Source organism: Dermacoccus barathri, from assembly GCF_015070805.1.
In the GTDB taxonomy this organism is placed as follows: Bacteria; Actinomycetota; Actinomycetes; order Actinomycetales; family Dermatophilaceae; genus Dermacoccus; species Dermacoccus abyssi.
In genome coordinates this window covers 226,555-281,814 of the sequence record NZ_JADCTK010000005.1, presented here as the reverse complement: position 1 = coordinate 281,814, position 55,260 = coordinate 226,555, and the positions used below count along the sequence as shown (strand labels likewise).

Below are 55,260 nucleotides of genomic sequence, written 5' to 3'. Positions count from 1 at the left end.
ACAAATCCATCAAACCCAAGCACCCGACCCGCACACTCAACCACCAACCAAAACAGTCAGTGTGAGCGGCTCCTGCCACGATGCCCTTCCGGGCTGACTCCGTAAACATTAGGCGACCGGAGAGTGTCGGGCAAATCGAGGGCGTGTGAACTGGCGCACGCTCGTCGGGGGCCGGTTTCGGCGTCAGCGCCTGGTGGTCACAGGCCGTTCTGCGAGCCGGCAACGATGCGTCGGTGGTCGGGCTCGAACCCGTGGCGCACTCCCCACAGAACAGCCTGACTCCGGCTCGTCACCCCGATCTTGCGGTAGCCCGTGCGGATGTAGCTCTTCACCGAGTTGATCGACAGGTGAGTCTGGGCTGCGATCTCGTTGTTGGACAGCCCCTGTGTGATGAGCGCGAGCACCTCGGCCTCACGAGGCGTGAGCCCCTCTTCGCGCCCGGGCCACTCACCGGCGATCGGCCCCGTACCGACCTCGGCGGAGACGATCGTCTCCCCGGCGTGGACCCGCTCCAGCGCTGCGACGAGTTCCGAGGCCGGGAGCGTCTTCGACAGGTAGCCCTTCACGCCGGCCTCCAGGCTGCGGCGCACAAGATCCGGTTGAAAGTTCCAGGTGTAGACCACGACGTCGCCAACGTTCGGGGCGCCGATGAGGTGCGACAGCGTGACCTCGTCACCGTGAGCCTGGCCGAACGTGTCGTACAGGACGATGTCGCACTGTTCGGCGACCTCCGGCTCCTGGGGCGTGGTGTCCAGTTCGACCACGACGACACGGTCCTTGTACCGCTCGAGCATCTTGACCAGGCCGTTGACCACCACTTCGTAGTCGTCGACGACGGCCAAGCGGATCGGGTTAGCGTTCATCACCCCTTGAGGCTACGACCTCCACCCCCGCGGCGAACCCACCCCTGTGGATGAGAAGTTGGTGAAGAGTTCCGCTTGCCAACGTGATTCGGCATTCCTACGAATCGGCTGACAACGGCGGCCACAGGCGTCGGGTGCAGCGGGTGGTCACGAGCGTCAGACAACGCCCGAATTGCGGCGGCCGGTCAGGACTCGGCGGCGCGAGCTCGAGCCAACCTGTCGGCCACCTGCATCGCTCCGGGCTGGGGCGACTTGCCCTTCGCCAGGCGCTTCGCCGCCGACTTCATGCCGAGTTCGTAGAGCGGACGCGCGTAGCGCTTCGCCCCGTAAGCCACGCGCCCGTCGGGCTCGGTGAGGATGACGTGCTTGCCCGCCTTCATGCCTGCGAACGCAGCAGCGGCGACCTGCGCGGACGAGCGCGGCGCCTCGTCGATGAGCTTCGTCGCGCTCTCCTCCATCTCCCGGTCAGCGCCCTCGAGGGAACTCGCAAGGTTCGTGCGGAAGAACGAGGGGCAGATGACGCTCACGTCGACGCCGAAGGGCGAGAGTTCGTGGGAGACCGTCTCGCTCACCGCAACGACGGCGGCCTTCGTCGCGTTGTACGTGGCCATTGCAGGCGCGTGAACGAGGCCGGCCAGGGAGGCGGTGTTGACGATCTGGCCGCTGCGGCGTTCCTTCATCATCGGCGTGAACGTGTGGCATCCCCGCACGACACCCATGAGGTTGATGCCCAGGGCGCGGTCCCACTCGGCCATGCCCGCGGCCTCGATGCGACCGCCGACGGCGATACCGGCGTTGTTGACGAGAAGGTCGAGGTGGCCCCAGTGCGACTGCACCCAGGTACGAGCATCCGCCCAGTCGTCGTCACTGCGGACATCGAGGCGCAGGTAGTCGACGCCGTTCGGCAGGAGGGAGGGGTCAACGTTCTCGTGGATGTCGGTGGCGAGCACTCGCGCGCCGTCAGCGGCGAGGAGCCTCACGAGTTCGAGACCGAGCCCCGAGGCGCCGCCCGTGACGAGGGCGCACTCGCCCGAGTAATTGCGCATCTTCCGTCCGAAACCGATCATGCTCCCGACCGTACGGGCGCATCGTCTCCGTCGGTGCGCAAACCGGCATACTCGTGGCCATGGCAGGCCACCGCATCTTCGACACCCCGTTCGCGAGCATCTACCCGCACTACGTCACGAAGGTGGAGCGCAAGGGGCGCAGCGTCGCCGAGCTGCAGGAGGTCATCACGTGGCTCACGGGGTATGACGACGAGGGCATCCGCCGCGTCATCGACGGCGAGGTGACGATGCAGGGCTTCTTCGACGAGGCCCCGGCGTTCAACACGAACGCGGAACTCATCACCGGCGTCATCTGCGGGCACCGGGTCGAGGAGATCGAGGACCCGCTCATGCAGCGGATCCGCTACCTCGACAAGCTCGTCGACGAACTCGCCCGCGAAAAGAAGATGAGCTCGATCCTGCGCCGCTGAACGTCAGCGGCGCAGGGCGTCGATCTCGAGGCGGACGTAGTCGAGCACCGGCTCGCTCATTGCTTCCCGCACGGCTCGGGTGAAATCGCGGGCCGCGTCATCCGTCATGCCGTCGAGGTAGCCGCCGAGACAGATCGTGGCGAGGTAGCGCTCCATCGTGGCCGGGTCGTCGATGCGCACCGGGCTGGGGCGCAGTTCGACGCGCTCGACGTCGAAGCCGTGACGCTCCAGGCGCTCCCGCGTCTCCTCCGGCCCCACGAAGCTCTTCGGCTCGTTCGGCACGCCGCGAACGTCGGAAATGGCTGCCTCCACGATGGCGATGTTGCCCTCGCCGCCCGAATCGGATGCGAGGCGGGCGCCGGGACGCATCACCTCGGCGAGATTCGCGAACAGCGCGTCGTGGTCGGCGATCCAGTGGAAGCAGGCCACACTCATCGCGGCGTCGAAGGAGCCGTCGAGGTCGAGCGGCTGCTCGAGGTCGCGCACGTGGAAGCTCGCACGCTCGGCAGGTCGACCGGCGAAGCGCTCGCGGGCCTGCTCCACCATCTGCGCCGACCCGTCGATACCGACGAGCTCGACATCCGGGAATCGGCGCAGGAGCTCCTCGGCGTCGCGGCCCGTACCGCAGCCGGCGTCGAGGACGCGCTCGGTGCCGGCGAGGTGCAGACGCTCGATCGTGCGCTTGCCCCAGGCGACGTGCGGCAGCGGCAGCTCGTCGTAGACCTTGGCGTTCCACTCTCGGGTCATCGCCGACACCTTCCGTCGAAGTATCTTGACATCAAGATACTTGATTGGTTCTCATTCAAGAAGGGCTGCGATGTCCGCGCCGCTCAGGCGACCACCGCCCGCCCCTGCGTCGACGACGTCCTCGAAGAGCTTGCGCTTCTTCTCCTGCAGCTCGACGACCTTGTCCTCGATCGTTCCGGCACTGACGTAGCGGTAGACCATGACCGGATTCGTCTGCCCGATGCGGTGGGCGCGATCGATGGCCTGGTCCTCGGCGGCCGGGTTCCACCACGGGTCGAGGACGATGACGTAATCGGCCTCGGTGAGCGTGAGCCCGGTGCCGCCCGCCTTGAGCGAGATGAAGAACGCGTCGGCGTCGCCGTCCTTGAACTCGTCGACGACCTGCTGCCGGTTGCGGGTCGAGCCGTCGAGGTAGGCCGTGGAAACACCGGCATCCGCCGCGGCCTCACGCACGATGGTGAGGAAGTCGGTGAACTGGCTGAAGACGAGCGCACGATGCCCCTCGCCCGCGATGTCGGCGAGTTGCTGGACAACGGCCTCGACCTTGCGCGAGACGCTCCGCCCAGAGAACTCGTCGTCGACGAGCGCCGGGTCGAGCGCGAGTCGGCGAAGGCGCGTGAGCGCCGCGAGAATCTCGACGCGGTTGGCGTCCGGATCCTTGAGCAACCCCATGACGCGCTGCTGCTCGCGGCGAAGGTGCCGCTTGTAGACGCGCTCGTGCTGAGGCGACAGCGCGACATCGACCCGCTGGATCTGCTTCTCGGGAAGGTCGGGGGCCACGTCCTGCTTGCGGCGACGCAACATGAGTGGCCCGATGCGGCGGCGCAGCGCCGACAGGGCGTCGGTGACGACGTGCCCCTCGCCCTGCTCGATCGGCTTGCGGTAGCGCCGGATGAAGTCCTCCGGGCGGGGAAAGAGACCCGGCGCGACGAGGTTGAACAGCGACCAGACATCCATGACGGAGTTCTCGAGCGGCGTGCCCGAGATGGCCAGGCCGAACGGCGCCCCGATCTTCTTGATGGCCTGGAACGTCTGCGACGTGTGGTTCTTGACCATCTGGGCTTCGTCGAGCACGAGGGCGCGCCACGAGCAGGCATGGAAGTTGTCGGCATCGAGGCGAGCCACCGCATAGCTCGTCACGACGACATGGGCACGCTCGTCGCGGATCTCCTGGGCCACCTCCGTGCCGCGCTTCTTCGACGTGGCGTTGAGGACACTGACACGCAGCTTCGGCGTGAACTGCGCCGCCTCGCGGGCCCACACACCGAGCACCGAGGTGGGCGCGATGACGAGCGCCGGAGCGTCGTCGAGTTCCCCTGCCGCGCGGGCCCGTTCGAGCATCGCCAGCGTCTGGATGGTCTTACCGAGGCCCATGTCGTCGGCCAAGACTCCGCCGAGACGCGCGTCCCACAGATTGGCGAGCCAGGCGTAGCCCTCGAGCTGGTAGGGCCGCAACGTGGCATCGAACGCCACCGGCGTCTCGACCGCCCGCGGGTTCCAGCCCTGCTTCGTCAGGCCCTCGACGGCCTCCTGCCACGCCGTGCGCTGCTGCTCGACAACCCCGAGCCCCACGAGCTGGTCCCACAGGCCGATGTCGTACCGGCTGATCTGCAGCTTCTCCGAGGTCTTGTCGGTGAGCTCCTGGGCTTCCTCGAGAACACGGGAGATGTCACGAAGCTGGGGTGAGTCGAGCCGGAAGTACGTGCCCGACGGCAGCATCATCGTCTCGTCGCCGCGATGCAGCGCCTCGATGAGGTTGGGGTAGGGCACCTCCTGGCCGTCGACGCTGATGGTGATCTGCAGGTCGAGCCAGTCCGGCTTGTTGCCGGCCTCGTTGACGCCTACCTCGATGATGGGATCGTCCTCGGCCTCCTCGTAGACGGGCAGCTCACCCGCCATGACGACGTCGACGCCGTCGACGGCCTTGAGTTCGGGAACGGCGTCGGCGAGCTTGACCGCCTCCATGCCGAGGAGCTCGGCCTTCGGCTTGACCCACAGATCGAAGCCGGGCACCGAACGCGTGAGGCGCAGACGCCCGAGGAGGACGGCGGCGCGGGCGATGACGGCGCTCTCGCTCGAGAACTGACGCCCGCGACCCACCGGCGTCGACGTGACTCGCTTGTCGCCGTAGGTGAAGAACGTCTCGACCTCGACCTTGCCCACCGTCTTCGGCGTGACGACGAGGAGCAGACGCGGTTCGACCGGATCGCTCAGGGTGTTCGTGACGTCACTGATGCTTGTGTGACGACGCAGGCGGGGCAGGAACTCGCTCTCGAACTCTGGGATCTCGTCCTCGGGAACCTCGATGACGTCGCCCAGCAGGAGCGGTTGGAGCACCGAGTGCGGCGTCTCGTGGAACGGTACGAGCCGCAGGCTGCCGCGGTCGAGCACGGCGACGCCGTGAGCCGGCTCGCCGATGAGGATGGCCGTACCGAACTCGGGTTCGAGGTCGACGCCGACGACGTCGGCCGTCAGGACTAGCCCGGCCTCGCTGCGGTGGATGCCGAGCGTGACCTCCGCGGGCTCGGCGAGCGTGACGCCCTCACCGGGCGTGGCCGCGAGCATGAGCGTGATGCCGGCGTCGGCCACCTCGCGAAGCCCCGGCCAGACACCGGGGCCGAGTTCGTCGAGATAGACCGTCTGACCGCTGCCGACCTGGGGCTTGTGCGCCGCGACGAAGCGCTTGAGCACCTCCTGCTGATGCTCGTCGGCCTCGGAGATACCCGCGCTGCTGCGCACGTCGACCCACGTCGCCGTGCGCGACCAGCGCCCGGTGCGCATGAGCTTCGTCGGCTTGAGCTCGAGGCGCTGCACCGGCGTCGAGTCCGACATCGACGTGGGCCGAGCCTTGGCCTCGAACTGCAGACCGAGCTGGGCGCGCCACGAACTGCTCGTGGGACTCTCGACCCGCTTCTCCACCCGCTCGGGCTCCGAGGGGCCGAGGGATTCCGACAACCGTGCCCGCCAGGACGCGGTGGCCACGCCGCTGCCGCCGAAGAGGGGCACGACGTTGGACTGTGCGCTCGAACGTGCGGGGGTGCGCGAGACCGAACCCTTGCTCACGCCGTCGGTAATCGCACGGCGCGCCGCAATGATGGCGGCGACGGCGTGCTTGCATTCGGTGGCGACAGGGCACGTGCACCGCGAAACCCACAGCGGCTCACCGTTGGCTGCCTCGCCCTTGTGCGTGACGAGGCACTGGTACGGGGCGAGCCCGTTGCCGGTGACGGTACCCATGAGCACCCGCCCACGGTCCGCCGTGGCCAGCGCGACGACCTTGCCGCCGATGGCATAGTCGAGGCCCCGGCTGAACGCACCCTCCCCGACGACGGCCGCCAGACCGACATCGGTGCTCGACAGCACCCACGTGGCCTCGTCCGGCTCGAACTTCATCGTCACGTGCGCGAGGTTAACGCAGCCCACCGACAACGCCGGAGCTCCGCCCGTGCGAGGTGCGGACCGGGACCGAGGCACCCACCTCGCAACCCGCCTACGATGAGCTTGTGAGCCGCGAGCGTCAGCCCATCACGCCCCCGACGATCATCCTGCGCACGCCTGCCCCGACCGACGACCTCGACGCGGAACGTGCGTGTCTCTCCCCCGAGGAGCTTCACCACGCGAACACGTTGCGCGACGGCGAGACCCACCGCATGTTCGTCGCCCGCCGGGCCCTGCTGCGCACCGAACTGGCTGCGCGTCTCGGCGGGTCTCCGGCCGAGATCGTCATCGACCACCGTCCGTGTATGCAGTGCGGCGGCCCGCACGGACGGCCCTATCCGCGTGCAGCCGATCTGCATTTCTCGGTGGCCAGCGTGCGTGGCCCGCGTCCCGTCGTCGCGCTCGCCCTCGCCGAACGTCCCGTCGGGTTCGACCTCGAGGAGGTGGCCGAGCTCGACGTGGTCCGCGACGTGGCGACGCAGCTGCACGTGCGCGAGCGGGCTGCCGTCACCGCAGCGCTCGAGACGTCCTCTCGGGCGGCGTGCAGCGTCTTCACCGAGATCTGGACGCGCAAGGAGGCGCTCCTGAAGGGAACGGGCGAGGGCATCACGGTGCCGCTGGACCGCGACGACGTCAGCGACGTGCGTGCCCGCCCAATCCGCGGGTGGACGGTGGCGATGTGGGAGACCGATCGCCCCGACGTCGTCGGGGCATGGGCTCTCAGCGATTGAGCCGGCTCAGCCCCACCCGAGTTCGTGCAAGCGGTGGTCGTCGATGCCGAAGTAGTGGCCGATTTCGTGCAGCAACGTGACGCGGATCTGCTCGACGACTTCCTCCCGCGTCCTCGAGAGTCGCTGAATCGGACCGGAGAACAGGTAGATGCGATCGGGCAAGCTGCCCCATCCATAGCCATCTCCGCGGTCAGGCAACGCGACGCCCACGTACAGACCGAGCAGCTCCCCACCGTCGACGTCGGCGAGCTGCTCGGGCGTGGGCTCGTCCTCGACTTGGAAAACGACGTTGTCGAGACGGTCGAGGAACTGCGTCGGCACCGCGTCGAGCGCGTCACCGACGGCGTCCTCGAACTCCTTGCGCGACAACCACACAGGGTCAGGACTTACGCAGGCTGCTGACGATGTCCTTGGCCAGCTTCTGTGCCCGCTCGGCCGTGCCGGAGCTGACAGTGATGTTGCGGTACGAGCCCTTGCCGTCCGGCACGTAGAGCGCGACGCCGCGGACGGTGGTCTCGGCTACCGGCAGGCTGTACTCGTACTGCACACCCTGTCCGAGCGGCGTCTCGATCTCCTTGAAGGAGACGGGCTTTCCGCCGATCTGGTCGAACGACGAGTCGAGTTGGCCCTTCGTGGGCTTCACGGGGATGGCGGCCTTCGTGACGTTCGCGTTGTCGGCGAAGTTCGACGTGCCGGACAGATCGATGACGACGATGTCGGCCTGGGTCTCGAACTGCTTGACCATCTGCTCGGGCGTGAGCCCGGACTTCTTCGCGAGCGGTTCGATGTTCTTCTTCGAGCGCGGGTTGTCGAGAAGCGACGCCTCGACCTTCTGCCAGCCCGACGGCACGGCGAAGCTCATCCCGGCGTCAGGGGCCGTGACGAGCTTTGTGCCGGCCGGCAGAGCGGCGTTGCCCGCATCGCTCGACGAGGCACTCGAGGAGGAAGTCGGGGACGAGCTCGACGAGGACGATTCGGACGAGGTGGACGACTCCGACGGCGAACTGTCGCTCGTCGAACTGGAGCTCTGCGACGAGGAACTGCTCGTCGAGGTGCCCTCCGAACCGAACGTGCCGCACCCGGCGAGCACCGTGGTGAGCGCCAGACCTGCCGTGACCACCCTGAGCGACTTCATGACGAACCCCTCCCGAACACTGCCGACTGTGAGGCTCACACTAGCGCGGCAGGACGACAGGACGACCCGTGGACGGATCCTCGAGAACCACACACTCGATGCCGTACAGGCGCTCGGCCAGTTCGGCGGTGAGAACCTCCGCCGCCGCGCCCTGCGCGACGATCTGCCCGTCGGACATCGCGACGAGATGATCGGCGTAGCGCGCCGCGAGGAACAGGTCGTGCAGCACCATGACGACGGTCGTGCCACGCTCGGCGTTGCGCCGGCGCACGACGTCGAGCAACTCCACCGCGTGACCGATGTCGAGGAAGCTCGTCGGCTCGTCGAGCAGCAGGATGTCCGTGTCCTGAGCGAGCGCGAGCGCCAGCCACACCCGCTGACGCTGACCGCCGGACAGCTCGTCGACCGGTCGCTCGGCGAGGTCGTCCACGCCGGTGACGCGCATCGCCTCGGCGACCACCTCGTCGTCCTCGGGGCCGCCGCGCCCGAGCAACCCGAGGTGCGGGGTGCGCCCTTGACGCACGAGTTCCGCGACACTCATCCCTTCGGGAGCCAGCGGGTTCTGGGGCAGGAGCGCCACCTTCTTCGCGACGTCACGCGTCGGCTCGGAGGCGATGTCGGCGTCGTCGAGCAGCACCCGCCCGGACGCCGGCGTCATGAGTCGGGTGAGGCCCGCGAACAGCGTCGACTTGCCGCAGCCGTTGGCACCGATGAGGACGGTGACCTTCCCGTCCGGCACGTCGAGCGAAACGTCACGGACGACATCCGGGCCGGCGTTGCGCCCCGATCCGTAGCGCAGCACGAGTTCTTCGGTGCGAAGCCGGGTCATCGCGTTCCTTTCGATCGTCCTCGCTGCGATGCGACGAGGAGCCAGGCGAGCACGGGCGCGCCGGCGAGTCCGGTGATGACGCCGACGGGCAGCTTGCCGCCGCCGGGGATGAGGTAGGCGCCGACGTAGTCGCCGGCAATCGTGATGCTCGCTCCGACGAGAGCCGCAGCGACGATGCTCGTGCGCCCCATGAGACGACGGGCGATCGGGCCGGCGAGCAGGGCGACGAAGGCGACCGGGCCACAGACGCTCGTCGCGACGGCGATGCCGAGCACGACGGCGACAAAGACGAAGGCTCGTATGGCGCCGTCGGGAACGCCGAGGCCGACGGCGAGCGGTCGTCCGAGTTCGAGCACGCGCAGGCGGTGAGCCAGGACGGCGAGCACGACGAGCATCGGAAGCCCGATACCCGCGAGCCGTGCGATCTCGGGCCACGTGACGTCCGAGACCGAACCGGCGAGCCACACCATCGCGTCCTGCGCCTGGAAGGCGTTGGACTTGAGCAGGATCCACTGGATCACCGACTGCAGACCCGCAGCCATCGCGATACCGACGAGGATCATGCGCGCCGTCTGCCCCTTGGCGAGAGCCAGGATGACGCCGGAGACGGCGAAGCCGCCCAGCACGGCGACGAAGAGGATCGGCCAACCGGACCATCCGAGCAACGTCACACAGAACACGGCCGCTGTACTCGAGCCGAGCGAGATGCCGAGGACGTCAGGGCTCGCGAGTGGGTTACGCACGAGCGACTGCATCGCCGCACCTGCCGCGCCGAAGAGCGCCCCACCGACGAGGGCTGCCACGGCCCGCGGCAGCTTCGACTCCATGAGGACGTAGTTCGCGCCGCTCACGTCGATCTGCTCACCGAGGACGATGCGCGCGGCATCGGTGATGGTGAAGGTGAAGTCGCCGAGGAGAACCCGGACGAGGAAGATCGCCAGAGTCGCGGCGATCAGTGCGCCGAGGGCGACGAGGCGGCGCCGTTTGCGCGGATCGGTGTCGACGCGCGACCGCTCGAGAGTCGTCGGGGACATCTGCGTCGCGGAGGGAGAAGTCGATGTCGTCTCGTTCACAGCGATCGCATCCTCGCGACGACCCACAGCAGGGCCGGGCAGCCGAGGACGGCCGTCATGATGCCGACCTGCACTTCGCCGGGCGGGGAGACGACGCGGCCGAGCGTGTCGGCGAGCAGAACGAGGCTGGCCCCGACGAAGGCTGACGCGGGGAGAAGCACGCGGTACGACGTCCCGATGAGGGGACGCAGGAGGTGGGGCGCGACGAGCCCGACGAAACCGATCGGCCCCGCGACGGCCACGGCCCCTGCCGCGAGTGCCACTGCAGCACCGCCGATGACGAAGCGCAGCTTCTCGGGCTTCTCGCCGAGGCCGCGCGCCACGGAATCGCCCATGGCGAGGATGTCGAGGCGCCGTCCCGCGACGAGCAGAACGCCGAAGCCGAGCGCGAGCAACGGCAGCACCGGAACGATGTCGCCGATCTCGCGACCGGCGACCGAGCCGACCTGCCAGAAGCGGTAGACGTCGAGCGACTTGCCGTCGGCGATGAGCAGTGCCGACCCGACGGAGGTCGCGCCGGCGGTGAACACCATGCCGGCAAGCGCCATCGACAGCGGGCTGTTGCCCGATCCGCCGAACCCGCGTGCGGCCGCCGTCGCGAGCGCCGTCACGGCCACCGCGGCGAGCGCGGCGCCGACGAGCGCGAAACCGATGTAGCCGAGAAGCGAGTTGATGCCGAACCACGTGATGCCCGCGACGACGAGCAGTGATGCCCCCGCGTTGATGCCGAGAATGCCCGGGTCGGCGAGAGGGTTGCGAGTGATGCCCTGCATCGCGGCACCCGACATCGCGACAGCCGCCCCGATGAGGATGCCGACGACCGTACGGTCGCCGCGTGCAGACAGGAGCGCGCCGAGGTCACCCGAGGTGAGCGCCGTGGCCCCGACGAGCAGGGACACGACGACGGCGACCGCGAGGAGCGCGGGCAGCACGAGGCCACCGGCGACGAGCCGCGATCGGCTCGGTGCCTGCGCGTCAGGGCGTGACGTGGTGGATGACATCGGCATCGAGGCTAGTGACCACATCGAATGCGGCTGCGCGCGCACCGCGATGCGGAACGCGCGCAGCCGTCATTCGAGGTACTTACTTGACCTTCTTGGCCGCGGCGGCGAGCTGCGGCAGGAACGTCTCGAGAGCGACCGGGATCGACAGCACGGTCGGGCCGGACATCGCCGCGGACGGCTTCTGCTCCTTGATCGAGACGAACGTGTCGTTCTTGATCGCCGGGATCTTGCCCAGCAGGGCGTTGCTCTTGATCTTGCTCGGCTCGGCGCCCTGCAGTTCGTCGAACACGACGATGTCCGAGTCGATCTGCGCGGCCTTCTCGGCAGAGAGGTCGACGAAGAACGACTTGCTGCTCTTCGTCTGCTTGGCGATTCCGTCACCGTCGGGCAGGCCGAACTCGGCGAGGGTGCGCGGACGGTTGTCGCTCGGGGTGTAGACACCCACCGTGTTGAGGTTCGTCGGCGTGAAGTAGACCCACGAGGCCGTCTTGCCCTTGAGCTCGGGGTACTTGGCGACGGCGTCGCTGATCTTCTTCTTGGTCTCGGCCATGAGCTTCTCGCCCTCGGCCTTCTTGCCCAGAGCGGTCGCGATCATGGTCGTCGACTCCTGCCAGGACGTGCCCCAGGCGACCTTCGGGTACGCGACCGTGGGTGCGATCTTCGAGAGCTTGTCGTACTGCTCCTTCGTCAGACCCGAGTTCGTTCCGAGGATGAGGTCGGGCTGGTACGTCGCGATCTTGTCGACGGGCGTGCCGTCCTTGTCGCTGAAGCGCGCCGGAGCCTTGCCCCCGATCTTCTTGAGCTGAGCGTCGAGCCAGTCGGTGGACTTGTTCGCGTTGGCGCCCCACGTCACCTCGGGTGCCGCGACCGGCGCGACGCCGAGGGCGGCGACGACGTCGGCGTCACCCCACCCGACGACGACGACCTTCGTCGGGGCCTTCTCGATCTTCGTCGTACCGAAGGCGTGCTTGACCTCGACGGGGAAGCCAGACCCGGCGCCCCCACCCGAGCTCTTGCTCTCCGACGACTCGTCGGACGACGAGCCGGTGCCACAGGCGGCCAGGGCGGTGGCGGCAGTGCCTGCGGTGGCGAGGGCGAGGAAACCACGGCGGTTGATCACGGGGGACCTTTCGATGAAGGGACAACAGCAGATAAGCAGTTACGTCACGTCGACGTGACGCAATGCCGGGCAACGTGAGTTAGGCAATGCTAACCTCACATGCGTTGCTCGATGCAACGCCCGCACCCACAGTCGAGACGGAAGGCGTCGATGATGACCCCGGCCACCGCACGCGCTCGCGCGTTGCGCCCAGTCGATCGCGGTGAGGCCGGCCGGATCCTGGCCGACCTTCGCGCGCAGGACTTCGTCTTCACCGTCCTCGAAACCGAGCGCGTCAGCGACACCTGCCAGCGCGTGCGCTGCGCAGGCAACGGATTCCTGCGCACTCATGCCCCGTACCCCACGATGTGGGTGCGCCTGTGGTTCACCGATCCCACGGGAACCGGCGCCGGCCACCAACGCGCCTACACGCTCGTCGACCCCAACGTCGAGACCGACACCTTCTGGCTCGAGTTCGCCATCCACGACGGCGCTGCCGCCCGCTGGGCGCAGCAGACCGTCCCCGGCGACGAGATCGAGGCCAGCCTCTACGGGTCGGAACCGTCCTTGCCCGACTGCGACGACGTCGACCGTCACCTCCTCGTCGGAGACACCGCCTCCCTGCCGGCGATCAACTCGCTCCTCGACGCCGTGAGCGCCGCGCCGACCACTGTCGTCCTCGAGTGGGTACACCCCGAGGACCGCGCGCTGCCGGTTCGGCTGCGCCCTCAGGATTCGCTGCGCTGGGTGCGTCGCACCGACAACGGTCAGGGCCTGCTCGATGCCGTCGATGCGGAGGTCGCCGCGTTCGTCGCTGCAGACGAGGCGCCAGGCGAACGCACGAACCTGCACGCCACCGAGGCCACCTGCACGCGCCTGTTCGCGTGGGGCGCCTGCGACACCGTCACGACCCGCGCCCTGACGAAGAAGCTGCGCGCGGCAGGCCTTCGTCGCGACTGCATCAAGACGCTCGGCTACTGGTTGCCGCCCAAGGAGGACGACCAAGCCCTCGCCGGCTGACCGCGCGAGGTCGGCCCGCCCCCACGAGGCGAACGAACTGCCCACGCTCCCCCTTTGGGGGCGTGGGCAGTTCCGTCGTCAACGCCGTCCGGGCCTGCGGTCAGGCCTTAGGAACGTTGCGCTCCAGCTCGTCGAGCCAGGCCTTGCCCGAGGCATCGGACGGCATGCGCCAGTCGCCGCGGGGAGACAATGCACCGCCGGCGCTCACCTTCGGTCCGTTCGGCAGCGCCGAGCGCTTGAACTGCTGGCTGAAGAAGCGCTTGTAGAACACCTCGAGCCAGTGACGGATCTCCTCGAGGGAGTAGACCGGGCGCTTGTCCTCAGGGAAACCGGCCGGCCAACGGCCGTCGTCGACATCGTCCCAGGCGTGCATGGCGAGGAACGCGATCTTGCTCGGGCGGAAGCCCTGCGAGAGCACGTGGTAGAGCGTGAAGTCCTGCAGGTTGTACGGGCCGATGTTCGCCTCGGTCGACTGCGGCGTCTCGCCCTCCTTCGTCGGCACGAGCTCGGGCGTGATCTCGGTGTCGAGGATCGACAACAGCGTCTCGCCGACGCGCTCGTCGAACTGGTCGCTCGAAGCCACCCAGCGCACGAGGTGCTGCATGAGCGTCTTCGGGACGCCGGCGTTGACGCCGTAGTGCGACATCTGGTCACCGACGCCGTAGGTGCACCAGCCGAGTGCGAGCTCCGACAGGTCACCCGTGCCGAGGACGATGCCGCCCTTGCTGTTGGCGATACGGAAGAGGAAGTCGGTGCGCAGACCGGCCTGGACGTTCTCGAACGTGACGTCGTAGACCTCCTCACCGCGCCCGAACGGGTGGCCGAGATCCTTCAACATTTGCGTGGCCATCGGGCGGATGTCGACCTCCTCGAACGTGACGCCGAGCGTCTCGCCGAGCTTGTACGCGTTCGACTTCGTGTGGTCGCTCGTCGCGAAGCCCGGCATCGTGTACGCCAGGATGTCGGTGCGCGGGCGTCCGAGGCGGTCCATCGCCTTGGCCGCGACGATGAGGGCGTGCGTCGAGTCGAGACCACCCGAGACACCGATGACGATCTTCGGCTGGCCGATCGAGCGCATGCGCTGCTCGAGTGCGCTGACCTGGATCTCGTACGCCTCGTAGCAGTCCTGGGCGAGGCGGGCTTCGTCGGCGGGCACGAACGGGAAGCGCTCGATCTCGCGCTTGAGACCGAGGTCGGCGTCCGGCACACCGAGCTCGAACGGCACCTCGCGCAGCGGTCGCGCCGGGCCGAAGCTCAGGCGGTTGTCGTCATAGCTGCCGTAGCGCTGGCGCGCCTGGCGGATGGCACCGAGGTCGATGTCCGCGACGCTGGAGCGCGGGCCCTCGGGGAAGCGCTGAGTCTCGGCGAGCAGGGTGCCCTGGTCGTAGATCATCGTCTGGCCGTCCCACGCGAGGTCGGTGGTCGACTCGCCCTCGCCGCTGGCCGCGTAGACGTACGCCGACAGCGTGCGGAACGACTGGCCCTGAACCGTGAGGCTGCGCTGGGCGGACTTACCGACGGTGATGGGCGAACCGGACAGGTTCATGAGGACACTCGCACCCGCGAGGGCCGCCTCGGACGACGGCGGGATCGGCACCCACACGTCCTCGCAGATCTCGACGTGGATGGCCAGATCCGGCAGGTCGAGTGCTCGGAAGATGAGGTCGGGACCGAAGGGCACCTCGCCGAGTTCCTCGCCGAGGTCGACGTGCTCACCGCGCTGATCCTCGCCGAACGCGTACCAGCGCTTCTCGTAGAACTCGCGGTAGTTGGGCAGGTAGCTCTTCGGCACGACGCCGAGAACCTCACCCTCCTTGACGATGACTGCGCAGTTGTAGAGGCGCTGGCCCTTACGAATCGGCGCGCCGATGACGGCGACGGGCGTGAGCCCGCGCGAACCGTCGACGACGGCGGCGATCGCGCGCAGCACGTCGTCGAGCAGCACGTCCTGCATGACGAGGTCCTCGACGCTGTAACCGCAGAGGTTGAGTTCGGGATAGACCGCGGCCGCCACACCCTCGTCGTGCAGCTCACGCATCGACTCGAGAACGCGCTCGGCGTTCGTCATCGGGTCGGCGAGCGCAATGGGGTGAGTGACCGCCGCGACGCGGGCGAATCCGTGCGCGTACAGGGAACGGAAGTTCATGGTTCCCAGCATGTCAGAACCCACCGAGGACGCCTGCGAGGCAGGTGCCGGCGCCCCGCGGTGACGCCACGGCGGGGGCCGTTGGCTACGGTCTAGTCATGACGCACTCCGGCTGTTGGACCACGCGCTCGAGCACCCCGAAGTACACCAACCCGTGGATCAGCGTCCGGGAGGACGCCGTCGTGCGCCCCGACGGCGGCGAAGGCGTGTACGGCGTCGTCACCATGCGCAATCCGGCCGTGTTCGTCGTCGCGATGACGGACGAGGACGAAGTCCTCATGGTCTCGCTCTACCGTTACCCCACCCAGGCGATGTCACTCGAGGTACCGGCCGGCGGCAGCGACGGTGAGAACCTGCTGCTCGCAGCGCAGCGTGAGCTCGTCGAGGAGACCGGCTACACGGCCCGCGAGTGGCGCGAAATCGGGCGCATGAACGCACTCAACGGAGTGTGCGACGCCCCCGAGCACGTCTTTCTCGCCACGGGCTTGCAGGCCCCGGCCAGTGTCGAGGACGCCGAGAGGGCAGCCCGTGAGCAGAAGGCCGAAGGGATCTCCGCCGTTCGAGCCGTTCCGTGGCGCGACCTCACGCGTCTCGTCGCCGACGGGGAGATCACCGATGGCGAGACACTCGCTGCCCTCATGTTCGCTGCGGCTACCCTCGGGCGGTTGTGACAACAGGGGTTGCGCAACAGGTAACGTCGGTGACGGTGCTCACACTCGCGAGCGCGATCAGCCGAGCCCACGAGGAACGACATGCCCAGCGACGTCGAGATCGCAGCCGCCTCCCCTATGCAGCCCATCGAGGACATCGCGGCGAAGATCGGCATTCCCGAGTCCGAGATCTTCCGCTACGGCCCGCACAAGGCCAAGGTCTCGCTGCCGTACGTTCAGGGGCGCGACCGGCGTGAGGGCAGCAAGCTCGTGCTGGTCACCGCGACGAGCCCGACCCCGGCCGGCGAGGGCAAGACGACGACCACGGTGGGCCTCGTCGACGGGCTCGCGCAGATCGGCGAGTCCGCCGCAGCCGCGCTGCGTGAGCCGAGCATGGGGCCCGTCTTCGGGATGAAGGGCGGGGCCGCCGGCGGAGGGCGCGCCCAGCTCAACCCGATGACGGACATCAACCTTCACTTCACCGGTGACTTCGCGGCCATCGCCACCGCACACAACCTGCTCGCAGCGGTGCTCGACAACCACCTGCAGCAGGGCAACGCGCTCGGCATCGACCCGCGCCGCATCACCTTCAAACGCGTGCTCGACATGAACGACCGCGCGCTGCGCGACATCGTCATCGGCCTCGGGGGCCCGACGAACGGCGTGCCCCGCGAATCCGGCTTCGACATCGTCGTCGCCAGTGAGGTCATGGCCATCTTCTGCCTCGCCACCTCGATCGACGACCTCAAGGAACGCCTCGGTCGCATCGTTGTCGCACGAACGTACGCCAAGGCGCCCGTCACGGCAGCCGACCTGGGCGTCCACGGCGCCATGGCGGCGCTGCTCGCCGACGCGCTTGCGCCCAACCTCGTCCAGACGCTCGAGGGCAACCCCGCCTTCGTCCACGGTGGCCCGTTCGCCAACATCGCGCACGGCTGCAACTCGGTGACGGCGACGCAGACCGCCCTCGCGCACGCCGATTGGACCGTGACGGAGGCCGGTTTCGGCGCCGACCTCGGCGCGGAGAAGTTCATCGACCTCAAGTGCCGCTTCACCGGCCTGCGCCCGGACGCCGTCGTCCTCGTCGCGACGGTGCGCTCGATGAAGTATCACGGCGGCGTGGCCGTCGCCGACCTCACGACGGAGAACGTCGAAGCGATGCTCGCCGGCATGAGCAACATCGAGCGCCACCTCGCGAACATCCGCGACGTGTGGGGCCTGCCCGTCGTCGTGGGCGTCAACCGCTTCCCGAGTGACACCGACGCCGAGATCGAGGCCTTCACGAAACACGTCGAGGGGCTCGGCGTGAAGGTGGAGATCTGCACCCATTTCGCCGACGGCGGCAAGGGCGCGGCGGGGCTCGCGAAGGCCCTCGTCGAGATCACGTCCGGCCAGAAGCCGGAGCTGTCGTTCACCTACGGCGACGACCTCGGGCTCGCGGCGAAGGCAGAGACGGTCGCCCAGCGCATCTACGGCGCGGAGCGACTCGAGATCCCCTCGGCCGTCGCCAAGCAGATCGCCCAGTTCGAGGACGAGGGTTACGGCCACCTTCCCGTGTGCATCGCGAAGACGCAGAAGTCGTTCACGACCGACGACGCCGAACGCGGCGCCCCGTCGGACCACGTCGTCGAGGTGCGCGAGGTGCGCCTGGCCGCCGGTGCGGGCTTCGTCGTCTTCGTCTGCGGCTCCCTCATGACGATGCCGGGTCTGCCGAAGAAGCCGGCCGCGCTGGCCATCGACGTCGACTCCGAGGGCGCTGTCACCGGCTTGTTCTGACAGGCGTCCACCCCTCTACGGATGAAATCCGCCCTTCCTGCGCACAAGCCCTCGGCTTGGGCACACGAAGGGCGGATTTCATCCCTGCACGCGTTTACGGCAGGACGCGCGGGCTGTACTTGACGGCCGCGCGCGCCTCGGCGCGAGCGCCCGCCTTGGCGAACGCTGCCTTGCGAGCCTTCGCCGTGTTCTGCGACACGAGGAGCACGAGCTGCTCGGCGCGCTCCCGGCGGAACGTCGTACGCGCCGAGGCGTTCCACGAGCGGTTAAACAGACGCTTCGCGGCGGCGAGCTGATCGGGCGACTTCGTCGTCAGGTCGTGAGCGAGTTCCATGGCCGACGCGAGGGGGTCACCGCTCACCTCGGAGGCGAGGCCGAGTGCGACGGCGCGCTCGCCGGAGAACATCTCGGCCGTCATCGTGAGCTTCTTCGCCACGTCGATGCCGACGAGTTCCTTGAGGGACTGCACGCCCGACATGTCGGGGATGAGACCCCACTTGCCCTCGAGCACCGACCACTCGGAGTCGGAGGTCGTGTAGCGGTAGTCGGCGCCGAGCGCGATCTGTAGACCGCCGCCGTAGCAGTGGCCGTGAACGGCGGCGATGACGGGCACCGGCACGCGGCGCCACGCCCAGCACGCCTCCTGGAAGGTGTTCGTGCCGCGCCAGGGGCGCGGGATGAACGCGGGGATGATCTTCGCCGGCGCCTTGTTGACCGAACCGAAGTCGAGACCGGCGCAGAACGAGCGCCCTTCGCCCGAGATGACGACGGCGCGCACCGCCTTGTTGGTACGCACGTGATGCGCGGCGGCCACGAGTTCGCCGAGCATCGGCAGGGTGAGGCCGTTCAGCTTGTCGGGTCGGTTGAGCTTGACGTGGGCGATGCCCCCGGTGATCGTCGTCTCCACATTCGCCATTGCGCCAGGGTACGTGGCACTCGCGACGAACCACAGGTGAATGCGCGAGTTTCCGGCGTTGTCGGTGGTCGTCGCTACCTTCTGGTCATGAGTCGACCTTCATCTTGCCGACCCTCCACGGGTTCGTGCGCCGTCCGTGGCAGCGGGCACGGCATCTATTGGCGTCACGGCCTGAAGGGAATTGAGACGACGACCGGTTGGCGACGAGGCGAGGTTTCGCAGATTGCCGGCCTGCATGTACGTGTGCGCTTCCAGAATGCCTTCGACGAGTGGCTGTGGCACCACGAGCCACTACCGCTCGAGGTCGGCGACGCGGTGCGCTTCCACCGGCACCTCGAACTGCTCGCTCCACCCGAGCGGCCACAGCGCAGCGTCCTCGTGCACGTCTTTGCGAGCGCCAGGTCGCGATTGGGTTCCATCGCAGCGCGCCCCAGCGTGGTCGCGGACATGGGCGACGAGCGCTACGTCATCCACCTCGGTGACGGCCAGGCACAGATCGCAGCGGCCCATGCGGGAGTCCTGTACCCGCCGCAGAAAATGGCGAGCATTGCGGCCATGGGACACGCTGCCTACTGGACGTACTTCGAGCCAGACGAGAAACCCGTCACCGAGGTGCTCGCGGCGCTCGACGCAGCGGCTGGGCCCACCGTCAGCAGGCGGTACAGCCAGTCGTCGGTGTCGTAGGCACTCGCGAACCACGAGTAGTTGATCCACGCCCAGATGATGCCGAAGCTCGTGAAGACGAAGGCCCCCACGCCGGTCGTCACATGCCCTTCGGCCAGTCAGTGCGCGAGTTGCGAGGCGCCCGTCGCGACGGCGACGACGACCGTCAGGTCGAACAGCAACTCCAGGGTGCTCGCGACACGACCGCTCTCGTGCGGGTCGCGGCCCCGCATGGGACGCAGGCGTGAACGGGGTCGTTGGCAGTGACGGAAGGGGTCGTCATGCCGGTCATTATGGCGGCCGCGCTGTCCGGGGCCGGGCGCCGTCCACGCTCAGGCAGTGGGGCCCAACTGCTCCGGTTCGAACGTGCGGGCCCCGGCGAGCGACGGCGAGTACGCGTGCACCGTGAGTGCCGGGGAGTCGCCGAACGCACTGGTGCGGTGGATGAGTCCGGGTGGAAGAGAACGGTGCTCGTCAGCCGTGACCACAGTGGTCACCACCTCGCCCGTGGGGAGAGCCACCTCCTCGAGCAGTGCACCGTGCACGACGACGAACGCACCGGAGGCGACCCCGTGGTCGTGCCAACCGCTCGACGACCCGAGCGGCCACGTGATGGCCCACATCTCGAGGTGCGGCGTGCTCGCGAGCGAGACACGACGACGGCCTGCGTCGGCAGGCAGGTCGTCGAGGTGCGTTGCGAGGGATGCATCGCTCGCGAAAAGGCGTGCAACGCGCACGAGTTGGTCGTCGGTAAAGCTGGTGATGCCGGGGGCGTCCGCCTGACTCGTCATCGCTGGTCTCCGTCGTCGGAATGGGGCAGTCGGTGGGTGCGGGAGGTTACACGCACACCGACGTGACTTCACTCAAGCACTGCGCACCGACAACAAGCCCTCACCTTACCTGTGGAATTCCTCTGAACCGGTGACGTGTGGGGCGCGTCGGACGGCGAAAGGGCGCCACCCGCGAACGGATGGCGCCCCTCCCTCTTCCCCAAGAGCCCTGCCGCATCCCGCTGCGAGCAGGGAGTCGACGGCCGTCGGCCGCGAGAGCGGGCGGGGAAAGAGCGCGAACCGCCGAGCGCGGGTGGCGGTTTCGCCACCCGCGCCTCAGGAGGTCGGCGTCACAAGGACGCCTTAACACCACCGGAGAGGAAGGAGTCGTGCAGTTCGATCTGCGTGAGCTTCGTACCCTTCGGGGCATCGAAGACAAGAATGCCCTTGGCCTGGTTACCGGGGTTGATGTCCGTGAGGAAGAAGTCGTTGTCCCCGTCAAGAGCCAAGCTCGCCGAGGTATCGGTCGAGAACTGCTGGCCAGTAGAGCTGAAGGCCTTCTGGTCCGATTCACTCATCATCTGGGCCCGGTCACCGATGTTCTTCACTGTGACGTAGACATACGTGTACTCGCCCTGGGCCGTCTCCTGAAGGAATTCATTCGATCCGGCAGTCGTCTTACCGCGTTCGACCTTCGTGATGGTGAACTCGAACTTTCCGTCACGCACGGGGGTACCGACGGCCGGGAGTTTGTCGCCCTCGTCCTTCTTCTCCTCGTCCTTCTTCTCGGACTTCTTCTCGTCCGACTTCTTGTCGTCGCTCTTGGCTGCTGAGTCGGACGACGAGTTGTCGGAGCTGGACGCCGAGTCGCTGCCCTTCGACCCGCCACCGGAAGCCGATGCGATGCTACCGATGAGGAACAGAGCGAGAATCGCCGTGAGGATCTTGTGCCGCAGGAACCAGTTCTTCTTCTTGGGCTGCGGTGCCTGCTGCCAGCCGCCCTGGGGCGGGCCCTGCTGGTAGCCGCCCTGCGGCTGGCCGTACTGGCCGTACTGGCCCTGACCCTGCTGACCGGGCTGGCCCTGCCACTGGCCGTTCAGGTGGTTCTGCTGGCTCGCGCCGTTGCCCATGCTGGTGTTGTCGTTCATCTGTGCACTCCGGGGAAGAGGTCGGCGAGATCGCCGAAAGCGGTTGTGAGATGCCGCTTCTGCCCGGGTGTGCCCGGCGGGTTCTCACCCGTTCGAGCCGGTGTTCGGCGGCAGGGAAAGACTCCCGCGCGCCGCACCTGCCGCACATCGCCCGATCGGGCACACTGCCCCTGCCCGATCGGGCATCACCGGCTCAGGAGGCGCCGACGTACTCCGCGAGGTGCTTGCCCGTGAGCGTCGAACGATCTGCGACGAGGTCGGCGGGCGTGCCCTCGAACACGACACAGCCACCGTCGTGGCCGGCGCCCGGGCCGAGGTCGATGATCCAGTCGGCGTGCGCCATGACGGCCTGGTGGTGCTCGATGACGATGACGTTTTTGCCCGCGTCGACGAGGGAGTCGAGCAGCGACAACAACTGCTCGACGTCCGCGAGATGCAGACCCGTGGTCGGCTCGTCGAGGATGTAAGTGCCGCCCTTGTCACCCATGTGCGTGGCGAGCTTGAGACGCTGACGTTCCCCGCCCGAGAGCGTCGTGAGCGGCTGACCGATCTTCACGTAGCCGAGGCCCACGTCGTCGAGGCGTTCGAGGACCTTGACGGCGGCCGGCACCTTCGCGGCGCCGTCGCTCGTCTCGCCCCGGAAGTAGGCAAGGGCGTCGGCGACGGAGAGAGCGAGCACGTCGGCGATGTTCTTGCCACCCAGCTCGTACTCCAGCACCTCGGGCTTGAAGCGCTTGCCCTCGCAGACGTCACACGGCGTCTCGACGGTCTCCATGATGCCGAGGTCGGTGTAGATGACGCCGGCACCCTTGCACGCCTCGCATGCGCCCTCGGAGTTCGCGCTGAACAGGGCCGGCTTGACGCCGCTGGCCTTGGCGAACGCCTTGCGGATCGGGTCGAGCAGGCCCGTGTACGTCGCCGGGTTGGAGCGGCGCGAGCCCTTGATGGCGCTCTGGTCGACGGCGACGACGTCGTCTCGCCCGCCCAGCCCGCCGTGGACGAGGGTCGACTTGCCCGAGCCGGCCACGCCCGTCACGACGACGAGCACACCGGTGGGAACGTCGACGTCGACGTCGCGCAGGTTGTGCGAGTTCGCGCCGCGGATCTCGAGGGCGCCCGTCGCCTTGCGCGTCGCTTCCTTGAGCGTGACGCGATCGTGCAGGTGGCGGCCGGTCAGCGTGTCGGACCCGGCGAGGCCTTCGACGGTGCCCTCGAACATGATGCGGCCACCCTCGCTGCCTGCGCGGGGGCCGAGGTCGACGACGTGGTCGGCGATGGCGATGGTCTCCGGTTTGTGCTCGACGACGAGCACCGTGTTGCCCTTGTCGCGCAGGCGCCGCAGCAGGTCGTTCATGTTCTCGATGTCGTGCGGGTGCAGGCCGACGGTCGGCTCGTCGAACACGTACGTGACGTCGGTGAGCGAGCTTCCGAGGTGGCGGATCATCTTGACGCGCTGCGACTCGCCGCCCGACAGCGTGCCCGAGGGGCGTTCGAGGGAGAGGTAACCCAGACCGATCTGCACGAACGAGTCGAGTGTCTCCGTCAGCCCGTCGAGCAGCGGTGCTACGGACGGCTCGTCGAGGCTCTTCGCCCACTCGGCGACGTCGGTGATCTGCATAACGCACACGTCGGCGATCGAGTACGCGCCGATCTTCGAGGTGCGAGCACCCTCCGTGAGCCTCGTGCCGTCGCACTCGGGGCACGTGCGGAAGACGACGACCCGCTCCACGAACGCGCGGATGTGCGGCTGCATCGCCTCGACGTCCTTGCTCAACATCGACTTCTGGATCTTCGGGATGACACCCTCGTACGTGAGGTTGATGCCCTCGACCTTGATCTTCGTCGGCTCCTGGTGAAGGAGGTTGTCCATCTCCTTCTTGGAGTACTTCTTGAGCGGCTTGTCCATGTCGAAGTAGCCGGAACCGGCGAAGATGCGCCCGTACCAGCCGTCCATCGACATGCCCGGCACGCGCAGCGCGCCCTCGGCGAGCGACTTCTCGGCGTCGAACAGTTCGTCGAGGTCGAAGTCGCTCACGCTGCCGCGGCCCTCGCAGCGCGGGCACATGCCGCCGGTGACGCTGAACTCGCGCTTCTCACGTGTGCCGTCGGCCTTCTTGAGCGAGCCGACGCCGCTCGCCGAGGCGACGTTGAACGAGTACGCGCGCGGCCCGCCGATGCTCGGGGTGGCGAGGCGGCTGAAGAGAATGCGCAGCATCGCGTTGACGTCGGTGACCGTGCCGACCGTCGAGCGCGGGTTCGCGCCGAGACGCTCCTGGTCGACGATGATCGCCGTCGTGAGCCCTTCGAGGAGATCGACGTCGGGGCGCGCGAGCGTCGGCATGAAGCCTTGGACGAACGAGGAGTAGGTCTCGTTGATCATGCGCTGGCTCTCGGCCGCGATCGTCTTGAACACGAGCGAGCTCTTGCCCGAGCCGCTGACGCCGGTGAAGACGGTGAGGCGCCGCTTCGGCAGTTCGACGCTCACGTCCTTGAGGTTGTTCTCCCGCGCGCCTTCGACGCGGATGATCTCGTGGGAGTCGGCGGGGTGGGTGCTCATGGGGCTCCTGCGCTCGGTGCGGACGTACGCAGCATCGTGCCGCACCGCAGGTCTACGGTCACGCCATGACGATCTTCGCGGTGACCTACACGTATGTCGACGACGAGCGGCGCCTCAGCGCGCTGCGTCCGGCCCGTTATGCCTGGTTCCAGGAACTCGAAGCCAGTGGACGCCTGTTGGCCTCCGGCCAGCTGAGCGGTGAGGGCATGCCGCAGGGCCTGTTGCTCCTCGAGGCGGCGGACGCGGGCGAGGCGGCCCGCCTGCTCGACGATGACCCCTTCGAGGTCGAAGGTGTGGTGACGCAGCGACTCATCGGACGCTGGCACGCGACGCTCGGCACGTGGGCCGGACGTTCCTGACACTTCTGCCCGATCGGCGTGCCCGGTCCGACACACGGTGTCGGTGCTCACCCCTAGGGTGTGCGATGTGACACAGCCAACGCTCACCGGCCCGCACGCCGGGCATGCCCCTTCGGGGCAAGGTGCTCGCACGCGCCGCGTGTGGACGAACGTCGGCATCGTCGTCGCCACCGTCGGCTCGGCTGCACTCGCCGCGGGCGCGGCCGACATGCGCCTCTACGACTCGGCACCCGGCCAGCCTGCGGGCAATCTGACGCTGAGCGCCTTTCTCGTCTCCGTCGCGGCGGCGGTGATGCTGTGTTTCCGACTGCGCTCCCCGCGCGCACTGCTCGTCACAGCACTCGTGGCGTGTCTGCCGCCCCTCGTGTTGCCCACCGACAGCTTGCCCGCGCTCATCGGGGCGGCGAGCGTCGTCGTCTGGCACCCGGACGTTCGGGCCCGTTGGGGTGTGCCCGTTCTGGCCGGCGTCGCGACGATCGTGGCCGTGTGGCGCGACACCCGTGGAACGGCGAGTGGCAAGAGCTTCTGGAACAGCTTCGAACACCCGGACGGCAGCGCGGGTACCTGGCCCGCCATGCCGTGGTGGCAGGTGCTCCTCGTGGCAGGCCTGCTCGTCGCGCTCTTCGTCGGCACAGCCCTCCTGCGGCGCAGCCGGGCAGACACCGACGTCCACCGTCACCGCGCGGAGGCGGCCCGAGCCGAGGCCGACGACCTCGGGCGCCGCATCGCCGAGCAAAACGACCGCGAAGCTCTCGCCCGCGAGGTGCACGACGTTCTCGGTCACCGGCTGAGCATCCTGGCCATGCAGGCCAACGCGCTCGAGATCGAGGCACAGGCAGCCGGGGCGCCGGAGGTCGAAGATCGAGCGCGGCAGATCCAACAGGGTGCCGCCGGGTCGATGAACGATCTGCGTTCTCTGCTGTCGATCCTGCGTCACGGGCCGCAGGCCGGCGAGCGCCCGTACGAACTGGCCGACATCGCAACGCTCGTCACCGAGTGCATCGACGCGGGCACCCCCGTCTCGTCGAACGTCTTCGTCGACCAGAGCAAGCCACTCGATCCGGTCGTGTCGCGCAGCGCGTACCGGATCACCACCGAGTTGCTGACGAACGCACGCAAGCACTCCCCCGGAAACCTCGTCCGCCTGAGCATCCACGGCAACCCACGGGACGGGCTCGTCATCTCCACCGAGACTCCGATGGCTCCCGGCGGTTCGGGTACCGGCAGCCAGAGTGGCCTGGCCGGCATCGGACGGCGAGCCAACGATCTCGGTGGCCAGTTCTGGGCCGGGCCGAGCGACGACGGCCGCACCTACACCGCCACGGCGAGGTTGCCCTGGCACCTGCCCCGATGACTCACCACACTCCCGACGCGAAGAGAGCGCCCATGACGAACGCCGAACAACCCATCCGCGTGCTCGCGGTCGATGACGACCCGATGGTGCTCGACCTCGTGCGCGTCATGTTCAAGGGCGCCCCCGACATCGCCCTGGTCGCCACCGCCTCCGACGGCGACGAGGTCATCGACGCCGTCACGGCCTATCACCCGGACGTCGTTCTCATGGACGTGCAGATGCGACGCCTCAACGGCATCGACGCCACCGCCGCGCTGACGAAGCGGCCCCACCCGCCGCGCGTCGTCATCCTCACGACGTTCGACGAGAAGGAGTACGTGCCGCGCGCGATGGACGCGGGAGCGGTGGGCTTCATCCTCAAGTCGGCCGCAAGCAAGGAGCTGTACGACGCTGTTCGTGCAGCGCACGCGGGCGAGAGCCCGATGTCGGCGCGCAGCGCGGGTCACCTGCGCTCGGGCTACCTCGACGGCGGAGGCGAGGGGCGTCGTGAGGCACGTCGCCTGCTTCAAGGGTTGAGCGAGCGGGAGGTCGAGATCGCCCGGCTCGTCGCGGCGGAACGCACGAACCCGGCCATCGCTGCCGAGCTGTTCCTCAGCGAGAGCACGGTCAAGCAACACGTCGCGACGATCCAGCGCAAGCTCGGCGTCGAAGGACGCATCGGCATCGCGATGGTCGTCGTGCGTGCCGAATGACCCGTCGCTCGTGAGGCTCAGCTCGCCGCGTTGAGCTTTGCCATCTCGTCGGGGGTGAGCTGAGGCGCGGCGAGCGCCTCGTCGAGCTGCTCGAGTGAACTGACGCCGACGATCGGTCGCATGCTGGGCTCGCTCTGCACGAGCCAGCTGAGCACGACCTGCCCCGGCTTGGCACCGTGCGCCTCGGCCACCTCGGCGAGAGCTGCGAGACGCGCCGTCGTCCCCGGGTGGTCGTAGACGTCGGGGAACGGGCGGTCGGCGCGGTCGTAACTGCCCTGCACGAGCGGGCTGTAGGCCCAGCACTCCATCTCGGGGTGAGTCTGCAGGTAGTCGATCGTCTCGTCGGTGACGAAGCCGAAGCGGTGGTCCTTGCCCGGCACCTGGGTGTCCGGTCGGGGGCGCACGTAGCTCGTCGTGAGCTGCAGCGCCGTCCACGGTTCGACGCCCTGCTGCTCGGCGAGCATGCGTGCCTGCTCGACACGCCACGTCGGGTGGTTGCTCACGCCGAGACGCCTCGCCGAGCCGTTCGCGTGCAGGGCGCCCATGGCGGCCACGACGTCCGCCAGGGGCGTGGCACGGTCCTCGCCGTGGGCCCAGTAGAGGTCGATCACGTCGACGCCGAGGCGCTCACGGCTGCGTTCGAACTGCGTGGCGATGACCTCGGGCGCAAGGCCCTCCCACTCGGTGAAGTCGCCGGGACGCACGGGCTCCTGGGCCACCTTCGTCGCGATCGCGAGCCCGTCGCGCACCCCGGGGTTGGCCCGGAGCCACGCGCCGAGCGTCGCTTCACTCTGCCCGCCGGCGCCGCTCGGATTCGCCCAGAACGCGTAGCAGTTGGCCGTGTCGAGCACCGTGCCGCCGGCCTCGACGTAGCGGTCCATGAGGGCGAACGAGGTGGCCTCGTCCGTCTTCGTACCGAAGTACATCGTGCCGAGGACGAGGTGAGCTGCGATCGGGGACGACGAAGTCATTGCGCCATCCTGACACGCCTCAGTGACGGTGCGTCCGCTCCACCCAGGCGGCAGGAATACTGAGGTTCCACAGCGAGTCTCCCTCGTCGAGGCGATAGCTGCGCAGTGCCGCCGCGCAACAGACGCAGCGATCCGGCGATCATGACAAACGCGAGCGGCCACTCGAGCAAGCCCGCCGACAGCAGGGATCCGCCACGCTCCGCTGGCGCCGCCGTCATGACGTCGAACCAGGCGTCACACGCGAGCAGGACGCCCGTGGCGAACGACAGCGGCATGACGACCTGCTTGCGTCGCCATCCGCAGTAGGCGGTGAGTGCCATGAGCGCGGCGAGGAAGAGATCGAAACCGACCCACGTGTAGCGCCAGTTGTGCACCTCGTACTGCACGGGCAGCGTGAGGCTGACGTAGAGCACCCACGGCACGAGTGCGACGGCGCCGCCGATCATGAGACCGAGACGCACCGTGCGGATCCGGCCGATGTGGGTGGGCAACAGCTCCCCGATGGGGCGTTGGAGGCGCTCGATGACATCGCGTCGGTAATGACCACGGGGTCAGCCGTTGTTGGCTCCGCAGTTGCAGCCGCCGCAACCGCAGCCGCCGCCGGCCGGGGCTGCACCCTTGGCTTCGGCCTCCATCTGCGCGCGGATGTCGTCCATGGGCAGTTCACGGATCTGACGGATGAGATCGTCGACGGCGTTCGCCGGCAGCACGCCGGAGTTGGAGAAGACCATGAGGCCGTCACGGAACGCCATGAGCGTCGGGATCGACTGGATGTTCGCAGCGGCGGCGAGCTCCTGCTCGGCGTCGGTGTCGACCTTCGCGAAAACGATGTCGTCGTGCTTCTCGCTGGCCGCGTCGAAGACGGGCGCGAACTGACGGCACGGGCCGCACCAGGCCGCCCAGAAGTCGACAAGGACGATGTCGTTCTTTTCGATGGTCTCGGTGAACTTCTCACCGGTGAGGTCAATGGTGGCCACGGGGGCTGCTCCTCGGGAAGATTGTGGGTCGACGTTCATTCAAACATCCGAGCCGCGCTATCCCTTCCCGCCTGCGGTGTGTCGGGTGGCCCACACCCCGCGGGGGCGCTGGGCAGACTTTCCTGCGATCGGGCCGAGTTGAACACTGCCCACGAGCAGGCAGGTCTGCCCAGCTGCGTCGTCGCCGGTTCAGGTGGCGTCGGTTGCCGCCGACTCGTCGTCCAGGTACTCCACCACGGCGCCGATGACGGCGGAGACACCCGCGATGACGAGGCGGAGACGGGCGACACCGCGTTGGTCCAGCCACCCAACGGCCGCGCGATCGAGCGTGACGGCGAGCGACTGGCCGAGCATAAGCGCGCCGCCCGTCAGCGCACCCGCTGCGACCCGCTTGTTCATGGGCTCCTCCCGCAGCAGGTAGGTCGCAGCACCGGCGCCCAGAGCGCCCGGAATCGCGACGTAGGCGACGCGGCCCGCGCCGTGGAGCTTGCCGATCGGCAGGAGTCCGCTGAGGGCGCCGGCTGCGCCCACCGCAGCGCAGCGTGTGAGGTCGGACATCGTCGTCATCCTTCCTGGTGAGACTTCTTCGGCATCGAGGTCGAGTCGACGCCCCTCACCGCATCAACGAGCCGTGGTGTCGGCCGGTTCCTTCACCGCATGCCGGCCGTCCTCGTCGTGGCCCCAGGCCGAACCGAAGTCGCGGTCGAGGTGGCTGAACTCCTTGTTGCGCAGCCCCCACAGGAAGACAGCGAGCGAAACGGCGACGCAGCACAGGAGGTAGACGCGGAAGCCCTTCTCGTTGCCGTTCGAGGCGAACCACGTACCGATGTACGGCGCGGTGCCGCCGAAGAGTGCGTTGGCCAAGCCGTAGCCCAGACCGACGCCCAGGGCTCGGATGCGCGTCGGGAACAGCTCGGCCTTCACGACGGCGTTGACCGACGTGTAGAACCCCACGACGAGCAGGGCGAACAACTGCAGTCCGAACGCCGTGAGCGCGGACTCGACCGAGCGGATCGCGCCGAGCACCGGCCACGTGATGAGCAGGGAACCGACGCCGAAGATGAGCAGCATCGTGCGGCGTCCGATGCGGTCCGACAGCATGCCGTAGAACGGGTGGATGACCATGAAGATCGCCAGGGCGCAGAGATTGACGGTGGCCACGGTGTCGGCGTCGAGGCCGGCCACCTTCTTCATGTAGCTCTGCATGAGCGTCGTGTAGACGTAGAACGAGGTCGTTCCGCCGATCGTCAGGCCGATGACGATGACGAACGGACGCCAGTACTCGCGCAGCAGGACGCCGAGCGATCCCGGCTGCTTGGCCTGGCCCTCGACGGCGGCCGTGGCCGTCTCGTCCATGCCGCGACGCAGCCACAGGACGGCGAGCGCGCCGACGGCTCCGATGAAGAACGGGATGCGCCAACCCCAGTCGTGCATCTGATCCTTCGTCAGGACCTGGAGGAGAAGGACCTGCAACAGTGCGGCGAGCACCTGCCCTCCGACGAGGGTGACGTACTGGAAGCTCGAGTAGAAGCCGCGACGGTTCGGGGTGGCGATCTCCGACATGTACGCCGCCGTGGTGCCGTACTCACCGCCGACGCTGAAGCCACTGATCGCGCGTCCCACCCACAGGAGAACCGTGGCCCAGATACCGATCTGTTCGTACGTCGGCGCCGCGCCGATGAGGAGGGTGCCGAGCGCCATGAGGAGCACCGACGTCGTCAGGGCGGCGCGGCGCCCGCGGCGATCGGCGAAGCGGCCGAAGAACCAGGAGCCGATCGGCCGCATGAGGAAGGTGATGGCGAAGACGGCCCAGGTGTCGAGCATCGCCTGTGTCTCGTCACCCTTCGCGAAGAAGTTGCTCGCGATGTAGGTGGTGAAGACGGCGTAGTTGTAGAAGTCGAACCACTCGATGAGGTTGCCGAGGCTGCCGCGGGCGATGTTGCTCATCACCGAGTTCCTCGGGGCGAGCCCGCTCGGCGTGGCGGGTGCTGACGCTGACGACACGGACGCTCCTTCACATGGGTGACCTGAAAACCATCGAGAGGCTATACGGACGATCGAGTCGACAGTGGTTTGGCGCCCGGTGGGTTTCTCCGGCCCGTCGGAGAATGCCGGCCCTGACATCCGGCTCGGTTGCGGCGCCGTACAGTACGTGCGAAGCCACCCGTCCCCCACGGCCGAAGGACTCGTCACGATGCGCATCGCCCTGTCCTCCTACCGCAGCAAACCGCACAGCGGCGGGCAGGGCATCTACGTGCGCAACCTCAGCCGCGAGCTCGTGGCGCTCGGCCACGAGGTGACGGTGTTCTCCGGCCAGCCCTACCCCGAACTCGACGAGGGCGTGCGCCTCGAGAAGGTGCCGAGCCTCGACCTCTACAACGACGAGAACCCATTCCGCCGCCCCGCGCGCTCGGAGTTCCGTGACGCCCTTGACGTCGCCGAGTTCGCCGGGATGCTCTCGGGCACCTTCCCCGAGCCGCGCACCTTCGGGCGTCGCCTGCGTCGCCTTCTCACACCGCGCGTCCGCGAGTTCGATGTCCTGCACGACAATCAGACCCTCGCGCCCGGCATTCTCGCCATCGAACGCGCCGGGCTGCCGGTCGTCACGACGATCCACCACCCGATCAGCGCCGACCGGCGCCTCGAGATCGCCGATGCGCGCACGCCGTGGCGCAAGTACATGAAGTGGCGCTGGTACTCGTTCGTGCCGATGCAGGCGCGCGTCGCCCGCGCGAGCAGCCGCGTCATCACGGTGAGTGACGGCAGCCGCGACGACATCGTCCGCGAGTTCGGTGTGGACCCGCAGCGCCTCCACGTCGTCCCGGTGGGCGTGGCCGTCGACGTCTTCACGCCGAGGCCGGAGCAGAAGGTGGCGGGGCGACTCACCACGATCACGAGCGCCAACGTTCCGCTCAAGGGTCTCGACGTCCTCCTCGACGCCGTGGCGCAGCTGCCCGCGGAAGCCTGGAGCGAACTCGTCGTCGTCGGCACGGCGAACGGCGCCGCACGACGGCGGCTCGCGCGTCACGGCATCGAGGAGAAGGTCCGCTTCGTCAGCGGCATCAGCGACGAGGAGCTCGCCGAGCTCATCGCGAGCGCCGAGGTCCACGTCGTGCCGAGCCTCTACGAGGGCTTCTCGCTGCCGGCCGTCGAGGCGATGGCATGCGGGACGCCGCTCGTCGCCTCCCGCGTCGGTGCACTGCCGCAGCTCGTCGAAGGCACGCCCGACGACGAGTGCGGTGATGCCGGTCTGCTCGTCGAGCCGGGTGACACGACGGCCCTGGCCGAGGGCATCGAACGCCTTCTCGCGGATACCTCCCTGCGGGACGAATTCGCGATGCACGGGCGCGCCCGTGCGGAATCCACGTACAGTTGGCGGGCCGTCGCCCGCGCCACCGTCCGTGTCTACGAGCAGGAGATCGCCCGTGCTGACCGTTGATTTCGATCGTTTCCCCGTCGAGCCCGGGATGAGTGTGCTCGACGTCGGGTGCGGTCAGGGCCGTCACAGCTACGAGGCCCTGCGCCGCGGCGGCGACGTCACAGCGTTCGACCTCAACGAGGACGACCTCGCCGAGGTCTCCACCATGTTCGGCGCCATGGACGCCGAGGGTCAGGTGCCGGCGTCGGGCGCGTACCGCACCGTGGCCGGGGACGCGCGGCAGATGCCCTTCGACGACGCGAGCTTCGACCGCGTCATCGCCTCCGAGGTGCTCGAGCACATCGTCGACGACGAGAGCGCGATGGCCGAGATCGCGCGTGTGACGAAGCCCGGTGGGCTCGTCGCCGTCACGGTGCCGCGGTACTGGCCGGAGAAGATCTGCTGGATGCTGTCGGCGCCGTACCACGAGGTCGAGGGCGGCCACGTACGCATCAACAAGGGCTCGGACCTGACGAAGCGGCTCGAGCGTCAGGGGCTGGAGGCGTTCGCGACGCATCACGCGCACGCGCTGCACTCGCCGTACTGGTGGCTCAAGTGCGCCGTGGGGGTCGACAACGACACCAACCCCGCCGTCAAGGCGTACCACCGCCTGCTCGTGTGGGACATGATGAAGGCGCCCAAGCTGACGCGCACCGCCGAGAAGGCGCTCAACCCCGTCATGGGCAAGAGCTTCGTCGTCTACCTGCGCAAGCCCGCCCAGGTCTGATGCCCCCCGCCCTCACCGCAGCGCAGATCGCCGAGACCGGCGCGTTTCTCGCCCGGATGCAGGGTGCCGACGGCGCGCTGCCGTGGTTTCCCGGTGGGCAGTGGGACGCGTGGAACCACACCGAGGCGCTCATGGGCCTGACGGTTTCGGGCGTCGTCGTTGACGCGACCGACGAGGTGGAGGGTGAGCGGTTGCTCGCCGCGGCCCGAGCGGGTTTGGACCACTTGGCGCATACCCAGCGTCCCGACGGGTCGTGGCCGATGGAGGTGCGTGATGGCGCCGTCGTCCACGCCGAGAGCGACACGAACCAGTGCGCCTACCCGGCCGTCGGCGTGTGGCACTACGTGCTCGCGACCGGTGACGACGAGGTCGACGCGCGCTACTGGCCGATGGTGCGCGATGCGATCAACCACGTCCTGACGGCGCAGCGTGACGACGGCACGATCGCGTGGGCAATCAACGAGCGCGGCGGCCTGGGCGATCACGCCCTCTTGACGGGCAACGCGAGCATCCTGCAGTCGTTGTGGGCGGCGTGTGCACTGGCGCGGCGTCTGGGTCACGAGCCGGGTGAGTGGCACGAGGCCGCACGCCGGCTTGCTGAGGCGGTGCGGCGCGCGCCCGAGGCCTTCGCCGACCGTGACCGCTTTTCGATGGACTGGTTCTACCCCGTCCTCGGCGGCGCGCTCACGGGTGACGCCGCGTGGGCGCGGCTGGAGGCCGACTGGGCCCGGTTCGTCTGGGTCGGCAAGGGCGTGCGGTGCGTCGACGATCGGCCGTGGGTGACGGGCGGCGAGGGCGCGGAACTCGTCATGGCGTTGTGCTGCCTCGACGGCACACGTCACGAGGCGCGGGCGCGTGAGCAGGCACGCCGCGTACTCGCCGAGATCCAAAGACTGCGTGACGGGAACGGCGCGTACTGGACCGGCTGCGTCGTCGACGACGACGCGATCTGGCCCGAGGAACGCACCGGCTGGACCGCCGGGGCGGTGCTGCTCGCCGCCGACGCCCTCGACGGCCTCACGCCGGCGGCGAACTTCTTCCACGCGATGACGTGGCCCGCAACCGGTGACGCAGCGTCCGCCCCTTCGACCGACTCAGCCCTCCCCCGTTCGATGCAGGAGACACGATGACCCCGCAACTGCCCCAGCACGTGCTCGACGCCTTCGACGCGACGACGGGTTTCATGCCGCTCGACGAAGGCCGTGCGCTCTTCGAGGCGGCCTGCACCGCTCGCCCCGGCGCGTGGTTGGAGATCGGCACGTACTGCGGCAAGTCGACGGTGTTGCTCGCCCAGGCAGCGCGCGAGGTGGGCGGCACGCAGATCGTCACGGTCGATCATCACCACGGCAGCGAGGAGAACCAGCCGGGGTGGGAGTGGCACGACACGTCGATGGTGGATGAGCACTCGGGGTTGCTCGACACGTTGCCGAGTTTCCGGCGCACCTGGGACGACCACGTCCGCGATGTCGTCTCGGCCGTCGTCGCGACGACGGAGCAGGTGGCCGCGTGGTGGAGCACCCCGGTGGAGTTCCTCTTCCTCGACGGCAACCACGTCGAGGAGATGGCGCAGCACGACTACGCGGCGTTCGCGCAGCACGTCACGCCCGGTGGGCTGCTCGCCGTCCACGATGTCTTCCCCGACCCGAATGACGGCGGTCAGGCGCCCTGGCACGTCGTGGAGCGGGCGCTGGCTGAGGGCTTCGAGGAAGTCAGTGTGACCGGCTCGCTGCGGGTGCTCCGACGCGCCTGACGCCCGCGCCCGGTCAGTGGATCAGTGCTGCCCCTTCGACGGTGCCGCGCAGGCTGCGATCGGGATGTCGCGTTCGCGTGCCCATTCCTCCCACTCCGAAGCGGTGCGGGTGGCGAGGGCTGCGCTCAGGGCGCGGGCTGCGTCCGGCCCGTGGGGCAGGTCGAGGGCGTCGCGTAGGCGGGCCCAGAAGTGGCCCTCGAGGGCGGCGACGGCGACCCAGCCGTCGGATGCTCGGTAGAGCGCGTATTGCGGCAGCGAGCCGCCGAGTGGGCCGTCGGGCGTCGTCATGCCGTGACGGGCGGGGGCGGCGAAATCGTAGGCGACGTCGCTGAGGGCAACCTCGCAGTAGCTGCCCGTGCCGGTGCGGGAGCGTTCGACGAGGGCGGCGAGGCCGGCGGAGACGGCGCGTTCGGCGCCGCCGAGGTCGGCCATGAGGACGCGGGGAAGCGACGGCGGGTCGAGGGTTCCGTTGACGGCCTGGTAGGTGAGGTCATGGCCGGCGATCTCGGCTTCGTCGCCGGGGTGCCCGACGATGGCGACGTGCACGAGCCGCGGGTGGGCGGCGTGCAGGGCGTCCCAGCCGAGGCCGAGTTTGGTGAGGGCCGACGGGCGCGACGAGGTGAGCAGGATGTCGGCGTCGGCGAGCAGTTCCGCAACGGCTGCCTTGCCCTCGTCGGACTTGAGGTCGTGCGTGACGATCCCCTGCCCCGCGGTGAGTTCGCGGTAGTAGGCGGGCGCGGCGGCCTCCATGAAGTCACCACTCGGCGGCTCGACCTTCGTCACCCGCGCCCCGAGCCGGACGAAATGCATGGCTGCCGCAGGCCCGGGCAGGTTCGGCGCGAGGCTGACGACGCGGACGCCGCCGAGGGGAGATGTGCTCATGGTTGGGACTCTCTCACGCTCGAGGCGGACGCGGCGCGTGCCGGGCGTGAGTTCGCGGCGCGGACGCCCATGGCGAGGAGCCGTCCGTTCAGGGCAAGGGCGCCACGTCTTCCGCCGTGATGTCTCCCGCCAAGAGGAGTGTCCGTCCGTCCTGGTCCCACTTAAGGAGACCGCTATCCAGCGCTCGGTGATGGTTGGCGCAAAGGAGCAGACCATTCTCCAGGCTTGAGGGGCCGCCGTGCGCGTCCGGAATGATGTGGGCTGCCTCGAGCAGCTTGACCGTTGCGAGCCCGCAGTAGGCGCACTCATGAGGCTGGCTAGCAAGTAGCAGCGTGCGGAAAGCGCTCTGATGGCGTCGCACCGTCCGCAGCGCTCGGGCGTAGCTGGCCGTAACCTCTGTCACCTGTTCGGGCCCCTGCAGGATGGGGCCAGGCAAGCCCGTCAGATCGACGTGGCCCAATTCCGCCAGGTGCCTGTCCCATGCCTCGGCCAACGCCTCCACTTCGTCCTCTCGGACCTTGATCCCGCTGCCTTGAGGGTGCCAGTTCGTCAGGGGCGCAACCACCTTCAACTCGTCCAGGCTCAAGACTTCTTCCCTGGAGAGAAAAGCGTCCCACTCGATGTCCTCGATGTAGTTCTTTCGTCCTTCCGACCCCTCCCATGCGTCGTCTTCGACGATGTCGGGGTCAGTCACCCATCCGCTGGCGATGACGCCTCGGGGCCCCTTGGGGCCCTGCACGAGCAGGTAGAGACGATCCCCCACCGCCAGGCCGCCTGTCCTCGACCCGGACGACCAACGACTCATCTCCAAGGCCCCTCCCCGGCGGAAGGCCTCCGCCTGTGCTGGGAGGAATTCGTGGTCGTAGGCGCCCTCGGGCCACAGAGAAGGGTTACAGGTGAGGATGAAAGCGCTCATAGTGAAACTCCATTCATGACAAGGGCGGGGAGCCCTTGCTCGCGAAACGCACATGTCTCCGCAACGATCTCACCAGAGCGGCGTTCCTCCATCCAGAATCAAGAAAAGCGCCCTCCCATTGGATCGGCCGGGTGACGCGCGAACCTCACCAGAGAATGCTGAGATCTGACTGGATGCACTTCGAACTCAATCTGTCGACTGAACCGATCATGCAGAAGTCCCCGCCTCACCCAGGCAGCATCCTTGTCGCTTGGATACTTAACTCGCGCTCCGTTCCTCCGCAGACCACTCCTCTGCCGCAAGCGGCTCAGCGTTCAGTTGGTCTCGGCGAATCCGCCAGTCCGGCATTACGGAGTCCATCAGCTTGATGAACCGCGCGCCGTGTCCCCTTTCGAGGTAGTGGGTCATCTCATGGACGACGATGTACTCAAGGCAGTCCGGATGCTTCTTGGCCAGCTCAGTGTTGAAGCAAATGTGTCGGGTTTCTCGATTGCACGATCCCCACTTGGTCTTCATCCGACGGATTGTCCACTTCGGGACGGACAGACCGAGCTTGCCTTCCCACCGAGCAATAACGACAGGGAGCACGTGGCGGAGCTGCTCTCGGTACCAGCCGTCAAGCGCCTTGCGAAGGGAGGTGCTGTCGCGCCCCGGCGGCGTGTAGAGCACAAGGCGGTCACCGTCGACCTCGAAATGAGTACGCCCGGGACGGTCGACGATTTTGAGGCGGTATCGGCTCCCCCAAAGATAGTGAGACTCCCCAGTGACCATCTCGCGCTCGGACTGCCGTTCGGCGTTCTTGAACTGCTGCCGCTGCTGCCTGATCCACGGCAACCGCTTGATGACAGCCAAGCGTACGGCATCGTCGTCGAAGCGATTGGGGGCGGCTACTCGTACACGACCTAGTGGCGGGTAGACACCGATGTGCAGGTTCTTGATGTCTTTGTAGATGACATCGATGTCGATCCCGCGGATTGTCATGTAGGCGTTAGCGGTACTCATCCCGTGCCTTCACGAGCTCGAACAGTTCGTCGAAAAGGTCGAAGCCGCCGGGGAGCACTTGAGCGATGGCGCGCCGCACGACCTTCTCCTTCATTGGGTTGCCGACCCAGTTATGCGGCTTCGATGTCCTTACGGCGGTATCCACCATGATCGGGTGTGACGGATCAGCGAAGTTGAAATCGACCAGGGCCCGCTGCGCACCGTCGTGCACCCACTCCGGGTACACAACGTCAGATTCCTTGCTACCGAGTTGCTTCGCTGCGTCGAGCAGTGAGGCCAAGTACTCCTTGTAGTCGATCGCGGCCTGACGGCGATCCTCAATGATCGAGTCGAGCAGGGCACTCATCTTGTCGTAGTACGCAGGATTAGTGGCGTGCTCGTCGATCATCACCTTGCGCATGTTGTTCACGATCGTCTCGGCGACAGCCTCCGGCTCCTTCACGATGCCGGGCGGCAACGTCGGGATGGCACCTGCGCCGAGCTTCACGATGAGGTCGACCAACCCGGCGTTCTCAAACTCGGATAGAACCTCGGAATCGTCGGCCTGGATATACGTATCGAGCAGGTGGCGCATACCGGCCTCATACTGTTTGAAGTCCACATCCTCGCCAGCGCCAAGCTTGACCTCTGCTCGGACAGCAACCAGGTGAGCAACCTCTAGCCTGATTCCTTCAGCCTCCACTGCCGAGTACCCAGCCTCGCTCATCTCGTTGGCCAGGTTCGCGTAACTACGAACGAGCGCAGAGACGCCCTTATAGAACGCCACACGCTTCTGCTCGTTCTTCTTCAGCAGATCACCGTCTCCGTCAATGGTGGCGAAGTGGCGCAAATAGTCGACAGTGTTCTTTGGCCTTGGCACCGGTTCGACGAGAGCACGAACGGCCTCCAGCGCCTCATCAAGGTCCTGACGAGCCTTCTTGACGCGATCAGACAAAAGGCCTTCAACGTCCTTCTTCTCGTAGCCATCCAAGGCGCCGGAGGTGTAGTCCGTTATAGCGCCTTCGAGCGACTTGAACAGATCCTGGTAGTCGACGATGTAGCCGTAGTCCTTGTCGCCCCCGTCAAGTCGGTTGACGCGGCAGATGGCTTGGAACAGCCCGTGGTCGCGCATCTTCTTGTCGATGTAGAGGTAGGTGGCGCTCGGTGCATCGAAGCCGGTCAGCAGCTTGTCGACCACGATCAGCAGGCGCATCCGGCCCGGGTTCTTGACGAACTGCTTCTTGACCGCCTTCTCGAACTCCTCGACTCGGGTGACGGCGACGTCTTCGGGTTGGTCGAAGTAGTCGGCCAGCATCTTGCGGTAGGTGTCGTATTGGCGGACCTTCTCGGTCTTACCCTCGCCGGAATTTTCCTTGGAGATGTCGCTGGCGTTCGGCGCGTAGCTGGTGACGATGGCGCACTTGCCCTTGAAGCCACTGGCCACGAACAGGTCGTAGAACTTGCACGCTTGGTAGATGCTGGAGCCGACCAGCATGGCGTTGCCGCGCCCGTTCATCAGGCGGGGCTTGGTTTCCATGTCGAGCAGGATGTCGTCGACGATCTGCTTGGCTCGCGGCTCACTGGAAACGACCTTCTGCATCGTGCCCCAGCGCTTCTTGAGATCGGCCTTGCTGAGGTCGGTCATGCCCTTGGTCTTGATGTCAAACCACTGGTCGACCTTCTTCGGGCTGGTCAGGTGCTGGTCGATGGTGCGGGCTTCGTAGCGCAGATCGAGCACGACGCCGTCCGCGACCGCTTCGTCGAACTTGTAGGTGTGGATGAACGAGCCGAACGTCTCGATGCTGGTGGCCTTGTCGGCCTTGAGGAGCGGCGTACCGGTGAAGCCGATGAACATGGCACCCGGGAGCAGCTGCTTCATGGCGGTGTGCATCTTGCCGGACTGGGTGCGGTGGGCTTCGTCGACGAAGACGAACAGGTTGCCCTTGGCCGAGAAGTCCTTCGGGATCGAGGCGCTCAGTTCCTTGATGAAGTCACCCGCCGCCTCGTCCTGGTTCTTGTCACTGTCGGCTGCTCGGAACTTGTGAACGAGTGAGCAGATGAGCCACTCCTGGCTCTTGTTGAGCGCGTCGATCAGGTCGGCGCCGCTCTTGGTGCGATAAATCTGCTCGTTGACACCCTTGAAGACGCCCTCGATCTGCTCGTCGAGTTCCGTGCGGTCGGTGATCAGCAGGACCCTCGCATCGTCCTGATGTTCGCGGATCCACTTGGCCAGCCAGACCATGGTCAGGCTCTTGCCCGACCCCTGGGTGTGCCAGATGATGCCGCCCTCGCGCTTGGCGATTCGCTCCTGAGCGGCTGTCACACCGAAGAACTGGTTGTGCCGAGCCGTCTTGCGCACGCCAGCGTCGAAGACGGTGAAGTCGTGGATCAATTCGAGAAAGCGAGCCTTGTTACACAGTTGCAGCAGCGCGCGGTCAAGAGGACCAGCGACGTCGGACGGTTCCTTCCACGCCAGCCAGTACTTCTCAGGCGTGTCGATGACCCCGTAGCGCAGACCCTCGACGTCGTTGCCAGCGAAGACCAGCTGCACCGTCGAAAAGAACGGCCGGATGAACTGCTTGTCTTGGTTGCCGAGCGTCTGTCGGATGCCTTCGGAGACACCGACATACGAGCGCTTGAGCTCGATGGTGGCGAAGGCGATGCCATTGACGTAGAGCACGACGTCGGGCCGCTTGGTGTGCTGTCCGAGCACCGTGACTTCCTCGGCGACAACGAAGTGATTGGCGTTCGAATCGGTCCAGTCGATGAGCCAGACCGTCACCGTTGGGTCGCTGACGCTCGGCTTCACCTTGACGCCGTAACGCAGCAGTTCGTATACCTCGCGGTTTGCCTCATACAGGTCGTGCCCGGTACTGACGGCGGCGGCCTTCTTGAGTTGGTCGATGGCGCGAGAGACCAGGAGGTCGGAGTAGCCGCGCGCCTTGAGGTTCTGGGTGAGTAGGGTCTCCTCGATGTTCGAGTTGCCCTGGCGGTACTCCCAGTTGCCATGGTTGTCGTACCCGAGCTGCTCGGCGAACAGCTTGATGACGCGGTCCTGTGTCTTGCGCTCGATCTGGCCGACGTCACTCATGATGCCTCCACGGGTAGGCGAACGCGGCCGGTCAGGAGTTGTTGCATCATGCCGGTCTTGATGGCACGCGCCTTGGCGAGGCGGCCACGAAGTGAATAAAGTTCCTTATCGGCATCGTCAAGTACATCCGCGACCGCTTCACGCTCTTTCACGTCTGTTGGCCATTTGATCGTAAAGGAACGAACTTCGGTCGAGTTTACGGCCGTGAAAGTGCTGCCCTGTTCATAGACCGCCCACGCAGGCTCGGCATGTACCATCGCATGGAAGATGAAGCGGTTGTCACCATTTGCGCCTAGCGCACAAACACCCCGACCGAGACAACTACGTTTCGACGCTATTGCCGTATAACCGACGGGCGCGCGAACCGTCAGTAGGACGTCGTTCGCCTCGCAAGTCTTAGTTGGGGCGGTCGTCCAGATCCGGTCGAAAGTAATTCGATCTCGAATGTCCGCGTTGCCTTGAATGAGGGGCAACCCGTGAGCATCCGAATTATACGTGGATCCGGCGGGCGATTGGCCCATAGTTACAGTTGCGACGGATCCGAGAGTTCGCATCGACCAGTCATCTTCGAACCCTGGCAGGCGGGTGCGGCCGGTCAGGAGTTGCTGCACCATGCCCTGCTTGATCGCCTGTTTCTTGGCGATGAGGCGCTCTAGGGTGGCGATCAGGTCATCGGCATCCTGGAGCGCTTTTCCAATTCGACGCTGTTCCTCTTTGGGAGGTAGTGGCAGCGGCATTAGAACGAACTTCTCGCGCGGAAGGTGAGCGATGCTTGTCTGCGTAACAAAATCAGAGAAGGCGCCAATTGACGACCAATACTGAAGTAAAGCCAGCATCAGGCGAGCGTCATAGCCCCTCTTCGCACGCAACCGATGGAGTGCCTTCTGGTAGTAGCACTCGGACAATTCGTTTCGCCAGATTGCACCTCTGCCGACATCGCCACCTTCACACACTAGAAGGTCGCCCGCCTGCAAGCGGTAGCGCTGCAAGTCCGAACGAGTCATCGGCACGATACCTCCAGCTGAGACATCAACCCGTCCCCACTGAACAGCCCGATTCCCAATGTATGGCTTTGGGACGCCAACATTCTTGGCTGCGTCGAGCATCTTTCCAAGCTGCACGTCGAATTGCTCGCCTACAGTCGATGTAGCCCAGATAGCGGTCATACCTCAACTCCCATGCTTGCAAGATGATCTGTGACCTTAGCTTCGAGGTCGTGAACTTCAGCGTCGAGGTCCTCGACGGTTGCCATATAGCGTTCACCGAGCTGCTGGATCCGCGCAACGAGGTCGAGTGTCAGCGCATCAACCTCTCCTGCCGCACGGCGAGCAATGGTCCTCTGCCACTTATCGTCGAGTACCAGCGTCTTGACGTCGTCTGCATCCAGGTCGGCGTACCTCCTGAGCGTGGCGGGGTCGAGCTCCGCTTGTGAATCCTTTGCCTTCTTCTTGGCGGCTGCCTCCGCGTTGTAGAGCTTGAGCGCATGTTGCAACGCCTTCACCTCGTCGGGATCAGAGCCATCAGCCTTGGCAATCTTGAGATGGTCGGTGACGAGCTTCTTCGAGATATTGTCGTCGTCCATTGCATCAGCGAGCAGCCCATCTTCGACGGCGTTCTCCTCGGTGTACTCGTCGACGGCGCGTGTGGCCTCGTCGGCCGCGGCATTGAGATCGTCCACCTTGGCCTGCTCATCGGCAAAGTAGCGCGCCACGACTAGCGCTGGTGGCACGAGATCCACCTTGTACTTCTTGGCGTTCTTGCCGGTGCCGATAGTCAGGTCAGGCTCCTCGGCGAGCTTCCGTTCTTTGTCGGTGATGGCCAGCCGCGGCTTGGCGGCGTCGAGCCACCCGTCGCTCATGATCAGCGAGACGTCATCGTGCATCGTCTGGTGCCAGTAGCTCATGAGTTGCTGGTACACGGCGTACTCGTCGAGCAGCGCCACCGGCTTGAACCGCTTGAGCAGGTCATCGCCGAGAGTGGTGATGAGGTCGTTCGGCACGGTGACAGCGTCGATGGTTTCGAGTGCGTCACGGTGTGCCTCGAACCACTGCACGACGTGGCCGCGTGCCTTGTCCTTGAAGTTCTTGAACTCTGCCGAGTCGAGGATGGCCTGCTGCACATGGGTGACTTCGAGCTTGAGGTCGGAATAGCCGGGGCGGTTGGCGACAAATAGCTGGTCGCGCAGCGATGGGAAGGCGTCCCAGTAGGCGCTGAGCAGGTCAAGGTCGTGGTTCGGGATGCCACCGTGGATGTGGGCGTTGAGGTCCTGCAGGTCTTCGGGTTCGGATGAGTCGATGTAGCGCGGTATGTTGAGGTTGTAGTCGTTCTTGGAATCGGCGATCTCGGCCATCGGCACCATGCGCGAGAAGCGGTCGATCTCGGTCTGCTTGTTGAAAACATCGACGATCTTGTGGATGTCTCGGTCGCGCAACCGGCTCTTATTGCCCTCCTTTATGAATCCATTGGATGCGTCGATCATGAATACGCCGGTACGGGCCTGGGCGTTCTCCTTGTCGAGCACGACGATGCACGCGGGGATGGTAGTGCCGTAGAACAGGTTGGCCGGCAGTCCGATGATGCCTTTGATGAAGCCCTGCTTGAGCAGCTTGGTGCGGATGGTGGCCTCGGCGTAACCGCGGAACAAGACGCCGTGCGGCAGGATGATCGCCGCCTTGCCACGTGACTTCAGCGAGGTAAGGGCGTGCAGGAGGAACGCGTAGTCACCGTTCTTTTCTGGGGGAGTGCCGTACTCAAATCGTCCGTACTCAAGATCAAGCCCGTGACGCCATGACTTCACCGAGAACGGCGGGTTCATGACGATGTAGTCGAAGGTGTCGAGTTGGTTGCCGTGGGTGAACTGCGGGCTGGTGAGTGTATCGCCCTTCTGGATGTCAGCGATCTCGTTGCCGTGCAGGATCATGTTCATCTTGGACAGCGCCCAGGTGGCGTTGTCTTTCTCTTGGCCGTAGATGGTCATGCCGCGCGGCGCTTCAGCTGCGGCCTTGAGCAGCAGGGAGCCCGAGCCACAGGCCGGGTCGTAGACCGTTTCGTCTTGCTTGGTCTCCTTGTTGATACCGACAACCTTGGCAAGGATGCGCGACACCTCAGCTGGCGTGTAGAACTGCCCCTTGCTCTTGCCCGACTCGGTGGCGAAGTGGCGCATCAGGTACTCGTAGGCGTCACCGAGTAGGTCGTCGCCCTCGGCGCGCGAACCGCGGAAGTCGAGGTCGGCGAAGATCGTCACCAGCTTGGACAGCCGGTCGACCATCTCCTTGCCATTGCCGAGCTTTTCGGGAGCGTTGAAGTCGGCCTGGTCGATGACGTTGCGCAGGTTGTTGGCCTCGGCGAGCTTGCCGATGATCTTGTTGAACCTGTCGCCGATCTCAGCGTCGCCCTTGGCGGCGAGCATGTCGTCGAACGATCCGCCCGCGGGCACCTCGATGAGGCTATCGTTGTCAACCTTTGCCTTATCCGACACGTACTTTACGAACAGCAGTGTCAGGATGTAGTCCTTGTACTGACTACCGTCCATGCCGCCGCGAAGCTCATCGCAAGACTTCCACAGAGAGCTGTAGAGGTCTGACTTTTTTAGCGGCACGATTCGACTTCCTTCACTGGATCCTGCGAACTCGTAGGAGAACTACGGTCCATCAACTTTGGAATTGTTCTTGGTGCTACGGCTACCACGTTGCTCGCGGTGGGACGGTCCGCCAGACGAGCGACCCCACGGTACGGATCTCGTCCTTGGTCGAGCTGAGTTTGCGCTGACCGCAGGACACCTGTGATGTTGTGGCGGTCTCTCGTAGGAGAGCATAGGCACGATCTTCGTCCCTCGAGGCTATCCCCCTCGGTTCGGCCAGTCCGACCCACCCTTACCTGCACGATAACCTCCGGTGGCCGAGACGGATTGCCGCTCTGGACCGTCGTACTGAGTTCCCAAGTGGGCTAAGCGGTGGAGGGTTGAATTGGGTCTCTGGGGCAGCGCTGGCCTTTTCCACCATACGGCGACGCTTCTTCTTCCTCCTCCTCCCCCCGAGCGCCTGCAGGGGGAACTGATCTCCACGCTCCCGCGATCGACCGGCCGCTCAACGACAGTCTCGTAGTTCGTCGTAGCCCCGCAGCCGGGAGCCCACTTTCCCCGCGGAACGGTGGAGCCTAGCCACCCGAAGGAGAGTGGGCTGGCCTACCTGACGGTCCAAGTACGCGAGCAGTCACCGCCGCACTCCGTTCGGATTGAGCTGATCCTTGTTGCGGCTAGCGGCGTACTCTCTTCCAGTGACGCAGCGAGCAGTACCGGGCCATGTCTTCGTCGTTCACGGGCGGCTGCAGGACGTCACCTGCGACGCCATCGTCATTCCGACGGACACGTCGTTCACCGTCGAACCGCACTGGGCCGACGTGATGGGGGTGCAGGGACACGCCAAGCCGGCCGGGTGGGTGGAGAAGCACTTCGGACCGGCCCTCGCGCCGGTGAAGGGCGAGCGTCAACTCTTCTGGTACCTCGACGTCACGGACGATGACCGCGTCATCGATCTGGAGCGACTGGGTGAGCGGTTCGCTCAGTTGACGGCCGAAATCGTGGCCGGCTTTGTTGTCAAGGAGCCTGTTCGCAAACGCGCCCAACATCTCATCGCGCTGCCGCTGCTCAGCGCGGGCAAGGGCGGGCACGCGCCGGAAGGCGCCATCGCAAGCCTGTTGCCCACCTTCACGCGGCTGGCTGCCGAACATCACGTCGATTTCGCCGTCGTTGTGCTGGAGCGCGAGCGGTTCGAGGCACTCCAGCGCCGGCGCCTGGGAACGCTCGGCTTCAGCGTCGCCTGCCCGGCTGTCGGGTCCGGACGTGCGCGCGCGGTGAGCCCGACCACTCCTGAGGGGAAGATCGTCCACCGGGGAGAAACGGCCCCCACCGCAGAGGATCGTCATGTTCCCGACTGGATGGGGCCGGACGGACAGGCTGCTCGGCTCGGTCGTCTCGCCGCAGAGCGGGGGCTCTCCCTCATGATCGGCGCCGGGGTGAGCGCCGGCGCAGGCCTCCCCACGTGGAACAGCCTCCTGGAGGGGCTGCGGGAGCGTGTCTCCGAGGCCGATCAGCCGCTCGTCAAGGACATGACCTACCTATCGGCACTCGACCAGGCCGAACTGCTCGAACGCCTCATCACCCCGGACAACGCAGGTCCGAACGATGCGACCTTCGGCCATGCCGTCATCTCGACCCTCGGTCTGGACGGCAAGACCAAGGTCCGTCCTGCGCTCGGCCATCTCCTCCTCGCGGGCCTCCAGTGCCCACAGGCCGTGACGACGAACTACGACCGGTTCTACGAGGCCGCGTTCGAAGGTCAACACACGCTCTCTCCCGCGACCGCCGGCCCCCGCAAGGCCGCGGCCCTCCCCTACGAGCGCCCGGAAGCCGGCCAGTCGTGGATCCTCCAGATGCACGGCGACGCCGAGCACCCCGAGAGCCTCGTGCTGAGTCGCTCGTCGTTCGTCAGCTACGACAGCGCCCACCGACCTGCAGGTTCCCTGTTCCAGGGCATGCTCATGACGAGCCATGTCCTGTTCGTCGGCGTCTCGTTCACCGACGACAACGTCCTGCGCCTCACCCACGAGGTCGCCGACTACCTCGGCGCCTCCGCGAGCGACAGCGACTTCGGCACGGTGCTGACCCTCGGCGAGGACGCCCAGCGGGCGCGGCTCTGGAAGGACCACCTCACGTGGCACGCGCTCGAAGCCCCGGAGTCCGTGGTCTCGGCCGTGAAAGAAGAAGTCGAGAAGTCAGCAGCGTCGCCAGCGGCCAACAAGCCCTCTGCCGAAGCAGGCGAGACCACCAAGAGCGAGGCAGAGAAGCGCGCGAGCGAATGGGAGCTTCTCCTGCCGTGGCGTGCGCGCGCTCTCGAGATCTTCCTCGACATCGTCGCGATGTGGGCAGTTGCCCCCTCGGACGAGGGTTCCGCGCCGTAATCTGCACAGCATGGCCAAACGCATGCCGACGGCACGTCAACTCCCCGCCGACTTCGCACCCAGCAAGGGAGTTTCTTGGGTCCTTCGCCGCGGCGCCGCCGACGAAGCCGTGCTGTGGGCCGGGCCAGAACTCGGCAGGCAAGGTCAGATCTGGGAACGCGCGCCCAAGGGTGAATGGGGCGTCGCTGAGGATTGCCCAGCGCCGGCCGATCTCCTTCAGCTGGCTGACGACGTCGCTGTGTGGATCAGCACCGCCGACGATAAGGTTCTCCAGCGTCTCGTCGTGACGGGTGACGGCGAACCCGACGACCATGACTGGAAGTTCAAGGTCACCTCATTCGAGGACGAGGACGACGAGTTCCCGGGCTCGTACGACGCCCCGCACCGCCGGTACGCACGCGTCAACGGATCACGGGTTCACTTCGCCGAGCCGGACGCCTCACCCTTCCTTGTGTCGCCCGATGGCGACGTGCACGGTGAGACCCTGGCGTCCTTTACCTCGGCCGGCGAAATGGGCATGTACGCATCCCAGACGGACTGGTGTCTCACCACGATCTCTGCTCAGGTGGCCGTCGCCAGCAGCACGGGCGACGAGGCATGCGCGCCGCAAGCCCTGACAATCCCGGGTGATGACGAAGCAGCAGTGGTGGCTCATTGGCTCTCCGTCGTCAACGACGAGGCCATCGGGGTGATGACGGCGGCCGCCATCGAACTCAACCCGCTTGACCCCCGCGGTGAACTCTCGGACGACGAGCGCACCTTCTGGGCATCGCTCCTGGCCGACTTGCGCAGCGGCACGAACTACGGCGAAACCTTTGACTGCACCGTCTACCTGGACGACGCCGTGCGGGGGACGCTTCGTGGCCTCTTGAACTCCGACCCCGAGTATCGAGCTGTCAGCGAAGCGCTGGCGGCTCCGCGAACCAAGGGAGCATGGCTCCTCACGGCACTGCAGGAAGCCGATTACGCGGTCTTCAACTCATTCGCCTGAGCCTCACTCCCCTTGTCCGTGACGACACGGGGCGCCTCGAAATCGCTGATCTCGACCTTCCCCGTCACGGGCGCGACGTGCCTCGCGGTCGTTCGCGCCGGGGCTCGAGCATCCCGTAGTTCAGGTCGGGATCCCGTGTTGCGGTGGCGGCCAGCTCTTCAAGGTCGACATCGACCTCGAAGTTCCAGTAAGCCGACTGCCCCATGGCCGCGATCGACCCGATCCTCTGCGCGGGATAGACGGTGCCGCCGCGCTCCACGATGCGCCCCATCTTCTCGTCGAGGTCCACGACGTACGCGTCATCCCCCATGTCCGCGAGCACGTCGAACATGTCGAAGTCGCCCGTCAGCCACGGGCAGGTTGCGGGATCTGAGCATCGAGCGCTGCCGCACTCGCCACAGCGGCGGACGTAGCCCCTCGCGATGCGCCGCGCCTCCCAGGCGTCGAACTGATCCACTTCGCAGACAGCCCGCAACCACGCCATCTCGCTGTCGGAGACGACCTTCGCTCGGTCGTGGTACAGCACCGTGTCACCGACCTTCACGACGTCGTCCCAGGCCTCGTGATGCCAGAGCCACTGCTCGCGACCGTCATCGAACACGACCCGTAGGAAGCCGTCACGCATCTCGAGGGCGCGCACTTCGATCGAGTTTGGGCGTTCGCGCACAGAGCGCATGCGAGGCGGACTCATGAGGTGCCCGCCCCCGTGGTCGCACTCGTGCTCCGGCCCGTACCCGTTGATCCGCTCGATCTTCATCGCATCATTCTCACTGACCCGTCACGCGGCGCGCCACGTGTCGAACGCGGCCATGAGCCGGTCGAAGTCGCGCCCGACGGTGTCGTACATGCGGACGAAGTCGAAGCGCTCACCGGCGTCCTCGCCCGGCTTCCAGGCGTGGCCCGTCGTCTCGAAAGCGACGAGGGGCTTGGATGGCTCGTCCTCGCCCTGCGCTTTGTAGGCAAACCAGAAGCGGTACTCCTCGACGCCGTTCGGAGCGTCCTCGCCGTTATGGCGGCGATGGGCCTGGATACTTGGAAACGCCGCAAATGCACCCTCGCGCGGCCCCTCCCCGTAACCGGACGAGTCATAGAACCCGCTGACCAGTGACACGCCGTTCCGGTCGAACGCAGCGCTCCCGGCCAGGTGCGCAATGGCCCGATAGGTCAGCAGCCGAGGCGTCGAGTGCGGGATCCCTCGTGGAGACCCGAGCCGCGTCACCTTCTCGATGTGCGCAAGCACGCTCCGCGGGTCGAGCGTGAACAGATCGGTCCACCGCAAGAGGTCGGCCTTCGTCGTCACGTGGGCCATGTGCAGGGAACCCAGGTAGTTCCACTGCAGGAGAAGGGAGCCTGCTTTCGGCTCCCACACCGCCAACTCGTCGTACTGGCCACCCCCGCCGTGCAGTTCGAGCACCCACAGTTCCGGGTGGCGTCGCACCAGCTCCGCGAAGCATCTCCAAGCCGCGGCTTGCCGCACCGAGTGACGCATCTCCTCGCCGACGCGCCTCCGCGCCCCTTCCTCACGCTGTGCGACGTAGGCCTTCAGCTCTGACTCGTCCATCGTTCTTCCCTCTCTGTCGTTCTGGTTGTCTTCGAGGCGAATCACTCGCCGCGGGCCCGCGCCGCCTCGACGACGACGCGCGTTGTCTCCCGAAGCGGGTGCTCGTCGATGAGCGGCAGCACGCGCAACTCCTCGACGCGGGCCGCCAGGAGTGCGGCCACCGTCATGCTCAAGCCGTTGTTCGGCGTGACGGCGGCAGCGCGCGCGAGCACCGCCGACGAGTCCTCGCTCTCCTGCACGAGGAACAGCGCCCGCGCCAACTGCGACCGGGCACGGTTCGTGTTCGGTACGACGTCGAGTGCAGCCAGACCCATCCCGTGCAGGCCCTGGTAGCGCGCCATGAGGCGCTCCAGCCAGACGGGAGCGGCCGTCATCATCTCTCCGAAGACGGAGAGGAAACCGCGAACGTCCCAGTCAGGGCGAACCATCCAGGAATGACCGTTCGCGATCATCCCGCCGAGCAACCCTGCGAGCACGAAGGCGGCGTCACTCGCCGCGGGCGTGCCGTGATGACCAGCGATCTTCGCCACGTACCGGCGTCGACGCTCGTCGGCGCATCCCCCCAGCGGGACAAAGGCTCGCGCAAGCGCGATCCCGACGGCGAGCGCCTCGACTCCATCGCTGCGCTGCCGCATCAGCTCGCGCGGGTCGATCACGCAGCCGCAGTCACTGTAGAAGCACTCGGGCAGCCCCTCCCACGGAGGCAGCGGCGTGGCGACCTGTTCGAGCAGGCTCACGGTGTACCGCCCGACCGTCAGCACCAGACCACCATCGATGAACTCGGCCTCGGCACGCTGCACGTCTCGCCCGGCGAGCGCGTCGCCGAGCACCGCGGCCGTCACCACGTCATCCAACGCCTGCGCACGATCCCGCATCGCTCCTTCGATCATCGAACACCCCCTTCTTGTCGGTTCGACACTAGATCAGCTCAGCCATTTATGTCTAGTTGACATTATTTGTCTGCGGTGTTTATTGTCGTCCTGACATCAAAGATCACAGGAGGCAGCGATGACCCACCAGAAACTCACCAGCACCCAGCGCGACCGCACGGCGGGAGTGCTCGTCGGCCAGGCGTGTGGCGACGCCCTCGGTGTCCCCTACGAGTTCGGCCCGCCCCTGCACGAAACGAAGCCCGAGATGGTCGGCGGCGGCCTCGGCCCCTACGCGCCGGGCGAGTGGTCGGACGACACCCAGATGGCCATCTGCATCGCCCGCGTCACGGCTGAAGGCCACCTCGACGACCGCGCACTCGGCCGCATCATGCGCGGCTTCCAGCATTGGCTCGACGACGGTGCGAGCGACGTCGGAAACCAGACGCGCGCCGTCCTGGCCGCGACGCGCGACATCTTCACCAACACCCCGCCCGACGAAGACGGCGGCAGCCTCGACCAGGAATGGTTCTGGGCAGCCCTCGACGCCTCGGGCAGCTACGCGAAGCACCACGAGCGCTCGGCCGGCAACGGCGCGCTCATGCGCAACGGCATCGTCGGACTCACCGCCCTCCACGACCGCGATGCCACCGCCGAGAACGCGCGCAACGTCGCTCGCCTCACGCACGCCAACCCGCTCGTCCTCGACTCCTGTGTCCTGCACGCCGAGGCGATCCGGCACGCGGTGATGACGGGCGAGTACGACCTCCTCGCCGGGCTCGACCTGATCCCCGAGGAGCGCCGCCGGCAGTGGACCGAGTGGATCGAGACGGCAACGCTCGCCGATCCGTCGACGATCGAGGCCAACGGCTCCACGTTCGGCGCGCTTCGTGCCGCGCACGCCGCCATCACGAGCATGCGCGTCATGAAGTACGCGGCCCACGAGGGCGGAAACCGCCTCCACGTCCGTCACGCACTCGAAGCGGCAGTCGGCGCGGGCCGCGACACCGACACCGTCGCGGCAATCACCGGCGCACTCATGGGAGCCGTCTACGGCGTCTCCGCCATCCCCGGAACATGGCGCCGCCGCATCCACGGGTGGCCCGACATGACGGCGCGCGACCTCGTCGAGCTCGCTCTGCGAACCGCCGGCGAAACGCAGCCGGGCGCCTGGCCACTGCGCGAGATCGAGCCCTCACCGGGCGGTCGAGCGCTCGACGTCCCGACATCCTTCGACGAGGGCCTGCACCTGGGCACCCAGACGGCCCTCGCGCACACGCAGGCTGACGCCGTCGTCAGCCTCTCGCGAATCGGCTCCCAGGAGAACCGGGAGACCAGGCTGCGCCGGTTCGGCGGGGGCAACCACCCCGCGCGGCACGTCGAGTACTGGATCGTCGACTCCGACGATCCGAGCACGCACAACGACCTCGCGGCAGCGCTGAACGACGCCGCCGACACCGTCGCCGAGCTTCGGGCGGAGGGACACACCGTCTTCCTGCACTGCGTGCACGCCCACCACCGCACCCCGGCGGTCGCGTTGCTCTACGCCGTGAAGCACTGCGGACTCGATGCCGACGAGGCGGCCGAGCAGATCCGTACCGCGCTCGGCGTCCCCCGAATCGATGGTCTGCTCTGGTCCACGGCGGTGCGGGAGGCGCAACGCATCACGGCGCACCGCAAGCCTTGAGAGCCGAAGGGGTGGTATGACGACGAGCTCGCCTCGGCCGACGACCCCGGTTCGGGCCTCCACCCGGTCTCCATGGCCCGTGTAGCGGGGGAGGTCACCGACGAGGAATACCGCGCGTACTTCTACGGCAGCTCTCGCCGTCGGGACTGACGGGCCCCTCCCGACGGCGAGCCAACTCCCGGCCTCGTCGACGGAGGGCGCCATCTGCCTGCACTATGAGGCCCGGAACCGCTCGTAGTGAATCTCGAGAAGCTCCGGGTCGGGGCGCTCCCGCCGGCTCCTGGGGACCACCATGAGAGGCGTGTCGTGCAGGCGCTTGATCCCGTGCTCCAGGAGGGGCCCATCGATCTCGTCGAGAATGTCTGCCCTGACCTCCACGCGCAGATCTGGCGTGAGGCCCAGGATGCCCGCGTCGTACGCGGCGTGATGAATCTTGCACAGCGCAAGACCATTGCGAACGGACGCGACACCCCTTTCGTGCCGATCTTCGACGATGTGAGCAGCATCCAACAGGACAGAGTGCCTGAGTTGGCACACGGCACAGCTTGCCTCGTAGGCCCGCATGACGATGCTTCGAAACACTGGCTGGTGCAGGCGGCGATAAGTCTCCTGCCTGAGGTAGCGGCGCATGACCTCCTCCACCCGTGATCCTGTCGATTCCAGGTGCTGAAGACCGTCCGTCGCGACGACGAACTGTTGCTCCCGCTGCTCCTCGGCGATCAAGTAGACGGGGAAGACCGGCTTGTAGAGCGCAACGCCCACACCCCAGAACCAGATGAGCGGAACTCTCTCGTGCATGGCTTGACGAAGAGACCTGTTCTCCGGATGCGCGGGGTCGTCGCCGCGCCACTTGTAGCGCACCAAACCGTCCACGCCGAGGTCGTCCTCGTACGGCCGTTCCGCGCCGGCGGGACGAAACGTCGTCCTGATGGACAGAGCCGACGTGAATTGACGCGGCTTCCGGATCCCCCGCTGCGCATCCATGAGACGGAAGCGCTCACCGCCCCAGGTGAACCCATTGATCTGCTCCGACGTGAGGGCGTCCAGACCGTCATTGGTCCGAGCCGATAGCCACGCAATGGCAGCGGCCCGAAGGTCATCCTGCTGCTGCGGCGACCAGGTCACAGTCATGCGGTCGCCCGTTCAGCCCTGCCGAGACGACGACGTTCCGTCGACCTCTCGCACGCGACCCACCGACGGGGCTCGGCACTCATGGCGAGAGCGTAACGACTTCAGGGACCCCACAGCGACCAATGGGCGAAGTTCGGTGCAAGCACCTGCGGTGGAATGCTCCAGGACACCTCGAGCGACGCGCGCTGGGCAGCCGATGGTGAGCATGCCCCTTGGGGCCGGCGCACGCCGAGGGCATCGGAATGGCGACCACGAGCGGCTGATTGCGCTCTTCTACACCTCAGCTGCAGGCCGAAGCATGCAAGGCCAAACGCATCCGCCCGCCCATCCGCCACGCCGCCGGCGCCGAACACCTCACATCCGGGCAGCGAGAACAGGTGGGAGTGAGGCAGGATGGTGACCCATGGGCGACTCGACTGCGGCGGCATCCCTGGCCGCGTCACTCGCTCGCTGCGGCACCGGCGACCAGACTGCCTTCGCCGAGGTGTACGACCAATCGTCGGCGCGCGTCCATGGGCTCGTACTGCGCGTCGTGCGCGACCCGTCGATGGCCGAGGAATGCACTCAGGAAGTCTTTCTCGAGATCTGGCGCAAGGCCAACACCTTTCGCGTCGACGGCAGCCCGTGGGGGTGGATGCTCGCCATCGCACACCGCCGGGCCGTCGACACCGTGCGCAGCGTTCAGGCCTCGCGAACGCGCGAGAACTCCTACGCCAAGCAGTCATACGAACCACCGTCGCCGGGGCCGGAGGAGGCAGCCATGCACGCCCAGGAACGCGCCGACGTGCGTGACTGTCTCGAAACCCTGAGCCCCGCCCAACGCCCCAGCATCGAACTGGCCTACTGGGACGGCCTCACCCACCACGAGGTGGCGACGCGCCTCGACGCACCCCTCGGCACGGTGAAGTCGCGCATCCGAGACGGCCTGCGCCGGCTGGCGGACTGCCTCACGTCAACCGAGGAAGGAGGCGACCATGCGTGACGAGCCGCACGACCTCGTCGCCGCCTACGCGCTTGACGCCGTCGACGACGTCGAGCGACGACGCTTCGAGAAGCACCTGGCCACCTGCGCGTCATGTCGGAACGAGCTCGAGCATCTGCGTGACGCTGCGGCGTCCCTGTCCGTACCCAGCAGCACCGCCCCGCCGGCTCATCTGCGAGACGAGATCCTGCGAGCGGTCGCCACTGACGCTGAAACCCGCGAAGCTACCCGACCGGTATCCCGCCCGAGCCGACGTCTCTTTCTCGCAGGCGCGGCGGCCACGGTCGTGGGCGTCGGCGGAGTCGGGCTGTGGCGTAACCGGCGCGACGAGCAGCCGGTGACGGCGCAGGACATCCTCGACGACGAGACATCGCAGAAGGGCCGAACGACGTACGCCGGTAGCACCGTGACGGTGGCCCGCAACTCCAAGGGCCAGGGGGCCATTCGCTTCGAGCCGGCCCTCGCACCCGCAACCGGACACGCCTACACGATGTGGACCGGCTCGACACCGAATCACATGGTCAACTCAGGCCAGTTCGACCGCGACGGCCGTCAGAGCACGATGCTGCTCAACGCCGACATGCGCGAAGTCCGCATCGTCGCCGCCACCCTGGAGAAGGCGGGTACGACGCCGCGGCAGCCCACCTCCGACCCCGTGCTGACGATCCACCTCACCTGACCCGCCCCTCGGCGAACCCCTGACCGACGACGGAGCCGGGCCCCACGAGATCGTTCTCGTGGGGCCCGGCTTCGTCGTCCGAGGGTTCACATCACATGAGAACCGAGTCGATGATGTAGACGGTGGCGTTCGAGGTCTGCACGTTCCCGCACACCACCGAGGACTTGCCGTTCACCATGAACTTCTCGCCGGATCCGGTCACCTTCACCGTGCTCCCGGCGAGGGTCTTGTGCTCACCCGCGAGCTGGTTCGGCGCCATGCGGCCCTTGACGACGTGACCGGTCAGGAGCTTGGTCAGCGCGGCCTTGTCGGCGAGCGTCTTGTCGAGCTGCGCCTTCGGCAGCTTCGTGAACGCCGAGTTCGCGGGCGCGAAGACCGTGAGGTCCTTGCTCGTGTTGAGAGTGTCGACGAGCCCCGCCTTCTTGATGGCCATCGTCAGGGTCGAGAGGGCCGGGTTGTTGGACGCCGCCGTGGCGACCGGATCGCCCGTCATGCCCTGGAAGGAGCCCTTGCCGGACTTCGGCACGCTCGAGCAGGCGGGGCCGAACGGCTTGCTGGCGTTCATACCCTTCTCGCCCATCGCGCTGGACGAGGAGGAGTCGGCCTTGGCCGACGAGCTCGCGCTGGTCGTGGAGGACATCGCGGAGCTGGATCCGCTGGAGGAATCCCCGTTGCCGCACGCGCCGAGCGAGAGCGCTCCGGCGGTGGCGAGAACGAGTGCGGTGGCCTTGGACTTCATGATCTTCTCCTCGGTGCGGTGATTCGGCCTGAGCCAACTTCTGACCGATCGGTCGTCTTCCGATCGTCATCAAGGGTTCGAAGCCGCCTGCCCGACGGATGGGTGTGGCCGCGAAACTTTTTTCCTGGCAACTCAGGTAAGGAAGAAGACCTGCTCCTGCAGGCCGCTCGAGCCGTCCGGAAAGACCGGGGCACGCTCGGCCGTCTGGGTGTCCCCGTCGGCGTCGATCACCCGTGCCGAGACGGTGTGCTGGCCGGTGGGTAGTGAGCTCGCGTCCAGGCGATACATCCACTGACGCCAGAAGTCCTCGTTCACCTCGGGCCCGAGCTCGGCGTCACGCCACGGCCCGCCGTCGAGGCGTACCTGCACGCCGCGGACGCCACTGCGCTGCGCCCACGCGATGCCGCCGACCTTGATGACGCCTCGCTTCACCTGGGCGAGTGACGACGGCGAGTCGATCCGAGCGCTCGGCTTGATGGGCGCATCGTGCGACCACCCGCGCT

50 protein-coding genes (1 of these 50 only partly in view) are annotated in these 55,260 nt (G+C 66.9%); 17 read left to right on the top strand and 33 right to left on the bottom strand.

The annotated features are described in order from the left end of the window. Positions 1 to 197 precede the first annotated feature (197 nt). Both IM689_RS11535 and IM689_RS11530 read right to left on the bottom strand, forming a co-directional pair. Positions 198 to 863, bottom strand: a complete 666-nt coding sequence (locus tag IM689_RS11535) for a response regulator transcription factor (RefSeq protein WP_118914704.1) — start codon at positions 861 to 863, stop codon at positions 198 to 200. A gap of 185 nt (positions 864 to 1,048) precedes the next feature. Further along, entirely contained in the window at positions 1,049 to 1,930 is an 882-nt protein-coding gene (locus tag IM689_RS11530; RefSeq protein ID WP_227484755.1) for an SDR family NAD(P)-dependent oxidoreductase, read from the bottom strand. A gap of 59 nt (positions 1,931 to 1,989) precedes the next feature. Between IM689_RS11530 and IM689_RS11525 the strand changes: the two genes are divergently transcribed. Further along, entirely contained in the window at positions 1,990 to 2,340 is a 351-nt protein-coding gene (locus IM689_RS11525) for a DUF2200 domain-containing protein (protein WP_193644085.1), read from the top strand. 3 nt (positions 2,341 to 2,343) lie between these two features. Here IM689_RS11525 and IM689_RS11520 read toward each other — a convergent pair whose 3' ends face one another. Together IM689_RS11520 and IM689_RS11515 are read right to left on the bottom strand one after the other, a co-directional pair. Beyond that, positions 2,344 to 3,087 carry a class I SAM-dependent methyltransferase gene (locus tag IM689_RS11520; RefSeq protein WP_193644084.1) on the bottom strand — a complete coding sequence of 248 codons (744 nt, stop codon included), beginning with the start codon at positions 3,085 to 3,087 and terminating at the stop codon, positions 2,344 to 2,346. 51 nt (positions 3,088 to 3,138) lie between these two features. Then, complete coding sequence (locus tag IM689_RS11515) at positions 3,139 to 6,480, bottom strand: DEAD/DEAH box helicase (RefSeq protein ID WP_227484790.1); 3,342 nt, start codon at positions 6,478 to 6,480, stop codon at positions 3,139 to 3,141. A 110-nt stretch (positions 6,481 to 6,590) separates the two neighbouring features. Here IM689_RS11515 and IM689_RS15075 point away from each other — a divergent pair, with 110 nt between their 5' ends. Then, a complete protein-coding gene (locus IM689_RS15075; RefSeq protein ID WP_193644082.1) occupies positions 6,591 to 7,256 on the top strand; it encodes a 4'-phosphopantetheinyl transferase family protein in 666 nt (221 codons plus the stop codon). A gap of 6 nt (positions 7,257 to 7,262) precedes the next feature. Here the strand turns inward: IM689_RS15075 and IM689_RS11505 are convergent, their stop codons facing one another. From IM689_RS11505 to IM689_RS11480, 6 genes are all read right to left on the bottom strand, one after another. Further along, positions 7,263 to 7,631, bottom strand: a complete 369-nt coding sequence (locus tag IM689_RS11505) for a metallopeptidase family protein (RefSeq protein WP_193644081.1) — start codon at positions 7,629 to 7,631, stop codon at positions 7,263 to 7,265. Between the two features lie 4 nt (positions 7,632 to 7,635). After that, positions 7,636 to 8,391: a hypothetical protein gene (locus IM689_RS11500; protein ID WP_193644080.1), complete on the bottom strand. Its 756-nt coding sequence runs from the start codon at positions 8,389 to 8,391 to the stop codon at positions 7,636 to 7,638. Between the two features lie 40 nt (positions 8,392 to 8,431). After that, on the bottom strand, positions 8,432 to 9,220 hold the full coding sequence (locus IM689_RS11495) for an ABC transporter ATP-binding protein (RefSeq protein WP_193644079.1): 789 nt from the start codon (positions 9,218 to 9,220) through the stop codon (positions 8,432 to 8,434). Beyond that, positions 9,217 to 10,293, bottom strand: coding sequence for a FecCD family ABC transporter permease (locus IM689_RS11490; RefSeq protein WP_319803867.1), 1,077 nt, complete (start codon positions 10,291 to 10,293; stop codon positions 9,217 to 9,219). Before IM689_RS11490 ends, IM689_RS11495 begins: the two co-directional genes overlap by 4 nt. Continuing rightward, the gene (locus tag IM689_RS11485) at positions 10,290 to 11,294 is read right to left on the bottom strand and encodes a FecCD family ABC transporter permease (protein WP_227484753.1); all 1,005 of its coding nucleotides are present in this window, start codon (positions 11,292 to 11,294) and stop codon (positions 10,290 to 10,292) included. Before IM689_RS11485 ends, IM689_RS11490 begins: the two co-directional genes overlap by 4 nt. 82 nt (positions 11,295 to 11,376) lie before the next feature. After that, entirely contained in the window at positions 11,377 to 12,417 is a 1,041-nt protein-coding gene (locus IM689_RS11480; protein ID WP_193644077.1) for an iron-siderophore ABC transporter substrate-binding protein, read from the bottom strand. Positions 12,418 to 12,570: 153 nt separating this feature from the next. On the opposite strand from IM689_RS11480, the gene IM689_RS11475 reads away from it, so the two are divergent. Then, entirely contained in the window at positions 12,571 to 13,416 is an 846-nt protein-coding gene (locus IM689_RS11475) for a siderophore-interacting protein (RefSeq protein WP_193644076.1), read from the top strand. 100 nt (positions 13,417 to 13,516) lie between these two features. On the opposite strand, the gene IM689_RS11470 is transcribed toward IM689_RS11475, so the two are convergent. Continuing rightward, positions 13,517 to 15,562, bottom strand: coding sequence for an NAD(+) synthase (locus tag IM689_RS11470; RefSeq protein WP_193644075.1), 2,046 nt, complete (start codon positions 15,560 to 15,562; stop codon positions 13,517 to 13,519). Positions 15,563 to 15,660: 98 nt separating this feature from the next. On the opposite strand from IM689_RS11470, the gene IM689_RS11465 reads away from it, so the two are divergent. Next, the gene (locus tag IM689_RS11465; RefSeq protein WP_187037024.1) at positions 15,661 to 16,233 is read left to right on the top strand and encodes an NUDIX domain-containing protein; all 573 of its coding nucleotides are present in this window, start codon (positions 15,661 to 15,663) and stop codon (positions 16,231 to 16,233) included. 81 nt (positions 16,234 to 16,314) lie between these two features. Continuing rightward, positions 16,315 to 17,988, top strand: a complete 1,674-nt coding sequence (locus IM689_RS11460; protein ID WP_193644074.1) for a formate--tetrahydrofolate ligase — start codon at positions 16,315 to 16,317, stop codon at positions 17,986 to 17,988. A gap of 94 nt (positions 17,989 to 18,082) precedes the next feature. On the opposite strand, the gene IM689_RS11455 is transcribed toward IM689_RS11460, so the two are convergent. The 5 genes from IM689_RS11455 to IM689_RS11430 form a co-directional block, all read right to left on the bottom strand. Then, positions 18,083 to 18,904: a crotonase/enoyl-CoA hydratase family protein gene (locus IM689_RS11455; RefSeq protein WP_193644073.1), complete on the bottom strand. Its 822-nt coding sequence runs from the start codon at positions 18,902 to 18,904 to the stop codon at positions 18,083 to 18,085. A gap of 569 nt (positions 18,905 to 19,473) precedes the next feature. Then, positions 19,474 to 19,659, bottom strand: coding sequence for a low temperature requirement protein A (locus IM689_RS11445; protein WP_319803870.1), 186 nt, complete (start codon positions 19,657 to 19,659; stop codon positions 19,474 to 19,476). Between the two features lie 240 nt (positions 19,660 to 19,899). Next, positions 19,900 to 20,358 carry a cysteine dioxygenase gene (locus tag IM689_RS11440; protein WP_193644072.1) on the bottom strand — a complete coding sequence of 153 codons (459 nt, stop codon included), beginning with the start codon at positions 20,356 to 20,358 and terminating at the stop codon, positions 19,900 to 19,902. Between the two features lie 329 nt (positions 20,359 to 20,687). Beyond that, complete coding sequence (locus IM689_RS11435; protein WP_193644071.1) at positions 20,688 to 21,485, bottom strand: DUF4352 domain-containing protein; 798 nt, start codon at positions 21,483 to 21,485, stop codon at positions 20,688 to 20,690. 193 nt (positions 21,486 to 21,678) lie between these two features. Next, positions 21,679 to 24,042 carry an ATP-binding cassette domain-containing protein gene (locus tag IM689_RS11430; RefSeq protein WP_193644070.1) on the bottom strand — a complete coding sequence of 788 codons (2,364 nt, stop codon included), beginning with the start codon at positions 24,040 to 24,042 and terminating at the stop codon, positions 21,679 to 21,681. 65 nt (positions 24,043 to 24,107) lie between these two features. Between IM689_RS11430 and IM689_RS11425 the strand changes: the two genes are divergently transcribed. From IM689_RS11425 to IM689_RS11415, 3 genes are all read left to right on the top strand, one after another. Next, positions 24,108 to 24,401, top strand: a complete 294-nt coding sequence (locus IM689_RS11425; protein ID WP_193644069.1) for a YciI family protein — start codon at positions 24,108 to 24,110, stop codon at positions 24,399 to 24,401. Between the two features lie 67 nt (positions 24,402 to 24,468). Continuing rightward, complete coding sequence (locus IM689_RS15070; protein WP_193644068.1) at positions 24,469 to 25,755, top strand: sensor histidine kinase; 1,287 nt, start codon at positions 24,469 to 24,471, stop codon at positions 25,753 to 25,755. A 32-nt stretch (positions 25,756 to 25,787) separates the two neighbouring features. After that, entirely contained in the window at positions 25,788 to 26,447 is a 660-nt protein-coding gene (locus IM689_RS11415) for a response regulator transcription factor (protein ID WP_193644067.1), read from the top strand. Positions 26,448 to 26,464: 17 nt separating this feature from the next. Here IM689_RS11415 and IM689_RS11410 read toward each other — a convergent pair whose 3' ends face one another. From IM689_RS11410 to IM689_RS11390, 5 genes are all read right to left on the bottom strand, one after another. Continuing rightward, positions 26,465 to 27,418 carry an aldo/keto reductase gene (locus IM689_RS11410; RefSeq protein WP_193644066.1) on the bottom strand — a complete coding sequence of 318 codons (954 nt, stop codon included), beginning with the start codon at positions 27,416 to 27,418 and terminating at the stop codon, positions 26,465 to 26,467. Continuing rightward, a complete protein-coding gene (locus tag IM689_RS11405) occupies positions 27,415 to 27,909 on the bottom strand; it encodes a hypothetical protein (protein ID WP_227484752.1) in 495 nt (164 codons plus the stop codon). The genes IM689_RS11410 and IM689_RS11405 overlap by 4 nt, the downstream gene beginning before the upstream one ends. A 60-nt stretch (positions 27,910 to 27,969) precedes the next feature. Beyond that, positions 27,970 to 28,395 (bottom strand): thioredoxin, encoded by a 426-nt coding sequence (gene trxA, locus IM689_RS11400; RefSeq protein WP_193644065.1) that lies wholly within the window; start codon positions 28,393 to 28,395, stop codon positions 27,970 to 27,972. Between the two features lie 189 nt (positions 28,396 to 28,584). Beyond that, positions 28,585 to 28,953, bottom strand: a complete 369-nt coding sequence (locus IM689_RS11395; protein ID WP_193644064.1) for a hypothetical protein — start codon at positions 28,951 to 28,953, stop codon at positions 28,585 to 28,587. A gap of 63 nt (positions 28,954 to 29,016) precedes the next feature. Then, positions 29,017 to 30,342: an MFS transporter gene (locus IM689_RS11390; protein ID WP_193644063.1), complete on the bottom strand. Its 1,326-nt coding sequence runs from the start codon at positions 30,340 to 30,342 to the stop codon at positions 29,017 to 29,019. A gap of 247 nt (positions 30,343 to 30,589) precedes the next feature. Here IM689_RS11390 and IM689_RS11385 point away from each other — a divergent pair, with 247 nt between their 5' ends. Genes IM689_RS11385 through IM689_RS11370 form a run of 4 tightly spaced genes read left to right on the top strand, consistent with a single transcriptional unit; the run spans position 30,590 to position 34,290 of the window. After that, positions 30,590 to 31,834, top strand: coding sequence for a glycosyltransferase family 4 protein (locus IM689_RS11385; protein ID WP_193644062.1), 1,245 nt, complete (start codon positions 30,590 to 30,592; stop codon positions 31,832 to 31,834). Then, on the top strand, positions 31,821 to 32,540 hold the full coding sequence (locus IM689_RS11380) for a class I SAM-dependent methyltransferase (RefSeq protein ID WP_193644061.1): 720 nt from the start codon (positions 31,821 to 31,823) through the stop codon (positions 32,538 to 32,540). Before IM689_RS11385 ends, IM689_RS11380 begins: the two co-directional genes overlap by 14 nt. Next, positions 32,540 to 33,670: a glucosidase family protein gene (locus IM689_RS11375; RefSeq protein ID WP_193644060.1), complete on the top strand. Its 1,131-nt coding sequence runs from the start codon at positions 32,540 to 32,542 to the stop codon at positions 33,668 to 33,670. Before IM689_RS11380 ends, IM689_RS11375 begins: the two co-directional genes overlap by 1 nt. Next, positions 33,667 to 34,290 (top strand): class I SAM-dependent methyltransferase, encoded by a 624-nt coding sequence (locus IM689_RS11370; protein WP_227484751.1) that lies wholly within the window; start codon positions 33,667 to 33,669, stop codon positions 34,288 to 34,290. Before IM689_RS11375 ends, IM689_RS11370 begins: the two co-directional genes overlap by 4 nt. A 21-nt stretch (positions 34,291 to 34,311) precedes the next feature. Here the strand turns inward: IM689_RS11370 and IM689_RS11365 are convergent, their stop codons facing one another. The 6 genes from IM689_RS11365 to IM689_RS11340 form a co-directional block, all read right to left on the bottom strand. Then, positions 34,312 to 35,172: a CoA transferase gene (locus IM689_RS11365; protein WP_193644059.1), complete on the bottom strand. Its 861-nt coding sequence runs from the start codon at positions 35,170 to 35,172 to the stop codon at positions 34,312 to 34,314. 88 nt (positions 35,173 to 35,260) lie between these two features. Continuing rightward, entirely contained in the window at positions 35,261 to 36,088 is an 828-nt protein-coding gene (locus IM689_RS11360; RefSeq protein ID WP_193644058.1) for an HNH endonuclease, read from the bottom strand. 258 nt (positions 36,089 to 36,346) lie between these two features. Further along, complete coding sequence (locus IM689_RS11355; protein ID WP_193644057.1) at positions 36,347 to 37,090, bottom strand: M48 family metallopeptidase; 744 nt, start codon at positions 37,088 to 37,090, stop codon at positions 36,347 to 36,349. Further along, on the bottom strand, positions 37,077 to 40,160 hold the full coding sequence (locus tag IM689_RS11350) for a type I restriction endonuclease subunit R (RefSeq protein WP_193644056.1): 3,084 nt from the start codon (positions 40,158 to 40,160) through the stop codon (positions 37,077 to 37,079). Before IM689_RS11350 ends, IM689_RS11355 begins: the two co-directional genes overlap by 14 nt. Further along, the gene (locus IM689_RS11345) at positions 40,157 to 41,326 is read right to left on the bottom strand and encodes a restriction endonuclease subunit S (protein ID WP_193644055.1); all 1,170 of its coding nucleotides are present in this window, start codon (positions 41,324 to 41,326) and stop codon (positions 40,157 to 40,159) included. The genes IM689_RS11350 and IM689_RS11345 overlap by 4 nt, the downstream gene beginning before the upstream one ends. Further along, complete coding sequence (locus tag IM689_RS11340) at positions 41,323 to 43,758, bottom strand: type I restriction-modification system subunit M (RefSeq protein WP_193644054.1); 2,436 nt, start codon at positions 43,756 to 43,758, stop codon at positions 41,323 to 41,325. The genes IM689_RS11345 and IM689_RS11340 overlap by 4 nt, the downstream gene beginning before the upstream one ends. A gap of 677 nt (positions 43,759 to 44,435) precedes the next feature. On the opposite strand from IM689_RS11340, the gene IM689_RS15065 reads away from it, so the two are divergent. Together IM689_RS15065 and IM689_RS11330 are read left to right on the top strand one after the other, a co-directional pair. After that, complete coding sequence (locus IM689_RS15065; RefSeq protein ID WP_193644053.1) at positions 44,436 to 46,118, top strand: SIR2 family NAD-dependent protein deacylase; 1,683 nt, start codon at positions 44,436 to 44,438, stop codon at positions 46,116 to 46,118. Between the two features lie 10 nt (positions 46,119 to 46,128). After that, positions 46,129 to 47,109 carry a hypothetical protein gene (locus tag IM689_RS11330; protein WP_193644052.1) on the top strand — a complete coding sequence of 327 codons (981 nt, stop codon included), beginning with the start codon at positions 46,129 to 46,131 and terminating at the stop codon, positions 47,107 to 47,109. Positions 47,110 to 47,173: 64 nt separating this feature from the next. Here the strand turns inward: IM689_RS11330 and IM689_RS11325 are convergent, their stop codons facing one another. The 3 genes from IM689_RS11325 to IM689_RS11315 are packed head-to-tail and all read right to left on the bottom strand — an operon-like array spanning position 47,174 to position 49,560. Beyond that, positions 47,174 to 47,866, bottom strand: a complete 693-nt coding sequence (locus IM689_RS11325; protein WP_193644051.1) for a hypothetical protein — start codon at positions 47,864 to 47,866, stop codon at positions 47,174 to 47,176. Between the two features lie 21 nt (positions 47,867 to 47,887). After that, positions 47,888 to 48,670, bottom strand: coding sequence for a TY-Chap2 family putative peptide chaperone (locus IM689_RS11320; protein WP_193644050.1), 783 nt, complete (start codon positions 48,668 to 48,670; stop codon positions 47,888 to 47,890). 41 nt (positions 48,671 to 48,711) lie between these two features. Then, positions 48,712 to 49,560, bottom strand: coding sequence for a hypothetical protein (locus IM689_RS11315; protein ID WP_193644049.1), 849 nt, complete (start codon positions 49,558 to 49,560; stop codon positions 48,712 to 48,714). Positions 49,561 to 49,678: 118 nt separating this feature from the next. Here IM689_RS11315 and IM689_RS11310 point away from each other — a divergent pair, with 118 nt between their 5' ends. Further along, entirely contained in the window at positions 49,679 to 51,226 is a 1,548-nt protein-coding gene (locus IM689_RS11310) for an ADP-ribosylglycohydrolase family protein (protein ID WP_193644048.1), read from the top strand. A gap of 213 nt (positions 51,227 to 51,439) precedes the next feature. On the opposite strand, the gene IM689_RS11305 is transcribed toward IM689_RS11310, so the two are convergent. Further along, positions 51,440 to 52,357, bottom strand: coding sequence for an HNH endonuclease (locus IM689_RS11305; RefSeq protein ID WP_193644047.1), 918 nt, complete (start codon positions 52,355 to 52,357; stop codon positions 51,440 to 51,442). Between the two features lie 403 nt (positions 52,358 to 52,760). Here IM689_RS11305 and sigK point away from each other — a divergent pair, with 403 nt between their 5' ends. Together sigK and IM689_RS11295 are read left to right on the top strand one after the other, a co-directional pair. Continuing rightward, entirely contained in the window at positions 52,761 to 53,339 is a 579-nt protein-coding gene (gene sigK, locus IM689_RS11300; protein ID WP_118914968.1) for an ECF RNA polymerase sigma factor SigK, read from the top strand. Next, positions 53,332 to 54,018, top strand: coding sequence for an anti-sigma factor (locus IM689_RS11295; RefSeq protein ID WP_118914966.1), 687 nt, complete (start codon positions 53,332 to 53,334; stop codon positions 54,016 to 54,018). Before sigK ends, IM689_RS11295 begins: the two co-directional genes overlap by 8 nt. Positions 54,019 to 54,109: 91 nt before the next feature. On the opposite strand, the gene IM689_RS11290 is transcribed toward IM689_RS11295, so the two are convergent. Both IM689_RS11290 and IM689_RS11285 read right to left on the bottom strand, forming a co-directional pair. Next, positions 54,110 to 54,757 carry a fasciclin domain-containing protein gene (locus tag IM689_RS11290; protein WP_193644046.1) on the bottom strand — a complete coding sequence of 216 codons (648 nt, stop codon included), beginning with the start codon at positions 54,755 to 54,757 and terminating at the stop codon, positions 54,110 to 54,112. Between the two features lie 132 nt (positions 54,758 to 54,889). After that, positions 54,890 to 55,260, bottom strand: the final stretch of a protein-coding gene (locus IM689_RS11285) for a molybdopterin-dependent oxidoreductase (RefSeq protein WP_193644045.1). The gene runs 1,177 nt beyond the window's last position; only the last 371 of its 1,548 coding nucleotides appear in the window; its start codon lies beyond the right edge, outside the window; it ends in the stop codon at positions 54,890 to 54,892.

What these genes read in the sequence shown, in the direction of transcription:
- IM689_RS11535 (WP_118914704.1), bottom strand. Translation starts at nt 863, where the DNA reads ATGAACGCTAACCCGATCCGCTTGGCCGTCGTCGACGACTACGAAGTG.
- IM689_RS11530 (WP_227484755.1), bottom strand. Translation starts at nt 1,930, where the DNA reads ATGATCGGTTTCGGACGGAAGATGCGCAATTACTCGGGCGAGTGCGCC.
- IM689_RS11525 (WP_193644085.1), top strand. Translation starts at nt 1,990, where the DNA reads ATGGCAGGCCACCGCATCTTCGACACCCCGTTCGCGAGCATCTACCCG.
- IM689_RS11520 (WP_193644084.1), bottom strand. Translation starts at nt 3,087, where the DNA reads ATGACCCGAGAGTGGAACGCCAAGGTCTACGACGAGCTGCCGCTGCCG.
- IM689_RS11515 (WP_227484790.1), bottom strand. Translation starts at nt 6,480, where the DNA reads ATGAAGTTCGAGCCGGACGAGGCCACGTGGGTGCTGTCGAGCACCGAT.
- IM689_RS11500 (WP_193644080.1), bottom strand. Translation starts at nt 8,391, where the DNA reads ATGAAGTCGCTCAGGGTGGTCACGGCAGGTCTGGCGCTCACCACGGTG.
- IM689_RS11495 (WP_193644079.1), bottom strand. Translation starts at nt 9,220, where the DNA reads ATGACCCGGCTTCGCACCGAAGAACTCGTGCTGCGCTACGGATCGGGG.
- IM689_RS11485 (WP_227484753.1), bottom strand. Translation starts at nt 11,294, where the DNA reads ATGTCATCCACCACGTCACGCCCTGACGCGCAGGCACCGAGCCGATCG.
- IM689_RS11475 (WP_193644076.1), top strand. Translation starts at nt 12,571, where the DNA reads ATGACCCCGGCCACCGCACGCGCTCGCGCGTTGCGCCCAGTCGATCGC.
- IM689_RS11470 (WP_193644075.1), bottom strand. Translation starts at nt 15,562, where the DNA reads ATGAACTTCCGTTCCCTGTACGCGCACGGATTCGCCCGCGTCGCGGCG.
- IM689_RS11465 (WP_187037024.1), top strand. Translation starts at nt 15,661, where the DNA reads ATGACGCACTCCGGCTGTTGGACCACGCGCTCGAGCACCCCGAAGTAC.
- IM689_RS11460 (WP_193644074.1), top strand. Translation starts at nt 16,315, where the DNA reads ATGCCCAGCGACGTCGAGATCGCAGCCGCCTCCCCTATGCAGCCCATC.
- IM689_RS11455 (WP_193644073.1), bottom strand. Translation starts at nt 18,904, where the DNA reads ATGGCGAATGTGGAGACGACGATCACCGGGGGCATCGCCCACGTCAAG.
- IM689_RS11440 (WP_193644072.1), bottom strand. Translation starts at nt 20,358, where the DNA reads ATGACGAGTCAGGCGGACGCCCCCGGCATCACCAGCTTTACCGACGAC.
- IM689_RS11435 (WP_193644071.1), bottom strand. Translation starts at nt 21,485, where the DNA reads ATGAACGACAACACCAGCATGGGCAACGGCGCGAGCCAGCAGAACCAC.
- IM689_RS11430 (WP_193644070.1), bottom strand. Translation starts at nt 24,042, where the DNA reads ATGAGCACCCACCCCGCCGACTCCCACGAGATCATCCGCGTCGAAGGC.
- IM689_RS11425 (WP_193644069.1), top strand. Translation starts at nt 24,108, where the DNA reads ATGACGATCTTCGCGGTGACCTACACGTATGTCGACGACGAGCGGCGC.
- IM689_RS11415 (WP_193644067.1), top strand. Translation starts at nt 25,788, where the DNA reads ATGACGAACGCCGAACAACCCATCCGCGTGCTCGCGGTCGATGACGAC.
- IM689_RS11410 (WP_193644066.1), bottom strand. Translation starts at nt 27,418, where the DNA reads ATGACTTCGTCGTCCCCGATCGCAGCTCACCTCGTCCTCGGCACGATG.
- IM689_RS11395 (WP_193644064.1), bottom strand. Translation starts at nt 28,953, where the DNA reads ATGTCCGACCTCACACGCTGCGCTGCGGTGGGCGCAGCCGGCGCCCTC.
- IM689_RS11390 (WP_193644063.1), bottom strand. Translation starts at nt 30,342, where the DNA reads ATGAGCAACATCGCCCGCGGCAGCCTCGGCAACCTCATCGAGTGGTTC.
- IM689_RS11385 (WP_193644062.1), top strand. Translation starts at nt 30,590, where the DNA reads ATGCGCATCGCCCTGTCCTCCTACCGCAGCAAACCGCACAGCGGCGGG.
- IM689_RS11375 (WP_193644060.1), top strand. Translation starts at nt 32,540, where the DNA reads ATGCCCCCCGCCCTCACCGCAGCGCAGATCGCCGAGACCGGCGCGTTT.
- IM689_RS11370 (WP_227484751.1), top strand. Translation starts at nt 33,667, where the DNA reads ATGACCCCGCAACTGCCCCAGCACGTGCTCGACGCCTTCGACGCGACG.
- IM689_RS11365 (WP_193644059.1), bottom strand. Translation starts at nt 35,172, where the DNA reads ATGAGCACATCTCCCCTCGGCGGCGTCCGCGTCGTCAGCCTCGCGCCG.
- IM689_RS11360 (WP_193644058.1), bottom strand. Translation starts at nt 36,088, where the DNA reads ATGAGCGCTTTCATCCTCACCTGTAACCCTTCTCTGTGGCCCGAGGGC.
- IM689_RS11355 (WP_193644057.1), bottom strand. Translation starts at nt 37,090, where the DNA reads ATGAGTACCGCTAACGCCTACATGACAATCCGCGGGATCGACATCGAT.
- IM689_RS11350 (WP_193644056.1), bottom strand. Translation starts at nt 40,160, where the DNA reads ATGAGTGACGTCGGCCAGATCGAGCGCAAGACACAGGACCGCGTCATC.
- IM689_RS11345 (WP_193644055.1), bottom strand. Translation starts at nt 41,326, where the DNA reads ATGACCGCTATCTGGGCTACATCGACTGTAGGCGAGCAATTCGACGTG.
- IM689_RS11330 (WP_193644052.1), top strand. Translation starts at nt 46,129, where the DNA reads ATGGCCAAACGCATGCCGACGGCACGTCAACTCCCCGCCGACTTCGCA.
- IM689_RS11325 (WP_193644051.1), bottom strand. Translation starts at nt 47,866, where the DNA reads ATGAAGATCGAGCGGATCAACGGGTACGGGCCGGAGCACGAGTGCGAC.
- IM689_RS11320 (WP_193644050.1), bottom strand. Translation starts at nt 48,670, where the DNA reads ATGGACGAGTCAGAGCTGAAGGCCTACGTCGCACAGCGTGAGGAAGGG.
- IM689_RS11315 (WP_193644049.1), bottom strand. Translation starts at nt 49,560, where the DNA reads ATGATCGAAGGAGCGATGCGGGATCGTGCGCAGGCGTTGGATGACGTG.
- IM689_RS11310 (WP_193644048.1), top strand. Translation starts at nt 49,679, where the DNA reads ATGACCCACCAGAAACTCACCAGCACCCAGCGCGACCGCACGGCGGGA.
- IM689_RS11305 (WP_193644047.1), bottom strand. Translation starts at nt 52,357, where the DNA reads ATGACTGTGACCTGGTCGCCGCAGCAGCAGGATGACCTTCGGGCCGCT.
- sigK (WP_118914968.1), top strand. Translation starts at nt 52,761, where the DNA reads ATGGGCGACTCGACTGCGGCGGCATCCCTGGCCGCGTCACTCGCTCGC.
- IM689_RS11295 (WP_118914966.1), top strand. Translation starts at nt 53,332, where the DNA reads ATGCGTGACGAGCCGCACGACCTCGTCGCCGCCTACGCGCTTGACGCC.
- IM689_RS11290 (WP_193644046.1), bottom strand. Translation starts at nt 54,757, where the DNA reads ATGAAGTCCAAGGCCACCGCACTCGTTCTCGCCACCGCCGGAGCGCTC.